Below are 55,815 nucleotides of genomic sequence, written 5' to 3'. Positions count from 1 at the left end.
GCCACGGCGACGAGCTTCGTCGCTCCCTTGTTCGTCACGGCCTTGTCGATCCCGATCCTGGGAGAGACCATCGGCTGGCGGCGCTGGACCGCGACGCTGGTCGGGCTGCTCGGCGTGCTGATCGTGGTGCGGCCGGGCGGGGCTGGCTTCCAGCTCGCCTCGCTGCTGCCGGTCGTCTCGGCCTCGACCTGGGCCTTCGCGCTGATCGTGACCCGCATGATGAGCCGGACCGAGAGCCCGCTGACGACCTTGGCCTATTCTGCGATGATCGGCTTTGCGATCGTCAGCGCGGTCATGCCCTTCGCCTGGCAGCCTCTCACCGCGGAGATGGTGTGGCTCGGCGTCTTCATCGGCGCCTCCTCGACGATCGGCCATTGGCTGGTGGTGCAGGCGTTCCGCTATGCCGACGCTTCGCTGCTGGCGCCGTTCTCCTACATGCAATTGCTCTGGGCCGCGATCTTCGGCTTTTTCCTATTCGCGGTTCTGCCCGACGCCTGGACGCTGGTCGGCGCGATGATCATCGCGGGGTCGGGCCTCTACACCGCGCATCGCGAGCGCATCAAGGCGCGGCTGCTGCAGGGCTGAGGCTGTCGCGTGGACGATTCGAGCCCTGGAGTTGGGCGCGCGACGAGACGTAAGTGGCGATGGCGCGCTCCAGGCGCCGCACGCCCTCGGTGATGACCTCCGGGGAGCTGCGGGTGAAATTGACCCGCATCGCGAAGCGGTCCTGGCCAGTGAAGTCGAAGACGCTGCTGGGCACGAAGGCGACTTTCTCCTCGACCGCGAAGCGGTAGAGTTCGTCGGTGTCGATCGCCTGGTTCCTGGCCCGCATCCAGACGAACATGCCGCCGACCGGCACCTCCCATTCGAACCATTCGCCCAGGCGCAGGGCCGCCTCATCGCACAAGGCGTCGCGCCGCTCCCGGTAGAGCGGAACGATCGTCTTGGCGTGCTCGCTGTCGAAATCCTGCTCGAGCAGTTCGAGCGTGATCGCCTGGGTCAGCATGCTGCTGCTCAGATCGGTCGCCTGCTTCGCCAGCGTCAGCGCCTGGATCATGCCGGGCTCGGCGACGATCCAGCCGACACGCAGGCCCGGAACCAGGCTCTTCGAGACGGTGCCGAGATAGATCACCGGGCCGTCATAGGCGCGCGAATGCCGCGCGACATAATGGCCAAGGATGCTGTGGCCGGGCGGCCCGTCCAATTGGATCGTCCTGTAGGGATCGTCCTCGACGAGCCATGTGCCGGCAGTCAGCACCTTGTCGAGCAAGGCGGCGCGCCGCTCCTGCGAAACCAGCACTCCGGTCGGGTTGGAATAGTTCGGCACGGAGTAGACGAATTTGGCCCGCGCGAGGGCATCCTCGAAGCCGGGCTCCCGCAGATCCCAGTCGAGCTTGCTGTAGAGCGGCGCGCGCGGTCGCCAGGCGTCGAGCGCGCCGAGATAGGTCGGCGATTGCGCAACGATCAGATCGCCGGGATCGACCAGCACCTTGCCGATCAGGTCGAGGCCCTGCATCGAGCCGCTGGTCAGCAACACGTTCTCAGGCGTGAAGTGCCCGCCTGTCTCGGCGGAGATGCGCGCCGCGATCAGCCGGCGCAGGGCGGGAAAGCCCTCGATCGCACCATATTCCAGGACCGCCGGCCCGTGCCGTTCGAGCGCGCGCTGCGTCGCGGATTGGATCGCCGCGAGGGGATAGAGCTCCGCCGCGGGCAGGCCGCCGGCGAGGCTCACCACATCGGGGCGACCGCCAAAGGCGAGAAATTGCTGGGAGATGCTGTTGCTCGTCTTGAGCCATTGCGCGCAGCCCGGACGATTTCCGGCCGCCGGGCTTTTCGAGATCGTCATGTCCTGGTCCTCCCGCTCAAAGGACAATAGCGCTCGTGATCGGAGCGAGTCCGTGCAATGTTTCGCGCGAGTGCCGGGCGATGGAGCGTTAATCGCTCTCATTCCGGCCAATGGGAGTGAAAAAGCTTCATGGTCGAGTTGGATCAGATCGACCGCCGAATCCTGGCCGCCCTGCAAGCCAATGGGCGGATCTCGAATCTGGAGCTTGCCGAGCAGGTCGGCCTGTCGCCCACGCCGTGCAGCCGGCGCATCAAGCGCCTCGAGGAAACCGGCGTGATCGAGGGCTATGCGGCGCGGATCAGCCCCGCGGCGCTCGGCTTCGGCATCTGCGTGATGGTGAGCGTGCGGCTCGCCAAGCAGAGCCCGGATGCGGCGAGCCAGTTCCTGACCGCGATCCAGGGGCGGCCCGAGATCACGGAATGCCTGCTGGTGACCGGCAATGTCGATTATCTGCTTCGGGTCTGGGTCAAGGATATCGAGGCCTTGCGGAGTTTCATCACCGAGGCGCTGCAGTCCATCCCCTGCGTCGCCGAGACCTCAACGATGGTCATCCTGGAGGCGACGACGTCGAATCGGCTTCTGTCGGTGCCCGCCAAGGCCAGGCCCAAGACATAGCTTCGCCCGCCATGGCCGTCGTCAGGGCGCTGCCCGCCCGGCGATCGTCGGGAGGTCGGTTGCCGGCGCTGGTGCGGAAAACCAGCGGCGGCCGAGCCAGAGCGCGACATGGACGAGCAGGACGAGGACTGGCACCTCGACCAGCGGGCCGATCACGGCGGCAAAAGCAACCGGCGAGGCGAGGCCGAAGCTGGAGATCGCAACCGCGATGGCAAGCTCGAAATTATTGCCCGAGGCGGTGAAGGCGACGGCCGTGGTGCGGGGATAGTCGGCCTCGATCCATCTGCCCATGGCGAAGCTGATCAGGAACTGCACCACGAAATAGAGCGCCAGCGGGATCGCGATCCGCACCGCATCGAAAGGCAGGCGCACTAGATCGCCGCCCTTCAGGCTGAACATCGCGACGATGGTGAAGAGCAGCGCGGCCAGCGTGATGGGCCCGATGCGCGGCAGGAAGCTTTCCTCGTACCATTCCCGGCCTCGGCGCGCGGTCAGGATGCGGCGCGTCAGATAGCCGGCCAGGAAGGGGATGCCGAGATAGATCGCAACCGCCTGCGCGATCGTCCAGAAGCTCACCGCGACGACGCTGCCCTCCAGCCCGAACAGCGGCGGCAGGACGCTGAGGAAGAACCAGGCATAGATACTGAAGAACAGGATCTGGAAGAGCGAGTTGAAGGCGACGAGACCGGCGACATATTGGTTGTCGCCCTTGGCGAGGTGGTTCCAGACCAGCACCATGGCGATGCAGCGCGCGAGCCCGATCAGGATCAGCCCGGTCATGTAATGCGGCTGGTCGCGCAGGAAGATCACCGCCAGCGCGAACATCAGGACGGGGCCGATCAGCCAGTTCTGGACCAGCGACAGCGCCAAGACGCGCTTGTCGGCGAAGACGGCGGGCAATTCCTCATAGCGGACGCGCGCCAGCGGCGGGTACATCATCAGGATCAGGCCGATCGCGATCGGGACGTTGGTGGTGCCGATCGAGAGGCTCTCAAGTGCGGCGGGCAGGCCGGCGAAGGTCGTGCCAAGCGCGATGCCGAGCGCCATCGCCGCAAAAATCCAGAGGGTGAGGTAGCGATCGAGGAAGGAGAGCCTTTCGGGAGCGGGCGCGGTCGTCATGCCGAAATCCTCGCTCCGGTCTCGTCGATGACGCGCTCGCCATCCTCCTTGGTGAAAGCACCCTTCTGGGGCGCGGGCAGCAGATCCAGCACGGCCTCGGAGGGCCGGCAGAGCCTGACGCCGAGGGGGGAGACCACCAGCGGCCGGTTGATCAGGATGGGATGGGCCATCATCGCGTCGATCAGCGCATCGTCGGGCAGGGACATGTCGCCGAGGCCGAGTTCGGCATAGGGCGTGCCCTTCTCGCGCAGCAGGTCGCGCGGCGCCATGCCGGCACGCGCGATCAGCTGGACCAGCAGCGCCCGCGCCGGCGGCGTCTTCAGATATTCGACGACATGCGGCTCGATTCCGGCATTGCGGATCATCGCCAGCGTGTTGCGCGAGGTGCCGCAGGCCGGGTTGTGATAGATGACGATGTCGGTGCTCATGCGGGTCCCACTCAGCAGCACGGGGTCAGTTCGGCGATCAACGGCGCGCAAAGCTCGGGCTTTCCGGCGCAGCAATCCTTGACCAGGAAAAGGGTCAGCGCGCGCAGCCCATCGAGATCGGCGCGGTAGACGATCGAGCGGCTGCGCCGTTCCGATCTGACCAGGCCTGCGCGCGCAAGGATCGCCAGATGCGCCGACATGGTGTTCTGCGGCACGTCGAGGAGGCGGGCGATCTCGCCGGCGGCCAGGCCTGCGGGCTCATGGCGAACCAGCAGGCGGAAGCTGTCGAGGCGAGTCGCCTGCGCCAAGGCGCCGAGCGCGGTGATGGCTGTTTTGGTTTCCATATATCCAGATTAATGGATATTTATGATCATGCAAGCGCGACATTCTCTGCGGCACCGGCATTCTCAGAAAGACTGCCGTTTCGATTTGTCGATGCGGCTTCACGGCGGCTGGAGCTTGCCTGACGCCCTGCCGGTCATGCTAGCCTTCCGGGCTTGCGGGAGGGCGGAATGGACAGCGCATCACAATCGGCGAGAGAGGCTTTCGAGGCTGCCCTTGGCACGCTGAAAACGGCGCTCGCCCATGTCGCCAATGGCGATGTCGGACCGATCAAGGCGTTCTATTCGCATCGCGACGATGCGACCAGTTTCTATGGCTGGGGCGGATATGAAAAGGGCTGGGACGAGGTCTCGCGGCGCTGGGACTGGGCGGCGGAACGCTTCAAGGGCGGAACGGTCAGCCACAGGAACATCACCACCGTGGTGGGCGCCGATCTCGCCTTTACGACCGATATCGAGACCTTCAGCGTGACGATGCTCGGCATGGAGCAGCCGACGCAATGGTCGAACCGGGTCACCCATGTGTTCCGGTTCGAGGATGGCGGCTGGCGCCTGCTGCACCGGCACGCCAACCGGCTCGAGGATCAATACGAGCCGTCGAAGCGGCTGGGCGGCGGATAGCGGCCGTCGATCGGTCAGGTGAAATAGGGTGCGAGATTCGCCCGGATGCGGGCGAGAACCGTCGCGCCGGAGAGATCGGGTACGAAGCTCTTGCCCGTGATCATCTCATAGGCCTGAATATAGACGCGCGAGGTCTGTTCGACGAGCGCGGCGGGAATCGCCGGGATCGGGTCCTTGTAGGGGTCGCAGCGCGCCGCGACCCAGGCGCGGACGAAGTCCTTGTCGAAGCTGACCGGGCGGGTTCCCTCAGTCAGGCTCTTCTCATAGCTGTCGGCGACCCAGTAGCGGCTGCTGTCGGGAGTGTGGATCTCGTCGGCGAGGATGATGGCGCCGGTCTTGTCGGTGCCGAACTCGTATTTCGTGTCGACGAGGATCAGGCCGCGCTCGGCGGCGCGGGCCTGGCCGCGCGCGAACAGCGCCAGCGCATAGCGCGAGACCGTGTCCCATTGTTCCTGGCTCAACAGCCCCTGCGACAGAATCTCGGCGCCCGACAAGGGCTCGTCATGGCCACCGTCGAAGGCCTTGCTGGTCGGGGTGATGATCGCTTCGGGCAGCTTTTCGTTGTCGCGCAGACCGTCGGGCAGGCGTAAGCCGTACATCTCGCGCTCGCCGTTCCTGTACTTGGTCAGGATCGAGGTGCTGGTTGTGCCGGCGAGATAGCCGCGCACGACGATCTCGACCGGGAGGATATCGAGCCTGGTGCCGATCACGACGTTGGGGTCGGGATAGGCGAGCACATGGTTGGGGCAGATATCGGCGGTTTCCTCGAACCAGTAGCGCGCCGTCTGGGTCAGCACCTGACCCTTGAACGGGATAGCGGTCAGGATCCGGTCGAAGGCGCTCAGGCGGTCGGTCGCGATGATGATGCGGCGGCCATCGGGCAGATCGTAATTCTCGCGGACCTTGCCGTTGTAGCGGTTCGGCAGTTCCGGAATGAACGCATCTGACAGAACGCGGGAATCGCTCATCGGGGGTCTTTCGCTGGAGCGCAGGCTGGTGAACGCAAGGCTTGCAACCGCTTAAAATCGCGCAGGCCTGCGGGGTCAAGCGGGATCGTCGGATATTGCGAGCCTGACGGGCAATGGATTGAACGGCATCCAAGCGCCGAGCGATCATTCAGCCGCGCCGCCATCCTGGCCGAAGCCCCCGCGTCCGATCTTTGATCGGCCCAAGGATAAACTCCGCGGAGCGGCCCCGGATCCCAAGCGCGTCATGGTCGGGCTTGACCCGGCCATCTCTGAAGCCAGAGCGCTCTGGTCATGAGATTCTCAGGGCAAGCCCGAGAATGACGCCCTCCGATGGATCCCGGGACGACCTGCGGTCGCCCAGGATGACCGCGCGTTTTGATTTGAGTGGCCAGGCCCGGCAAATCCGCGGTTCAGGAACCCGCTTTCGCCGGCTTCCGCGCATAGCGGGCGAGAAACATCGTGACGGCCGAGGCGACGACACGCTTGATCTCGGCCTCGGGGGCGGGGCTGCGCTTGGCGTTGAACAGGCGCGGGCGCACCAGGGTCGACTGGCAGAGATCGAGGAACTGCATGGCTGCGAGCTCGGTGTCGTCGATGTCGAGCACGCCCTTCTCGACCTGGCGGGCAAGGTAACCCGCGAGGCATTGGGTGCCGTATCCAGGGCCGCGCTCGTAGAACTCCTTGCCGAGATCGGGCATGCGCTCGGCCACGCCGAGCACGATGCGGTGGGCGCTGACGGCGAAATCGCTGGTCAGCATGCGCGCCAGCCCCTCGCCGAAGCCCGCGAGCCCCTCGGCGAAATCGAGATCGCTGTTCAAGATCTCGTAAAGGCCGCGCTTCTGCGCCTCGCGCTCCCGCTCGATCAAAGCGACGAAGAGATGTTCCTTATCCTCGAAATAGACATAGAGCGTGCTCTTGGAGACGTTCGCGGCGGCGGCGATGTCGCTCACGCTCGCCGCATCGAAGCCGCGCGCCGTGAAGACTTCATGCGCGCCATCGAGAATCTGGCGGCGCTTGTCGGGGTCCGCCCCTGCGATGCGCCGATTTCGCGATGTCGGCTTAACCGCCCGCTCAAGTGTTTCACTCATACTGTCCATCCGGCGCCTCTCGGCCGCCCCTGAAAAAGAATCGAACCGACTGGTTCGATTTCTCTTGATATGCGCCATCGATGGCGTTATTTCAACCGAAATCGAACCTGTTGGTTCGAATTGATTTTCGCCAGGATGCTGCCATGTCCGCCGAGACCATCACCGACCAGCGTCGCGACCGGCTGAAGCTGGTCGACCCCGCCATGGATACCACGCAGCCCGCCCATGCCCGCCAGCCCGGCGAGGCTGCGCCCCCGGCCGCGGCCGAGACGGCTGTGGCGCCGAAGGCGAAGCGCGGCGGCTTGCGCCGGGCCGGCCTGATGCTGCTGGCGACGGCGGCCGTGGGCGTCGGCGCCTGGTACGGCGTCGATTGGTTGAAGAATGGCCGCTTCATCGTCTCGACCGACGACGCCTATGTCGGCGCCGAGATGGCGACGATCTCGGCCAAGCTCGCGGCCAATATCGCGACGGTTTCCGTGGTGCAGAACCAGGAGGTCAAGGCCGGCCAGCCGCTGGTGGCGCTCGACGACGGCGACTGGCGCCTCGCGCTCGACAGCGCCAGGGCCAAGAGCGCGACGGCCACCGCGACGCTGCTGCGCATCGACAGCCAGATCGAGGCCGGCCGTGCCGCACTGGTGCAGGCGCGGGCCCAGCAGACTTCGGCCGAGGCGGCCGTCACCCGCACGGCTGCCGATTTCGATCGTGCCAACAGCCTTGCCGCCAAATCCTACGGGTCGCAGGCCACGCTCGACGCCGCCAGGGCGGCGCGCGACCAGGCTGTCGCCTCTCTGGCGAGCGCCAAGGCCGGCGTCGTGCAGGCCGACGCCAATGTCGAGGTGCTGAAGGCGCAGCGCGTCGAGGCGGCTCGCCAGGCCGACGAGCTCAAGGTGGCCGAGCAGAAAGCCGCACGTGACCTCACATTCACCAAGATCACCGCGCCGATCGACGGGCTCGTCGCCAACACCAACGTCCAGCTCGGCGACCTCGTCAGCGCCGGCAAGCGCCTGATGTCGATCGTCCCGCTCGACCAGGTCTATGTCGATGCGAATTTCAAGGAGACGCAGGTCGGCCCCCTGAAGATCGGCGACAAGGCCTCGATCACGGTCGATGCGCTGCCCGGCCAGGTCTTCGAGGGCAAGGTCAGCGGCATCGCCGGCGGCACGGGCTCGGTCTTCACGCTGCTGCCGCCCGACAATGCGACGGGCAATTTCACCAAGATCGTCCAGCGCGTGCCGGTGCGCATCGCGCTCGCGCCGGAATCGGCCGGCAAGCATGTGCTGCGCCCGGGCATGTCGGTCGTGGTGAGCATCGATCCGCGGCCTGCTTCGCAGCGCTGAGGCATCGCTTCGAGATAGCCCGAGCCCTCATCCTGAGGAGCCATTTCACTGGAAATGGTGTCTCAAGGGATGGTTCAGCGCCCCCTGGACCATCGCGCGAGACGCGCCTCTGGCGCTCCTCAGGATGAGGGCTCGGGTTCCCAAGTCCTCTCGCCGAGCACATTGAAAGGCGGCCCGCCATGGCCACCGCGACGCTGACCAGTCCAGCCGGCGCCCCTGCGAGGGAGGACGCCATTCCGAGGCGGCGGATCTTCGCCTTCATCGCGATGGTCTTCGGCATGTTCATGGCAATCCTGGACATCCAGATCGTCTCGGCCTCGCTCGCCGAGATCCAGGCCGGTTTGTCCGCCTCCTCGGACGAGATCGCCTGGGTCCAGACCGCCTATCTGATCGCCGAAGTGATCATGATCCCGCTCTCGGGCTATCTGAGCCGCGCCTTCTCGACGCGGGTGTTCTTCTCGATCGCGGCCGCCGGCTTTACCATTTCGAGCGTGCTCTGCGCGACGTCGTCCTCGATCAACGAGATGATCCTGTGGCGCGCCATCCAGGGCTTCATCGGCGGCGGCATGATCCCCGGCGTGTTCGCCGCAGCCTTCACCATCTTCCCGGCCTCCAAGCGGCCGATCGTCTCGCCGATCATCGGGCTCGTGGCGACGCTCGCCCCGACGATCGGGCCGACCGTCGGCGGCTATCTCAGCCATGCCTTCTCCTGGCACTGGCTGTTCCTGGTCAATGTCGTGCCGGGCATCTGCGTCTCGATCGCCGCCTGGACGCTGATCGATTTCGACAAGCCGCAGGCCGGGCTGCTGAAGCGCTTCGACTGGCTCGGCCTGATCGGCATGGCCTCCTTCCTCGGCAGCCTCGAATATGTGCTGGAGGAAGGCACGCGGCTCGACTGGTTCGAGAGCCATGAGATCGTGTTCTTCTCCTGCGTGATGGTCGCCGGCGCGATCCTGTTCTTCTGGCGGGCACTGACGCGGGACGACCCGCTGGTCGATCTCTACGCCTTCACCAACCGCAACTTCGCCTTCGGCTCGCTGTTCTCCTTCTGCATGGGGATCGGGCTGTACGGGCTGACCTATCTCTACCCGGTCTATCTCGGGCGCATCCGCGGCTATGACGCGCTGATGATCGGCGAGACGATGTTCGTCACCGGCCTGTGCATGTTCCTGACCGCGCCGATTGCCGGGCGGCTCTCGACCAAGCTCGACCCGCGCGTGATGATGATGATCGGCTTCGGCGGCTTTGCCCTGGGAACCTATATCGCGTCCGGGATCACGGCGGATTGGGATTTCTACGAGTTGCTGGTCCCGCAGATCCTGCGCGGCTGCTCGCTGATGCTGTGCATGGTGCCGATCAACAATCTCGCGCTCGGCACCTTGTCGCCACATCAGCTCAAGAACGCCTCGGGCCTGTACAACCTGACCCGCAATCTCGGCGGCGCCGTCGGGCTGGCCCTGATCAACACGGTGTTGAACACGCGCACCGACCTGCACATCACGCGGCTGCATGAAATGGTCGCGGCGGGTCGCCAGATCGCCGAGGAGAACATCGCGGCGCTGACGCAGCGTTTCTCCGATTTCGGCGACGCCGCCCAGTCGATGGCCTTGGCCCTGATCAACCAGCGCGCCCATAAGCAGGCGCTGATCATGGCCTTCGGCGACGTCTTCCTCGGGCTGACCCTGATCTTTGGCGTGCTCGTGCTGATGGCGCTGTTCATGAGCAAGCCGCCCAAGGCCGCGCCGGCCGGCGGCGGGCATTGAGACCACGCAGTGATTCCGGGGTCGGCCCTTCGGACCGCCCCGGAATGACGGCGGAGATCGCGCGGACCGTCGCTGCCTGATGCGTCATGTCGCATCTGCTCAGATTGACATTTCCCTGTCGATCCGACAAATATAACAACAATATCAGTAGTTTAGACGTTTTCTAAACTGCGAAGCCGGTCAGCCGGCCTTGTCGGAAGGCGTTATTCATGAGTGTTTTGCCTGCGAAGGACCTGGGTCAGCCCCGCATTGCCGCGGACCATATTCCGTGGCCGCAGAAAAGCCCGGCCTCCTGCCCGATCAGCGCGGTGAAGGCGCGCCTGCGCACGGCGGGCCTGCGCCCGACGCGCCAGCGCATGGCCCTGGGCTGGCTGCTTTTCGCCAAGGGCGACCGCCATGTCAGCGCCGAGATGCTCTATGAGGAGGCGATCCGCGCCCGCGAGCCGCTTTCGCTTGCCACCGTCTACAACACGCTGCGCCAATTCTCGGAAGCCGGGCTGCTGCGCCAGGTCTCGGTCTCGGGGCCGAAGACCTTCTTCGACACCAATGTCTCCGAGCACCACCATTTCTACAACGAGGACGACGAGACGGTCGTCGACATCCCGGGTTCGACGATCCAGGTCGCCGGCCTGCCGCAGGCGCCGGAAGGCATGGAGATCGCCTCGGTCGAGGTCATCGTGCGGCTGCGCCGCGCCGATGGCGCGGAGATCGAGACGCGCATGACTGGGGGCCGTCACGCGTGATCGTCTGCTCCTGCAACGTCCTGTCGTGCCGGCAGATCAAGGGCACGATCGCTCCTGATGGCAGTGGCCCGGCGACGGCGAACCAGGCTTATGACTGCCTTGGTTGCAGCGCCAGCTGCGGCGGCTGCGCCCGGCAGGTCCGCGCGATCCTGGCCGAGGCGCGCGCCGCCTGCATGAGCCAGTGCGGCTCCTGCGCCAGCCGCGACATCGAATGCGCCGTGCATGTCTCCATCGGCCAGATGATGGATGGGCTGGAGATCGCCAGCGACCGTGCCGCGGCCTGAATCGCCAAAGCAGAAAAGCGCTTTCGCGTAACTTACGGCCTTTCCTTCCATAAGAGCTCCAGCTACATTAGGCTCTCTCTAATGTAACGCCAAGGAACTCCGCCATGAAGGGTGACAAGAAGGTCATCGAATATCTCAATAAGGGGCTTCGCTCGGAGCTCACGGCTATCAACCAGTATTGGCTGCATTACCGGATTCTCGATAATTGGGGTCTGAAGGAGATGGCTAAGACTTGGAAGAAGGAGTCGATCGAGGAGATGGTCCATGCCGACCGCTTCGTCGACCGGATTCTCTTCCTCGAAGGCTTCCCGAACATGCAGACGCTTGATGCGCTGCGGATCGGCGAGACCGTCCCCGAAGTGATCGAGTGCGATCTCAAGGCCGAGATCGAGGCGCGCGCGCTCTATCAGGAAGCGGCGAAGTATTGCCGCGAGGTCGGCGATTACCCCTCCGAGGAGCTGTTCAAGGCGTTGATGAAGGATGAGGAAGGCCATATCGACTTCCTGGAGACGCAGCTCGAACTGATCGGGCGCATCGGGCTGGAGCTCTACACCCAGAAGCATGTCGGCGGGCTCGACGAGGGCCACTGAGCCTTCATTCTTTCCAGTTACGCGATCCCGCGCCGGATCCGCCATGCGGGTCCGGCGCTCCTGCGTTTGGAGTGGGCGCTCTTGATCCGGCCCTCCAGGGGAGGGAGCGGTCCCGCGGGCTGGCGTTCATCTTGTCCGGGCCGGCATCCCGGACACGTCGCGTTGATGGGCGAGGGCGCGAGATCGTCCCGGTGCATTGCTGAGCTCGCCTGCGGGCTCGCCAGCGCCCGGGCGCCGTGGCAGAAGGCGGCCATTGCGGGGCAAGCGGAGGTCTGGTCATGGCGGCGCGAATTCTGGCGGCGCAGGTTTTGGCGGCGAAGGTCATCGCGGTAAGCGCTGCTTCGGGGCATGCCTTCAGCAAGCCGAACCTGCCTTCGATCCGTCTGCTTGCCGGCCTCGGCGTCGAGGGCGACGCCCATTGCGGCGAGACGGTGAAGCACCGCTCGCGCGTCGCGGTCGATCCGACGCAGCCCAATCTGCGCCAGGTCCATCTGCTCCAGGCCGAACTGCTCGACGAATTGAACGCGGCGGGCTTCGACGTCGCGCCCGGGCAGATGGGCGAGAACCTGCTGACGCGCGGGCTTGATCTGCTCGGCCTGCCCTACGGGACGCGACTGCGGCTGGGGCCTGACGCGCTGGTCGAGATCACCGGCTTGCGTAATCCCTGCGCGCAGATCGAGGCATTCCGACCAAAGCTTCTCGCCGCCGTGCTCGGCCGCGACAAAAACGGCAAGCTCATCCGCAAGGCCGGCATCATGGGGATCGTGCTGGCAGGCGGCGAGATCCGCCCAGGCGACGCGGTGAGCGTCACATTGCCGGCGCAGCCGCATCGGGCGCTGGAGCGGGTCTGAGCGCCGCAGCAACTCTAGGGACTGCCACACAGCTCTGAAACACGCCGTCATCCCGGGCGGCCGGAGGTTGTCCCGGGATGACGACGTGGTTCCGAGCAAGCTCGAGCCTGTGACCAAAAAAAGCCCGCCGGTGCGACCCAGCGGGCTTGGAGCTCTATCGTGACGTCGCCTCAGATGAAGCTGACATTGGCCGCTTCGGGGCCCTTCTTGCCGGCGCGGATCGAGAAGCGCACGCGCTGCCCGTCCATCGGCGGCTGCAGGCCGCTGCGGCCGAGCGATGAGACGTGCAGGAACACGTCCGGCCCGCCCTTGTCGGGGGCGATGAAGCCAAACCCGCGATCCGAGTTGAAGAACTTCACGGCGCCGTCGAACGGGCCTTCCATCGGGCCGCTGTCGCGGCTGGCAAAGCCGCCGCGATCGCCGCCGCGGTCATTGTAGCCGCCGCCATAGCCGCCACGATCGCCACCGCGATCATTGTAGCCACCGCCATATCCTCCGCCGCCGAAATCGTCACGCGGCGGGCGCGGCGAGAAGGGACGGGGCGCGCGGTCGGAGCGGGGCGCTGCCGGTTGCGCGGTCGAGGCGTCGATCTCGTGAACGGCGACGACCTGGAGGCCGCGCCGGCCCTCGCCGAGATCGGCGATGATCGTTGCGCCGGGCTGAAGATCCTGCTGGTCGAGCGGGCCGAGGGCCGAAACATGCAGGAAGACGTCGCCGGAGCCGTCGGCCGGCGAGGCAAAGCCGAACCCCTTTTCGGGGTCGAACCATTTGACCTTGGCTTCGATATTCTCGTGGGTGACGAAAGGCTGGGCAGCGGGAGGCTTGCGACGGTCGAACATGGAGCTTCAAGAATGCGGTGATCGGAAGGCAGCAATCTAGCGCAAGCCAGCCCGGCCGTCATCGGGGGCGCGAGAGGAATTTATCGCGCCCAAAGTTGCATCCCTCACACCCGCACGGGGCTCTCAACCTTTCACCCGCGCGAGGCTCTCAGCCCGGCTCGTCGCAGCGGATCATCTGAACCTTCTTCGGCATCTCCCCGACAGCCGGGACGAATTGCCCGGTCGCCGGATCGAGCAGCATCAGCACGCCGGTCGCGACCGCGAAATAGGCGCCGTGCAGATGCAACTTGCCCTTCTCCTCGAGAATTTTCACGCAAGGGAAGGTGCGCAGATTGTTGATCGACTGCTGGATCGAGGCGAGGGCGAGCCTCTCGACATAGTCTTCCAAGGTCTCGTTGCGGCCGCGTCCGCCGGTGCGTTGCGCGGCGGGGCCGATCAGCGTGATCCATTTGCCGATGAAATCGCCGGAGGACAACGGCCCCTGCTGGTCGTCGGCGAAGGCGCGGATGCCGCCGCAGCGGCCATGGCCGAGAATAACGATATGCTCGACCCGGAGCGCCTGCACGCCATATTCGAGCGCAGCCGAGGTGCCGTGGAGCTGGTCGTCCGGCTGAAAGGGCGGCACGAGGTTGGCGATGTTGCGGGCGACGAACATCTCGCCTGGGCGTGCATCGAAAATCACTTCGGGCGAGACGCGCGAATCGCAGCAGCCGATCAGCATGATCTTCGGCGTCTGCCCGCTATCGGCGAGTTCCTCGTAGCGGCTTCTCTCACGATCGAAGCGGTCGTCGAGAAAATTGCGATAGCCTTCGGTCAGGCGTTCTGGGAATGGGGCCGCTGGCTTGTCCATGCCCTTCTCGAACAGGATGCGGAGGCATTCGTCAAGCGCATGTTGCGTCGCAGCGTCGGGCGGAAACCGGTCATCCGGTTGCGAGACATGTCTCCAGCCGCGCCAGAAGCGTCGTCACATCGCCCTCCAGGAGGACTGTCTTCAAGCGGGCCGAGGCGCCCGCGACCAGCGTCACCCGCGAGCGCGGCAGGCCCATGAGCTTGGCCAGGAAGGCGATCAGCGCCGCATTGGCCTGCCCCTCGGTGGGGGCGGCGCGGACCCTGATCTTCACGACCTCGCGCCCATCGGCCAGGGTCTCGATGCCGTCGAGCCCATCGCGCCCGCCGCGCGGCGTCAGCCTGACGGAGAGGACGAGGCCGCCTTGCGATGCGCGCCAGGCCGGCACGCAAACCCCGGCTCTAGAAGACGGCCGGGTAGATGTAGCGGACGATAATGCTCTGGATGAAGAAGATCAGCAGCAGCAGGATGATCGGCGAGATGTCGATGCCGCCGAGATTGGGCAGGCGTTCGCGGATCGGCCGCAGCGCCGGCTCGGTGATCTTGTAGAGCGAATCCCAGACTGTCGCGACGAACTGGTTGCGCGTGTTGACGACATTGAAGGCGATCAGCCAGCTCAGCACGGCCGATGCGATCAGGAGCCATGTGTAGATGTTCAAGGCGAGCATCACCACATCGAGAACGGCACGCATCGGCATTCCTCTTGAGAATCAGTGTTGACCGGCAGCGCGATGCTTCCGCCGACCCCGCGACGACGTCATGGGCGAAGTCGTGATGCGGGTGATTGACATCCACGCGACGCACGGCCTAGAAGGCCAGCGCCTTGGGGCTGTAGCTCAGATGGGAGAGCGCTGCAATCGCACTGCAGAGGTCAGGGGTTCGATTCCCCTCAGCTCCACCAGGCCCGACGTAAGTCGTTGATCTCCCCGAAAACTGTTTGATTGCAGCGCGTTGGCGTGCTGTGTGGTCCACATTTCTGGTCCATAACGCATAGCGAACGCTGATGGCGCGCCGCCCTGGACGCCTCCTCCAGCGCGGAAATGCCTGGTGCCTCCGGGTCCGTGTGCCGGACGCGCTGAGGCCCGGCATCCGCAAGGGGAGATCAGGATCGCTAAAAACCTCCGACGGGGCGGAGGCCAAGCGCCGGGTTCGCATCGAACGCATCAAAGTCGAAGCCGAGTTCGACGACCCTGGAGCGACAGAGCGCCGCAGCTGCCTTCACCGCCGCGCAGGCGATTACCTGCGCCATGATCTGCGGCGTCGACCTTCCTCGTCGGACTCGGTCAAGCTGCGCCGATCCCTTCCGCCACCTTCGATCAAGAAGAGGCCTCCTTGCGGATGAACGAACGTCCTGGAACGAAGTTGTCCCAAATCCCGCGAGGAGTCTGGGCACTCGGCTTGGTGAGCATGTTCATGGACATCTCATCCGAAATGATCCACGCGCTCCTGCCGGTCTATCTGGTGACAGTACTCGGCGCTTCGACCCTGACGGTCGGTCTCATCGAGGGCATTGCCGAGGCGACCGCCAACATCACTAAGATATTTTCAGGGGCGCTTTCGGACTGGCTCGGCAAGCGCAAGCTTCTGGCTGCAATCGGTTATGGCCTAGCGGCTTTCACCAAACCAGCGTTCCCCTTGGCCGGCTCGGTCGGCTGGCTCGTTGCGGCTCGCTTTGTCGATCGGATCGGTAAAGGTATCCGAGGCGCGCCCCGCGATGCACTCGTGGCCGATCTCGCCCCACCGGACCTCCGGGGAGCGAGCATTGGCTTGCGCCAGTCGCTGGATACGACCGGGGCGTTCATCGGCCCGCTGCTGGCCATAGGTCTGATGGCTCTCACCTCGGACAACTTTCGCTTTGTGTTCTGGATCGCAGTGATCCCCGGCTTCATTGCCTTTGCGCTGATCGTCTTCGGGGTCGAGGAGCCGAGCAGTCAGGCTCGATCGGCGAAGCCGCCTCTCAAACTCAGCGACGCCAAGCGGCTGACCGGCGCGTTCTGGGCGGTGGTCGCTGTTGCGACGGTCCTGACTCTGGCCCGCTTTTCCGAGGCCTTCCTGGTGCTGCGGGCCCAGAATGTCGGTATGCCAGTGGCATTGGTGCCTGCCGTTCTGGTGGTGATGAACGTGGTCTACGCGCTTGCGGCCTATCCTGCCGGAGTGCTGTCCGACAAAGTGGGACGTGGCGGCGTCCTGCTGGTTGGGGCCGCGCTCCTCATCGTTGCCGATCTTGTTCTCGCTCTTGGCTCAGGCATCCCGATGATGATGCTGGGTGTCGCCGTCTGGGGCCTGCACATGGGATTTACGCAAGGTCTGCTCGCCACACTGGTCGCAGATACCGCCCCGGCCGACCTAAGGGGTACGGCTTACGGTGTGTTCAATCTGGCAGGTGGCATCTCGATGCTCATGGCCAGTGTCATCGCAGGCGGGCTCTGGGACAGCTATGGCCCGGCTGCGACGTTTCTTGCCGGCGCGGGCTTCACCACCGTGGCTCTCGTCGGGCTCTTCCTCATACGGCACCGCCTGAAAGAAGCCCCGTGAGGTTCGGCTACGCCAATGTGTTCCAGGGGGCGGCCGTCACCATGACGACCATCCGCTGCGTCGAACGCGGCGGTGCATTTGACGCTCAGGCCCGCATCAGAGACATAGGCTGCCCGCGCGAGACGAGCGGGCGCAAGCGACGGAGAATGTCGTTACCAAGGGCAAGCGCCTCCTCCAGCTCGGAGAGCATGCGTCGCATTTCGCCTGTGCGCCCGCTGCCATTGCCGTGGTGGGCTTCGGCCAAGAACGCAGTGAGGTCGTTCTGGAAGGACGCCATCTGCGTATAGAAATAGGCGATCTGGCGCGGCGCCGGCAAAGGCAGTTTGTCGAGCCCGGCCGCATCCGAGGTGTAAATCGTGAATGGTGGCAATTGGAGGCTCGGGAGGGCGTGTGCCCCGTTAGCATCGGCCGCCGCCAGTTCGAGTGTCGAAACGATATCGTGTGTTTCGATCACGCGCAGAATGGCTGCGATTTCGCCGATGAATGCCGAGGCCAGGCATCGGACCTCTCGCCGATGCGTCAGACCGTAGAGGCTCCAGGTCGACAGAGAAGCCATGTCTCGCTCCTCGGACATTCCCGCCTTCCTGCGCGATCAGCTCTCTGAACTGCGCCTCAGCAAGGGCACGCGTGGTTGTGGACAGCATAGCACGAACCACGCCACCTCTGCATGCTGCATCACGTTGACGGTGCCCGGCTGAGTGCTTAGGTTTTGTGGACATTCTGAGGGGATGGAGTTCCCCTGTAACCGCCCTTTGGGCTGATGACTCCTACCAAGCGAAAGCGCGGTAGGGGTGCGTCCGAAACCCGCCGCCGGCGGGTTTTTTGTTACCTCCCGCCGCCCTTTCATCGCCGGCCCCGGAGCCGGAAGGAGGATGTGTGATGGAGAGTAGTTGGCCCATGAGCGTGCCTCTGTTCGAGGCTCGCGCGTCCCGCGATGCCTGTAATCGTGAACGCATCCTCAAAGGCGCCGAGCAATGATCTATCTCTGGATCATGGCTGGCAGTGCACTCGGCGGCGCCGCCCGCTACTGGTGCTCGGGTTTTATCGCCAATCATTTCGGCGAGACGTTTCCATGGGGCACGATCCTGGTGAACGTCCTCGGCTGCTTAATCATCGGCTTCTTCGCGACCTTCACCGGCACCGATAGCCGCTTCCTAGTCAGCAGCGATGTTCGCCAGTTCGTGATGGTCGGGCTGTGCGGCGGCTATACGACCTTTTCGTCGTTCAGCCTGCAAACCCTCAACCTCGTGCGTGACGGAGAGATGTTACGAGCAGGCGCCAATATCGGCTTGTCGCTCCTGCTCTGCCTTCTCGCTGTCTGGATCGGCCACCTGATTGCGGCCACCGTTAGCGGATTGAAAGGAGCCTGATGATGGAACTGCCGCACGATGCAATGCTGCTCAGGGTCTTCATTGGCGAAAGCGACCGCTGGCAGGGCCAGCCACTCTATGAGGCGATCGTGCTGAAAGCCCGCGAGATGCACCTGGCCGGTGCAACGATCCTGCGCGGACCGATGGGGTTCGGCCATTCGAGCCGCCTCCACACCGCAAAGATCCTGCGCCTCTCCGAGGACTTGCCGATCGTAGTCGAAATCGTCGAGAGCCAGGACAAGATCGATGAATTCCTACCCGTCCTGGATGCGATGATGGGAAGCGGGCTCGTCACGCTCGAAAAGGTTCAGGTGTTGCAATATGGCTCGAACAACAAGGCCCGGTGACCGAGGGACGACAGAGCGCGCCGCCTCGCTACGAAGCATCGGGCGGGCGGGGAACATCACTAAGGAAAAGGAAGCTGCAGCCGTGGCGGAGGGTATCACCGCTCTTGCTGTGGAGAGTGTGCACGTGAAAAGACGCTATAAATAGCTGGTACACAACTATGGTGCCATTCCGCTGCTCGACGTGCCATAAATAATTGATATTGCTTATATATTTCCGTCAGTTCTCGTCCCCTCAGCTCCGCCAGGCTTTTCTCGTAGATCGTTGAAAGGCCTGGTGGATGTCCAGGCAGCGGCGCAAGGCGGCAGGCCGTGCCGCGTCGGCCAGCCTCTCGCCCAATGCTTTGGCTCATCCCCGTTTCATTGTCAGCGCACGCGAATGGCGTTGTATTTCCGGCTCGCCGCTGGTGTCGCGGCGGGTAACGGCATTTTGTGCAAGCAGGTTGCTCCCTCCTTGGGCGATCTGCATTTGCGGCTAGAGTTTTCGGGCAGCTAAAGCTGCCAGCTTCTCTATAAGGCCTTGCTTCTGCCTTGATGTAGAGCAATATTAGCGCATGTTTTCTCAAGTCTAGGGTCGAAGAATGTCCGACGATAGCGAAGCGCTTATTGGCCTCTCGGCGATGGTCGTCGCGGCCTATGTCGCGCATAACAATGTTCCGCGCGCCGATCTGCCCGGCTTGATCGCCAGCACCCATGCCGCGCTCGCCGGTCTTGGCGAGGAGCCGGCTGCAGCTCCCGCAGGGCCGCTCGTGCCGGCGGTGCCGATCAAGAAGTCGGTGACGCCCGACGCCATCATCTGCCTGGAGGATGGCAAGGCGTTCAAGTCGATGAAGCGGCATCTCGGCGTCTCCTACGGCATGACGCCGGCCGAGTACCGCACGAAATGGGGCCTGCCGGCGGATTATCCGATGGTCGCGCCGAACTATGCCGAGGCGCGCTCCGCTCTGGCCAAGACGATGGGCCTCGGCCGCAAGGCCGCCGCTGCGCGTTCCGCCCAGCCGGCCCGTCGCAGCAAGAAGGTCCCGGCCTGATCGGTCGCTTTTGCGGAAGCCCGCGAAAGCCTGTTGTCGCATATGGACGCCGCGCTCTTCGCGCGGCGTTTTGTTTTGAAGGGCTGCGGCTCCGGCCTGCCCCGGCCCACGCGGCGCGCTTGCCTGTCCATGCGCCGGCGCAGTAGCTCTTGACTGCGCTTGTTTCCGCGCCGCCAACCCGTTCGGGCTCGTCCGCCGCCATGATCATCCGTCAGTTGATCTATCTCGATGCGCTGGCCCGCGAGAAGCATTTCCGCCGGGCGGCCGAGGCCTGCCATGTCTCGCAGCCGACCTTGTCGGCGGCCATCGTCCAGCTCGAGGAGGAGCTCGGCGTGCTGATCGTCGAGCGCGGGCGGCGCTTCCAGGGGCTGACCAAGGAGGGCGAGGTCGTGCTCGCCCATGCCAGGCGCATCCTCGCCGAAGCCGATCTGATGAAGGAATCGATCGCGGAACTGAAGGAGGGCGTCAGCGGCCGTATCAGGCTGGGTGCGATCCCGACCGCCCTGCCGATGATCGCCCATATCACCGCGCCATTCTCCTCGCGCTATCCGGCGGTCTCCCTGACGGTGTTGTCGCTGACGTCGAACGAGATCCAGGATCGCATCGACAATTTCGAGCTCGATGTCGGCCTGACCTATCTCGACAACGAGCCACTCGACCGGGTGATCTCGAAGCCGATCTACCAGGAATCCTATGTCCTGCTGACGCGAGAGGATGGCCCGCTCGGCGGCTATGAGACGATCTCCTGGGCCGAGGCCGGCGAACTCAAGCTCTGCCTGCTGACCTCCGACATGCAGAACAGGCGCATCATCGACGGCATCTTCCGCTCGGTCGGGCTTGCGCCGAGGCCGGCGATCGAGACCAATTCGATCTTCAATCTGTGCTCGCATGCCGGCATTCAGGGTGTTTCCAGCATCGTCTCGCTGCAGTTGCTGGAATTCTTCGGCGTGCCCCTGGGCACCAAGGCCCTGCCGCTGGTCGAGCCCGAGACGCAGCGCACGATCGGCCTGATCGTGGCCGACAGACAGCCCTTCGCGCCGCTGACCAGGAACCTTCTGATGATGTCGCGCGCCGTCGCCGAAGCGGCGCTGCCACGACGGCCGATCGTCCGATAGTCGAGGTCTATCGATTTTTCGGACCAAGATCATGCTGCAGCGCGAAACGCCGCGATAAGCGAAGATTATTGCGGTCTCTCAGGCGTTATGGGCGCAAGCCTGCGTCGATCGGCACATCATGATAGTCACAGACTATCATTCAGTTGGAACAAACGATTTGAAATCATTCCAGTATGGAGCACCATTCATCAAAAGCGATCGTCGGGTGAACCGCGTCGAATGGAGGAATGATGGCCGCATACCCCGCCTGGGACCAGGATAGCGCGCGCTCGATCATTGCGGGCCTTGCGCATCTCGAAGGCGCGACGCTGCCGATCCTGCACGCGCTGCAGGATGAGTTCGGCCATGTCGACCCGCAGGCGGTGCCCTTGATCGCCGAGGCTCTGAACCTGTCGCGCGCCGAAATCCATGGGACGATCTCGTTCTATCACGACTTCCGGACCACTCCGCCGCCCCGGCGCGTGATCAAGCTCTGCCGCGCCGAGGCCTGCCAGGCTCTGGGCTGCGAAGCGCTGGTCGCGGAGCTGGCGCGCGAGCACGGCATCGCGGTCGATGATCATCAGGCCAAGGCGGATGTCGCGGTCGAGACGGTCTATTGCCTTGGCAATTGCGCGCTGGGACCCGCCGCGCTGGTCGATGGCGAACTGATCGGCCGTGTCGATGCGGACCGACTTGCCGCGCTCTGCGGCTCCCAGGCGGGAGTGCGCGCATGAGCCAGTCTCCTGTCAAAATCCTCGCCCCGGTCAAGATCTTCGTGCCGATCGATGCCGCCGCCCTGTCGGTCGGGGCCGAGGGCGTCGCGCAGGCGATCCTTCGCGAGGCGCAGGCGCGCGGCGTCGCGATCGAGCTCGTCCGCAACGGCTCGCGCGGCATGCTCTGGCTGGAGCCCCTGGTCGAGGTCGCGACCGGGGAGGGACGTATCGCCTATGGCCCGGTGGCGGCCAGGGATGTCGCGGGGCTGTTCGAGGCGGGGTTCCTCTCCGGCGGCGCCCATGCGCTGCGATTGGGCGTCACCGAAGAACTCGACTGGATGAAGCGCCAGCAGCGCCTGACTTTTGCGCGTATCGGCGTCATCGACCCGCTCTCGCTTGCCGATTATCGCACCCATGGCGGCCTTGCCGGGCTCAAAGCTGCGCTGGCGATGACCGGAGGGGCGATCGTCGAGACGGTGAAGGCCTCAGGCCTGCGCGGGCGCGGCGGCGCGGGCTTCCCGACCGGCATCAAATGGAGGACGGTGCACGACGCACAAGCGGAGCAGAAATACATCGTCTGCAATGCCGATGAGGGCGACAGCGGCACCTTCGCCGACCGGATGCTGATGGAGGGCGACCCCTTCCTGCTGATCGAGGGCATGGCGATCGCCGCCGTCGCGGTCGGTGCGACCAAGGGCTTCATCTATCTGCGCTCGGAATATCCGCATGCGCATCGCAGCCTGCGGCGCGCCATCCTGAAGGCGGAGAATGCCGGCATCCTGGGCGATTCCGTGCTGGGTTCGGGCCATGCCTTCCATGTCGAAGTGCGATTGGGGGCCGGCGCCTATATCTGCGGCGAGGAGACCTCGCTGCTCGAAAGCCTGGAGGGCAAGCGCGCGCTGGTGCGGGCCAAGCCGCCGCTGCCGGCCCTGCAAGGGCTCTTCGGCAAGCCGACCGTCGTCAACAATGTGCTCTCCTTCGCGGCCGTGCCCTGGATTCTCCAGCATGGCGCAAAGGCTTATGCCGATTACGGCATGGGCCGCTCGCGCGGCACGCTGCCGGTGCAGCTCGGCGGCAATGTCCGGCGCGGCGGGTTGATCGAGCTCGCCTTCGGCATCTCGCTGCGCGAGATCATCGAGGATATGGGCGGCGGCACATTGTCGGGCCGGCCGATCCGCGCCGTGCAGGTCGGCGGGCCGCTCGGCGCCTACCTCACGGCTGCCCAGCTCGACGTCGCCATGGATTACGAGGCGCTGGCTGCGATCAAGGCGATGCTCGGCCATGGCGGCATCGTCGTCTTCGACGACACGGTCGACATGGCCAGGCAAGCCCGCTTCGCCTTCGCATTCTGCGCCAAGGAATCCTGCGGCAAGTGCACGCCCTGTCGCATCGGCGCGGTGCGCGGCGTCGAGGTGATGGACCGCATCATCGCCGGCACCGAACGCCCGAAGAACATCGCGGTCCTGCGCGATCTCAACCGCCTGATGACCGAGGCCTCGCTCTGCGCCATGGGCGGCTTGACCCCGATGCCGGTGATGAGCGCGCTGAACCATTTTTCCGAGGATTTCGACCGGCCGGTCGCTGCCCTGGCCGCCGAATGAGGAGCCTGTCATGAGCCTGATCAAGGAGATCGATTTCGGCACGCCGATCCGCGTTTCCGAAAAGCAGGTCACGCTGACGATCGACGGGCAGAGCGTTACGGTCCCGGCCGGCACCTCGGTGATGGCGGCTGCGATGAGCGTCGGCACCAAGATCCCGAAGCTCTGCGCCACCGACATGCTCGAACCCTTCGGCTCCTGCCGGCTCTGCCTGGTCGAGATCGAGGGCCGGCGCGGCACGCCCTCCTCCTGCACCACCCCGGCCGAGGAGGGCATGGTCGTCCGCACGCAGACCGAGCAGCTCTCGACGCTGCGCAAGGGCGTGATGGAGCTCTACATCTCCGACCATCCGCTGGATTGCCTGACCTGCTCGGCCAATGGCGATTGCGAATTGCAGGACATGGCGGGCGCGGTCGGCCTGCGCGAGGTGCGCTATGGCTATGAGGGCGAGAACCACGTCTTCGCCAAAACCGCGGACGGCCTCGCCAATGAGAACTGGTTGGCCAAGGATACCTCCAACCCCTATTTCACCTATGACCCGACGAAATGCATCGTCTGCAATCGCTGCGTACGCGCCTGCGAGGAGGTGCAAGGCACCTTCGCATTGACGATCACGGGCCGCGGCTTCGATTCGCGCGTCGCGCCGGGGCCGACCGACTTCCTGGGCTCCGAATGCGTCTCCTGCGGCGCCTGCGTGCAGGCCTGCCCGACGGCGACGCTGATGGAGAACAGCGTCATCCAGATGGGCCAGCCCGAGCATTCCAAGGTCACGACCTGCGCCTATTGCGGGGTCGGCTGCTCGTTCAAGGCCGAGATGCAGGGCGACAAGGTCGTCCGCATGGTGCCCTACAAGGACGGCAAGGCCAATGAGGGCCATTCCTGCGTCAAGGGCCGCTTCGCCTGGGGCTATGCGACCCATAAGGACCGCATCACCAAGCCGATGACCCGGGAGAAGATCACCGATCCCTGGCGCGAGGTGTCATGGGAGGAGGCGATCAACCACGCGGCGTCCGAGTTCAAGCGCATCCAGTCGCGCTATGGCCGGGAATCGCTTGGCGCCATCACCTCGTCGCGCTGCACCAATGAGGAGGTCTTCCTCATGCAGAAGCTGGTGCGCGCCGGCTTCCGCAACAACAATGTCGATACCTGCGCCCGTGTCTGCCATTCGCCGACCGGCTACGGCCTGAAGACGACGCTGGGCACCTCGGCGGGCACGCAGGATTTCAAATCGGTCGCCAAGGCCGACGTCATCCTGGTGATCGGCGCCAATCCGACGGACGGCCATCCCGTCTTCGCCTCGCGCATGAAGAAGCGCCTGCGCCAGGGCGCCAAGCTCATCGTCGCCGATCCGCGCCGGATCGACATGGTGAAGTCGCCCCATATCAAGGCGGAACACCATCTTCAGCTCCTGCCCGGCACCAATGTGGCGCTGATCAACGCCATTGCCCATGTCGTCGTCACCGAAGGGCTGGTCGCCGAGGATTATGTCCGCGAGCGCTGCGACCTCGCCGATTTCGAGATCTGGGCCCGCTTCATCGCGCAGGCGCATAATTCGCCCGAGGCGAGCGAGGAGTTCACCGGCGTGCCGGCCGCCGATGTCCGCGCCGCAGCGCGGCTCTACGCTACCGCCGATAATGGTGCGATCTTCTATGGGCTCGGCGTCACCGAGCACAGCCAGGGCTCGACCATGGTTATGGGCATGGCCAATCTCGCCATGGCGACCGGCAATATTGGGCGCGACGGCGTCGGCATCAATCCGCTGCGCGGCCAGAACAATGTCCAGGGCGCCTGCGACATGGGCTCGTTTCCGCATGAGTTCACCGGCTACCGCCATGTCTCGGACGATGCGACGCGCCAGATCTTCGAGATGATGTGGGGCGTGCCGCTCGATGTGGAGCCGGGCCTGCGCATCCCCAACATGCTGGACGAGGCGGTCGGCGGCAGCTTCAAGGCGCTCTATGTCCAGGGCGAAGACATCGCCCAGTCCGACCCCAACACGCAGCATGTCACCGCCGGCCTGTCTGCGATGGAATGCGTCGTGGTGCAGGATCTCTTCCTGAACGAGACGGCGAAATACGCCCATGTCTTCCTGCCGGGCTCCTCCTTCCTGGAGAAGGACGGCACCTTCACCAATGCCGAGCGCCGCATCAACCGCGTCCGGCAAGTGATGGCGCCGCTCTCGGGCAAGGCCGAATGGCAGGTCACGATCGATTTCGCCCGGGCGCTCGGCTACGAGATGGCCTATGCCCATCCCAGCGAGATCATGGACGAGATCGCGCGGCTGACGCCGAGCTTCGCCGGGGTGAGCTATGACAAGCTCGACAAGCTCGGCTCGGTGCAATGGCCCTGCAATGACAAGGCCCCGACCGGCACGCCCGTGATGCATGTCGACCGCTTCGTGCGCGGCAAGGGCAAGTTCATGATCACCGAATACGTGCCCACCGAGGAGCGCACCGGGGCGCGCTTCCCGCTGATCCTGACAACGGGGCGCATCCTCTCGCAATACAATGTCGGCGCGCAGACGCGGCGCACTGCCAATTCGGCCTGGCATGACGAGGACGTGCTGGAGATCCACCCCTTCGACGCCGAGAATCGCGGCATCAAATCCGGCGATCTCGTCGCGCTCGCCAGCCGCTCCGGCGACATCTCGCTGCGCGCAGAGGTCTCGGAGCGGATGCAGCCGGGCGTGGTCTACACGACCTTCCACCATGCCGAGACCGGCGCCAACGTCATCACCACGGATTTCTCGGATTGGGCGACCAACTGCCCGGAATACAAGGTGACGGCGGTCGAGGTCAGGCGGACGAATTATTATTCGCAATGGCAGGAGCGCAACCGCGAGGAAGACATCTCGCTGCGCCGGATCACGGGGCGTTTGCCCGATGCCGCGGAGTAGCCCGCCCGCCCAGCCGCCGGCGTCCTGTGCCGTGCCGGCCGAGCCGGTCCGCTTCGATGGCGGCCGGGGCCTGGCAGTCAGCGCCGAGGTCGCCGTCGAGGCGCCGGTCAGCATCGTCTATGGCAACCTGCCCTACGCTGTGATGATGGCGACGCCGTCCGATCTCGAGGATTTCGTCGCCGGCTTCAGCCTGACCGAGGGCATCGTCACCGGTATCGACGAGATCAGGGGCATCGCGGTCCAGCCACAGCCGGACGGCATCGTCGCCACGGTCGATCTCGCGCCCGGACGTTTCCGCGAGCACCTGGCGCGGCGGCGCAATCTCTCGGGCCGGACTTCATGCGGGCTCTGCGGCGTCGAGACGCTGAGCGAACTGCCGATGGCGCGGGCGGGAGCGCGGGATGGCCAACCGATCGCGCGTAGCGCCATCCATGCGGCCCTGGCGAGCCTGGAGCGGCACCAGCCCTTGAACCGGCTCACCCATGCCGTCCATGCCGCCGTCTGGTGTGATGCCACGGGTGCGGTCCTGGCGGCGCGCGAGGATGTCGGCCGGCACAACGCGCTCGACAAATTGATCGGCGCGCGTCTGCGCGCCGGCCATGACGCCAGCAGTGGTTTCGTGCTCGTCACCAGCCGCGCCTCCTTCGAGATGGTCGAGAAGGCTGCGATCTTCGGGGCCGGCACGCTGGTCTCGATCTCGGCGCCGACTTCGCTCGCGATCGAGCGGGCGAAGCGGCTCGGCTTGAATCTCGTCTGCGTCGCCCGTGACGATGGCTGCATCGTCTTCGCCGGGGCGCTGGCACCGGAACTGGAGACGCAGGCACGATGAGTGAGGCTGTGCTGCCGACGAACGAGGTACAGGCCGCCCACAAGGCCGAGCAGCGCGAGAAGCTGGCGCGCATGGCCGGGCAGATCGCCGATTTCTTCAAATCCTATCCCGACGCGCAGGCGGTGCCCGCCATCGCCGATCACATCAACCAGTTCTGGAGCCGGCGCATGCGCGAGGATTTCCTCGCCGCCTTCAACGGCGATTCCCAGGAGCTCCACCCCCTTGTGCGGCGCGCCCTGGCGCTGATCAGGCCGGCGCGGGGTGGATAGCGGAGCAGAGCGCGCCTGAAAAAGGCGTGCACAAGGCGATTTCAACGAGCCGGGAGCAACCCGGCCCGATTAGAGCATTGCGCGAAAAAGTGGGCACCGGTTTCTCGCGCGAGCAATGCTCTAAATCTTTGGAATCGATCACGTTTTTTGCATTCGGACGAAGCCGTCCGAATGCGACGTGGTCGAGAGAATCTTGGGGAAAGGGAACTGACATGAGCATCGCACAGGATATCGGGCAGGTTTCGCCTGCCCCGGGTCTGCTGGACCGGGAGAGGATCATCGCGAAGGCCGGCTTCAACCGCTGGCTGGTGCCGCCGGCGGCGCTTTGCATCCATCTCTGCATCGGCATGGCCTATGGCTTCAGCGTGTTCTGGCTGCCGCTCAGCCAGGCCATCGGCGTCACCAAGCCGGTCACTTGTGCGGCCGATGTCGGGCTGATCGGCTCGCTCTTCACCACCGCCTGCGACTGGAAGGTCGCCGATCTCGGCTGGATGTACACGCTGTTCTTCGTGCTGCTCGGTTCCTCGGCTGCGCTCTGGGGCGGCTGGCTCGAGCGCGTCGGCCCGCGCCGGGCGGGCTTCGTCTCGGCTCTGTGCTGGTGCGGTGGCCTCCTGATCTCGGCGCTCGGCGTCTACACCCACCAGCTCTGGCTGATGTGGCTGGGCTCGGGCGTCATCGGCGGCATCGGGTTGGGCCTGGGCTACATCTCGCCGGTCTCGACCCTGGTGAAATGGTTTCCCGACCGTCGCGGCATGGCGACCGGCATGGCGATCATGGGCTTCGGCGGCGGCGCGATGATCGGCTCGCCCCTCGCCGACATCCTGATGAACGCGTTCAAGACCCCGAGCTCGGTCGGCGTCTGGCAGACCTTCGTGGTGATGGCGGCGATCTATTTCGTCTTCATGATGGCGGGCGCCTTCGGTTACCGCATCCCGCCTTCGGGCTGGCGCCCGGACGGCTGGACCCCGCCGGCGACCCAGAACGCGATGATCACCTCGGGTCATGTCCATCTCAACGACGCGCATAAGACGCCGCAGTTCTGGCTGATCTGGGCCGTGCTCTGCCTCAACGTCTCGGCCGGCATCGGCGTGCTCGGCATGGCTTCGCCGATGCTGCAGGAGATCTTCGCCGGCTCGCTGATCGGCAAGCCCGAGATCGGGTTCGCCGCGCTCGACGCCGAGCAGAAGAAGCAGATCGCCACGATCGCCGCGGCCTTCGTCGGCCTGCTCTCGCTGTTCAATATCGCCGGGCGCTTCTTCTGGGCCTCACTCTCGGACAAGCTCGGCCGCAAACTGACCTATGCGACCTTCTTCGGCCTCGGCATCGTGCTCTACGGGCTCTCGCCCTGGGCCGCCCATGCCGGGTCGCTGGCTCTGTTCATCGCCTTCTTCTGCATCATCCTGTCGATGTATGGCGGGGGCTTCGCCACCGTGCCGGCCTATCTCGCCGACATGTTCGGCACCCAGTTCGTCGGCGCGATCCATGGCCGTCTGCTGACGGCGTGGTCGACGGCGGGCATCATCGGGCCGGTCGTGGTCAATTATATCCGCGAGGCGCAGATCAGCGCCGGCGTGCCGCGCGCTCAGGTCTATGACCGGACGATGTATATCCTCGCCGGCATGCTGGTGGCGGGCTTCCTCGCCAATCTGCTTGTCCGGCCGGTGGTGCAGAAATGGTTCATGAGGGATGCGGACGTCGCAGCCCTCCAGGCCAGGACCGCCAGCGCCGCGGCGAGCGGCCCGCATGGCTCCTTCGGCATCGGCAAGGGCGGCTTCGACGGCACGGCGCTGCTCGCCTGGGCTGTGGTCGGCATTCCGCTGGCCTGGGGCGTCTGGATCACCCTCTCCAAATCGCTGGCGCTGTTCCGCTGAGGCAGTCGGAGCAATGAGGATAGCAAGGCCCGCATCATCCAATGCGGGCCTTTTTCTTGGATGGTTTTCCCGGGCGCTTTCCCGGGGCTTGGACGGAGTTGCGGTTTCGCGGGTTGACAGAAGAGGTATGTTATAATGTAACAGAAATACTCCGCAATCACCCGAGCCCGTCATGCTTCCAGCCCCGCTTCTGACCGACCGCCGCCTGCCGGTGACCGTGCTCTCCGGCTTCCTCGGGGCCGGCAAGACCACCTTGCTCAACCACATCCTGAGCAATCGCGAGGGCAAGCGCGTCGCGGTCATCGTCAACGACATGAGCGAGGTCAATATCGACGCCGATCTCGTGCGCGAGGGCGGGGCGGACCTGTCCAAAACAGACGAAAAGCTGGTCGAGATGAGCAATGGCTGCATCTGCTGCACCTTGCGCGACGATCTCCTGAGCGAGGTGCGCCGGCTTGCGGCCGAGAACCGCTTCGACTACCTGCTGATCGAAGGCACCGGCATCGCGGAGCCATTGCCGATCGCCGCGACCTTCGCCTTCCGTGACGAGGAGGACCGCTCGCTCGACGATGTCGCGCGGCTCGACACGATGGTGACCGTGGTCGACGCGATCAACCTGCTCGCCGATTACGATAGCCGCGACTTCCTCGGCGATCGCGGCGAGACCGCCGGGGAGGGCGATGCGCGCACGCTGGTCGATCTCCTGGTCGAACAGATCGAATTCGCCGATGTCGTGGTGATCAACAAGGCCGGCGAGGTCTCGGCCGGGGAGCGCGACAAGGTGCGCCGCGTCGTGCGCGGGCTCAATGCCGATGCCCGGATCGTCGAGGCGGATTTCGGCCGGGTGGCGCTCGACCAGGTGCTGAACACGCGGCTCTTCAACGAGGAGAAGGCGGAAACGCATCCGCTCTGGCACAAGGAGCTGTTCGGCTTCCGCGACCATGTGCCGGAAACCGAGGAATACGGCATCCGCTCCTTCGTCTACCGGGCGCGGCGGCCGTTCCATCCGCGCCAGCTGCACGCGCTGATGAACCGCCGTTTTCCCGGCGTGATCCGCGCCAAGGGGCATTTCTGGCTGGCGACGCGGCCGCATTGGGTCGGCGAATACTCGCTCGCCGGACGGATCACGCGGACCGAAGGGCTGGGCAGCTGGTGGGCGGCGGTGCCGAAGGAACGCTGGCCGCGTTCGGAGGAGTTCGCCTCATTGATGCGCCGACACTGGTCGGAAATCTGGGGCGACCGCCGGCAGGAGCTGGTCTTCATCGGCGGACCGGAGATGGACGAGGCCGCGATCCGTGCCGCGCTCGACGCCTGCCTGACCGGAAGTTCCACGACAGGCCTCTCGAAAGCCCTGCTCGCGCTCGATGACCCGTTCCCCGCCTGGGACCGGCAGGCGGCCTGAGCTTTTCGGATTGGAGATTGCTCTAGTGGCGAGCTCCGGATCGCGTCTTGTGCGACGCAAGGCGGTGTGCTTCCTTGGCCGGGTCGGTTCTCGAGAGAGATCAAAAGGGAATCCGGTGAGCGCGCGCAAGTACGCGATTCCGGAGCTGCCCCCGCAACTGTCAGCGGCGAGCGACGTTCGATCATGCCACTGGGCTTGCCCCGGGAAGGCCGAACGAAGCTTGGACCCGCGAGCCAGGAGACCTGCCGACGTCGTGAAGCCATGCAACCGGGCGGGGTGCCCCGGAAGGAGCTCTGATGACGGTCGCTCACTTGCGCGTTCTGGTCGCGCAACCGGGTTCGAACGGCGCCGAAGCACCGGCCGCCTCCCATCCAAGGGAAGCCGGTGACGGATGTCGAATGCTGCCCCCCTAGGCATCGAGGCGGTCGCTTCCGGAGGCGTGAATTTCGGCCTGAAGGACGAAATCCGCGCCTATTGGACGAGACTTGCCGCGATCGTCGCTCTCTCCCGAGATCACAGGATCCGCTCCGACGCGGAGCTGGAAGCCTGGGCGCGAATGATCGCGCCGGGCCGCGGCGAGACCGCGCGCGCTGCGTGCGGCTCAAGGCCGATCCTTCATCCCCTGCGCCCGCGAGCCGGGCTGATCCTTTGATCCATCGGAGATTGCCGCCATGAATCTGACGACGATATCGCGCCGCGCCCTGATCGGGCTGGCCTCGGCCCTGCCGGCCATAGCCCTGCTCGGCTCGGCCGTGCCATCACTGGCCCAGCAGGGCGAGCCTGTGCTGCGCGTGGTCGCGCCCTGGGAGTACACCTCGAACGACCCGGCCGACACCGGCTATATCCTGACCCGCCTCGGGGTCGCGGAGACGCTGGTGCAGGTCGAGCCGGAAGGCCAGCTCGTTGGCGGCATCGCCGAAAGCTGGTCGATTTCCGAGGACAAGCTGAGCTGGCGCTTCAAGCTGCGCGCGGGGCTGAGCTTCCATGACGGCAGCCCCGTGACGGCGGAAGCCGTGGCGGCCAGCCTGAAGCAGTCCTTCATCGGCGAGAGCCTTTCGGCCGTGCCGCTCGACAGCGTGTCCGTCGATGGCGCCGATGTCGTGATCCGCACCAGGACGCCCTTCAGCGTACTGCCGGCTTTCCTGTGCGACTACGCCTCGATCGTGCTCGCGCCCTCCGCTTACGGCACTGAGGGCAAGGTCACGAAGATCGTGGCGACCGGGCCCTACAAGCTCAGCTCGGTCGACGGCAGGACGACGCTGGAGCTCGACCGCTTCGAAGGCTATGCGCGGACCAGGCCCGCCATCGCCAGGCTGCGCTATATGGCGGTGGTCAATGGCGATACCCGCGCCAATATCGCGATCGCCGGCGACGCCGACCTCGTCTATACGCTCAGCCCCACCGCGACGGCCCGGATCAACGCTGCCGGCCAGATGAAGGTCGAGAGCCTGACCATTCCGCGGGTCCGCGCGCTGTTCTTCGACAGCGGGTTGCCGCAATTCTCCGATCTTCGCGTCCGCCGCGCCATCGCCATGACCGTCGATCGCGACGGCATCGCCAGGGCGATCCTGCGCCATCCGGATTCGAGCGCCTCACAGCTCCTGCCGCCGATCATGACGGGCTGGCATCGCCAGGGTCTGCCGGCCATCGCCCATGATCCCGCGGCGGCGCGCAAGCTGCTCGACGAGGCCGGGTGGATCGCGGCCGGCGACGGCATCCGCGTCAAGGACGGCGTCCGCCTCTCAGCCAAGCTCCTGACGCTGGTCAACCGACCGGAGCTGCCGGTCATGGCGTCAGCCATCCAGGCGCAATTGCGTGGGATCGGCATGGAGGTCGTGATCGAGGTCGGTCCCGGCAACAGCGTCCCCGCCGCGATCAAGGACGGCACCATGCAGTTCACGCTGGTCTCGCGCACCTACGTCAATGTGCCCGAACCGATCGCGACGATCATCCCCGACTTCACGCGCGAGCGCTCGGTCTGGGGGACGGTGCGCTGGGACGGTCGGGATCGGGTCAAGGCCCTGACGGACGCCTATCTCGCGAGCTTCGACGAGGCGAGCAAGGACGCGTTGCGGGGGCAGATCATCGCCTTGCTGCACGACCAGATGCCCGTCGTCCCCGTCTCCTGGAGCGAACACAGCGTCGCGGTGTCCGGGCGGATCAGGAACGTCGCGATCGACCCCTATGAGATGCGCTACCTCGTCGAACGGATGGCCTGGAAGTGAGGCCGGCGCTCATGCTGCTCGGGACGCGCGCCGCGCAGGCCGCGCTGACGGCCTGGCTCTTGGCGACGCTGTGCTTCGCCTTCATCCATGCCTTGCCCGGCGACATGGCGCTGCGCATCGCGGCGGCCCGTGTCGGCGACGAGCGGGTGACGATCGAGACGACCGAACGCATTCGCCGCGAGGAAGGGCTCGACCGGCCCTTGGCCGTGCAATACGCCGCCTGGCTCGGCCGCATCGCGACCGGCGATCTCGGCCAATCGCTGGTCTCGCGCCAGCCGGTGCGGCAGGAGATCGCCTATCACGGCCGCTTCACGCTCGGCCTGGGCGCGCTCGGCTGGCTGGTCTCCTATCTCATCGCCCTGCCGCTCGGCATTGCCTGCGGTTTTGCGCCGGGAGGCTGGCTCGATCGCGTGACGACAGGCATCGCCGTGGCGCTCGCCTCGCTGCCGAGCTTCCTCGTCGGCATCGGCCTGATCTCGGTCTTTGCGCTCAGCCTGCGCTGGCTGCCGCCCGCGGGCTACCGGACAGGCGCCCATATGGTCCTGCCGGCCTTGACGCTGGCGCTGGGCCTGGCGGCCTTCTCGGTCAGGATCATCCGCAATGCGGTGGTCGAGGTGCGTGGCGCCTTCTACATGACCTTCGCGCGGATCAGGGGGCGCTCGGCCGCATCGGCCTTCCGCCATCACGGCCTGCGGAATGCGGCGATCCCGGTCGCGACGTTCGCCGCCCTGCAATTCGCCTACATGGTCGACGGCTTCGTCGTGGTCGAGATGCTGTTCAACTATCCGGGGCTGGGTGAATTGCTGGTCAAGGCGCTGCTCGCCCGCGACCTGCCGGTGGTGATGGGCGCGGGGCTGGTGATCGGGCTGGTCTATGCCGGCGTCAACCTCCTGGCCGATCTTGCCTGCCTCGCTCTGGATCCGCGCCAGGCCGCGAGGTTTCCGGCATGAGCGGGCAGGCGGTTTCCGACCTCATCAAACCTCGTCCCGACGAGCCGTTCCGAATGCTCCTCGGGATGAGGGCTGAGGGCGGATATCGGCCAAAGGCCGGTCTCGCCTTGCCGCTGGTCCTGCTGGCCGTCGTGGCTGGGCTCGCGCTGTTTGGGCCCTTGCTGTCGCCGCATGATCCCACAGTGCAGGACCTGCTGCATGTGCTCGAAGGACCCTCGCTCGCGCATCCGCTCGGAACGGACCATGTCGGGCGCGACGTGTTCGCGCGGCTGGCGCATGGGGCGGGTCGCTCGCTGGGGATCGCGCTCGCCTGCGTCGGCGCCGCCACGGGGCTTGGCCTCGGGCTCGGCCTGATCGCCGCCTATGCCGGGCGCTGGAGCGAGATGGCGATCATGCGTCTCGCCGATCTGATGCTGGCTTTTCCCGGCATCCTGCTGGCGCTGGTGATCTCCGGCTTTCTCGGCGGCGGCGTGCTGCCCATGCTGATCGGCATCAAATTGACGCTGTGGCCGCAATTCGCCCGGATGGCGCGCGCCATCGCGCTGGGCGAGCTCAAGGAGCCGCATGTCGAGGCGGCACGGCTGGCGGGCTTCCCAGTGCGCACCCTGCTCGTCCGACACGTCCTGCCCGCCGTGCTGCGCCAGACCACGACGCTGGCGACGCTGGGGCTGGGGGCCGCGATCATGTCGATCTCGGCGCTCGGCTTCCTGGGCCTGGGCTTGCAGCCGCCGACGCCGGAATGGGGCGCGATGATCGGCGAACTCCTGCCTTACCTCGCCGAGGCGCCGGTGCAGATGGCGGCGCCTTGCCTGGCGATCTTCATCTCCGTGCTCGGCGCGACCCTGCTCGGGCAGGCCTTGTCGGAACCCGATTCGGGCCAGGAGACTGAACGATGAGCCCGCCCGCCCTCGTCATCCGCGGTCTCGCCATTCGCGACGGCCATGGCGCGCTGGTCGTTGCCGGCGTCGATCTCGCGGTCGAGGCCGGCGGGACGCTGGTCCTGATCGGTGAGACCGGCAGCGGCAAGAGCCTGATCGCCCAGGCGGTGATGGGCCTCTTGCCGCAAGGCTTCGCTGCGAGTGGGACGATCGCGATCAACGGCCATGCGCCGGTCGATGCCGGGCAGGCCGGGCTCCTGCGGCTGTTCTGGTCGCGCGAGACCATGCTGCTGCCGCAGGAGCCGCGCGCCGCGCTCGACCCGACGATGCGCATCGGCCGCCAGCTCTTCGAGCGGGCTGGGCCGACCGATGCCGCCGCAGTGCTGCAGGCCGTCGGGCTCGCGCCGGAGATCGCACAGGCCTATCCGCTGACGCTGTCGGGCGGCATGGCGCAGCGCGTGCTCGTCGCCTCCGTCCTGGTGGGGCGCGCGCCGCTGCTGATCGCCGACGAGCCGACCAAGGGGCTCGATCCCGAAAGGCTCGACCAGACGCGCGATCTCCTGCTGTCGCTCGGGCAGGCCGGGCGCGCGCTCCTGGTGATCACGCATGACATCGCGCTGGCGCGCGCGCTCGGCGGGCGGCTCGCAGTCCTGTGCGAAGGCCGTATCGTCGAGCAGGGCGAGAGCGCGGCCGTCTTCGCGACGCCGCGCCAGGCCTATACCCGCGCCTGGATCGAGGCCGATCCCTCGCGCTGGCGGCCGAGCCTGCGCTGCTGCGCGGTCGATGCTCCGGTGCTTGCCGGTCATGGCCTGCGTTTCGGTTTCCGGGGCCGGGCGGCGCTGTTCGAGGGGCTCGACATCCATGTCCCGCGCGGTGGCGTGCTCGCGCTCACCGGCCCCAGCGGCTGCGGCAAGACCACGCTCGGCAATATCCTGCTCGGCTTGCAGGCGCCCGATGCCGGCGAGGTGAGCTGGGCCGGCTGCGACCCCTATCGCGATCGCACGGCGCTGAAGCGCCTGCGTCGCCGCTACCAGAAGCTGCATCAGGACCCCGCCAGCGTCTTCCTGCCCGGCCGCAGCCTCGGCCTGCAGCTCGCCGACCTCAAGGAGGTCTCGCCCGAGCTCGATCTCGTCCGCGATCTGCCGCCCCTGCTCGAGCGGCTGCGGCTTGATCCGCGATTGCTGCGGCGCCGGCCGGGAGAAGTCTCGGGCGGCGAGGCGCAAAGACTGGCGCTGGCGCGCATCCTGCTGATGAAGCCGGAGCTGATCGTGGCGGACGAGCCGACCTCGCGGCTCGATCCGCTGGTCCAGCGCGAGACGATCGCGCTCTTGCGGGAGGTCGTTGCGGGCGAGGAGGTCGGACTCGTGCTGATCGGGCATGACCGGGCCCTGCTGGCGGCGACGGCCGACGAGGTGATCACGATCGGGCGTTGAATTCGGCGGCGCGCCTCTTGTATTGTGCGCTGCAACATACGATCTGATGCACAAGTTAGGGAAGACACGCCTCCTGGTCGGTAGCGCAGCGATTTCGCGCTGTTACAGGAGATGACATTGGCAAGTTCCAAAAAGGCCGGCGCTGTGACCGGCCATGGTGAAATCCGTCGGCTTTGGCCCACGGAACGCGACCTCTTCACCGCCCATCTGCTCCGGCTCGACGCGGTGACGCGGCGCGAGCGCTTCGGCACGGCCGTGAACGATGATTTCCTCGTCAACTACGCCGCGACGACCTTCGGCGTCGGCGGGCTGGTCTATGCCTATATCGAGGACGGCGAGGTTCGCGGTGCAGGCGAGTTGCGCGGGCTGGAGGACATCGTCACCCAGACCGGCGAGGCCGCCTTCAGCGTCGAGAAGGCCTGGCGCCGGCGCGGGCTCGGCGAGCAATTGTTCAGCCGCCTGATCACGGCCGGGCGCAATCGCGGCATCCGCACGCTCTACATGACCTGCCTGCCGGAGAATGCGGCGATGCGCCGTCTCGCGCGCAAGTTCGAGGCCGATCTCGTCGGCGGCTACAACGATGTCGAGGGCTCGATCGCGACCGGCGGGCCGACGCCCTTCACCATCCTCGACGAGGCCTTCGACAACGCCAAGGGCTTCGCCACGCTGGCGCTGTCGCTGCAGCGCAGATTCTGGCCGCAGGCCCTGTTCGGACGCTCCTCGCGCGCCTGACCGGCGCGCGCCGCCAGCGCATTTTCGCTTTGGCTTGAATCGTCATTGCGAGGGGCGTCAGCGACGAAGCAATCCAGGAGGTCTCGCTCGACGGCCCCTTGGATTGCTTCGCTTGCGCTCGCAATGACGGCTCAAGGCGAAGCTCGAATGCTGATCAGACCTAGAGCCATTTCCGATCCAAATGGATCGTTCAATTGCTCTAGGCTATTGTTTTAACGCGTTTTCTCCGCGCAAACGCTTCGCGTTTGTCGCGAGGGAACCGGTATCCACTTCGCTCGAAAACACTCTAGCGGTTGAGCGAGAGCGCGGCGCCCGATTTCGTCACGGCGCCGTTCATCGCGCCGCCATCGCTGGCGCGCAGGCGCGCGACCACCGAGCCGCCTTGCTGATAGAGATAGACCTCGCCGTCACGGTAGTCCCAGGCGGTGACCTTCTGCAGGTCGCGGTTGGCGCAGCCGGCCGCGTTGGCGCGGTAGAGGTCAAGCGCAGGCGCGCTGGAGAGCTGGACCTTGCAGGAGCCGCCGGTGGCTTCGCGCGCCGTCCAGTTGCCGACGATGCCATCGCGCGACGAAACCGCGCCGCGCGCCGGGCCGGCTCCGCCGCCCAGTGTGGCGACCTGGCCGCCGCCGCCACGCAAGGCCGGCACCTCGGCGGGCTGGGCGGGGGGCGGGGTCGCGCTGACGGGAGCGCCGGCATTGGGGTTGTAGTAGGGGTCCTGCGGCGGCGGTAAGGCGCCGGGCGAGGCCGGCGCGGAGGCGACGGGATAGCCGCCCGGCGGGGGCAGCGGCTCCGAGGTCACGGGCGCGGAACTGATCGGCGGCGCCGATTGCAGCGGCGGCGGGTCGTAGCTCGGCATGCCTGATCGACCAGGGCTGTCGAAGCTGAAACGCTGCGAGCCCGCGCAGGCGGTCAAGGCGAGCAGGGGCACGAGGCCGGCGGCCTTGAGGAGCATGGCCGCGCCTGCGGTGCGAGGCCTGCCTGCGATCTTGGTGGTCATGCGGCGTTCCGTTCGATCATCATTCTGCACGTCTCGTCTCCGATCATGGCCACGCCGGCTGAACATGGCATGAGCAGGACATTGCTGCGCTGCTTTTACAGCATCGGACCGAATATCGTATTCGGTCCGATGCTGTAAAACTGTGATCATGCATCGGCTTGACCCGAAGACCGGTTTCCGCTGTCCGGGCCGATGATCCGGAGCAGGCCCGACTGCTTGCGAACCCGCGACGCGCGCTCTGGTTCCAGGCCCTCTCGCAAGGCATAGTCCTGCCGCCTGCCTGGAGACCTTTGCCATGAAGCCGCTCGCACCGACCACGATCGCCAAACCCTTCGCCCGCTACAGCCATGGCGTCGAATTGCCGGCCGGCCAGCGACTCGTCTTCTGCTCGGGCCAGCTCGGCGTCGCCCAGGACGGCACGGTTCCGGAGGATGTCCGCGCCCAGGCCGATCTCTGCTTCGCCAATATCGCGGCGATCCTGGGTGAAGCCGGCATGACGCTGGCCGATATCGTGCGCATCAACGCCTATGTCACCGACCGCGCCCATATGAAGGGCTATATGGAATCGCGCGACGCTCATGTCGGTTCGCCGCCGCCGGCCTCCACGCTGATGATCGTCTCGGGTTTCACGCTGCCGGCCTTCAAGGTCGAGATCGAGGTCGTTGCGGCAGCTTCGGACGGCTGAGAGCGGCCGTGCGGGGCGCGGTCGAGAGATTCCGGGGTGCGATGCCCGCACGCGCCGGGAATCAGCTATTGCCGGAGTGAACGGAACAAGCGGGGCATCATGGATATCGAGACCAAGAGCGACAGCGCCAATAAGCGCATGAACAGCCTCGTCGCGGTGACGGTGGTCATCCTGTCGGTGTTCACCGCCGTCTCCAAGATCAAGGACGACAACATCGTCCAGGCCATCCAGACGGCCAAGGCCGATTCGGTCGATAGCTGGAACGAATACCAGGCAGCGCGGATGAAGCTGCGCATCGTCGAGGCGGCCAATCAGACGATCCGCCTCACGGCGAACCTGCCTGGTCTGGATGCTCAGGCCGTCGCGACGGAGCGCAAGCGCAACGACGAGGCGATCGCCGGCTACGACGCCTCGTCCAAGACGCTGTTCGAAAAGGCGAAGCGGCTGGAAGCCTCGATCGAAAAGCTCAACTTCCAGGACGACCAGTTCGACATCTCCGATGCACTGATCTCGATCGCCATCGCGGCCGCGGCGGTTGCGGCGCTGACCGAGAGCTGGATGCTGCTGTGCCTGGCCTGGCTGTCGGGCGGCACCGGCATCGTGATGGGGCTGGCGGGCTTCCTCGGCTGGGGTCTGCATCCGGACTGGCTGGTCAAGCTGCTGACCTGATGGCGGACCTCAGCTTTCCGCCCGCCAGGGATAGCTCCAGGTCTCGGTCAGGGTCTTCTCGCCGCTCCTGAGGAAGGCGCGCATCTCCGCGAGCTGGCCGGGCTCGACGACGATGTCGATGAAGGCGCGGAAGCCTTGCGTCTTGGGGTTGGGCACGATGAAGGCGCGGTCGATGCGGCCATAGGCGATCGAGGGCACGATCTCGACCTTGTCGGGCTGGCGCAGATGGTATTCGAGGTCGCCGCCGGCGAAATCGACGATGAAGCGGCGAGCGCCCTCGGTGACCGGTTCGCCCGAGCCGAGCGCCTTGGGCTTGGCCTGATAGGTGTTGATGATGCGCCCGCCCGGATGCAGATCGGCCGAGTCGAGCATCGCGGTGAGCTTGTAGCCGAAGGAGAATTCGCGGCCGGGTTCGAGCGGCGACTTCGGGGCCCAGAGCGCGACGATATTGTCGTTGGTCTCGTCAGTCGTCGGCAGCTCGATCAGTTCGACGACGCCCTCGCCCCAATCGCCCAGCGGCTCGATCCAGTAGGACGGCCGCAGCTCATAGCTCAGGTCGAGATCCTGATAGTGCTCGAAGACGCGGTCGCGCTGCATCAGGCCGAAGCCGCGCACATTGCGCTCGACGAAGGAGGAGACCGCCTGCTGGCGGGGGTTGCGCAGCGGGCGCCAGATCCATTCACCGGTGCCGGAATGGATCATCAGCCCGTCGGAATCATGCAATTCAGTGCGGAAATCGTCATGGAAGCGGCGGTCGTTCTCGCCGGTGAAGAACATCGAGGTCAAAGGCGCGAGGCCGAGCTTCTCGATGGGCTTGCGCGGGAACAGGGTGACGGCGATGTCGACCACGCTGTCGACGTCAGGATAGATATGGAAGCGATAGGCGCCGGTGACGGAGGCCGAATCGAGCAGGGCGTAGACCGTGACACGGTCGGCATTGGCGGCGGGCGCCTCGACCCAGAACTCCCGGAACATCGGGAACTCCTCGCCGCCGGGCACGCCCGCCCCGATGGTCAGCCCGCGCGCGGACAGGCCATAGCGCTGCTCGCGGCCGAGCACCCGGAAATAGCTCGCGCCGATGAAGGAGATCAATTCGTCCAGGACGCGCGGATCGTTCAGCGGGTAGTGCAGCCGGAAGCCGGCGAAGCCGAGATTGACCGGCAGCGGCTTCTCGAACTTGACCTTGCCGTAGTCGAACAGGCTGGCGGAGTAGGGCACCGGCGTCGGCACGCCGTCGCGCACGACGTTGACCACAACCGGCCGGGTGAACAGGAAGCCGGGATGGAACATCTGCATCCGGAACGGCGAGCCGTTCTGCGCCAGCAGCGCCCGCTCGGGCCGGAAGCGGATATCGCGCCATGAATCGAAGTCGAGCCTCGAGAGCGGTTCCGGCAGCGTCGGGCCGGGCTCGTAGGGAACGCCGGCGATCTCGCGGGCGCGGCGCACCACCTCCTCGAAACCGAAGCGCGGCTGCGGCGGCGAAGGGGCGGGCTGCTGCGGCTCAGGCTGCTGGGCCAGCAGGGCGGAAGGCGCTGCTGAAAGGCTCAAAACGGCGGCGAGGCCTGCCAGGACCTGGCGGCGGTCGGTCTGGATCATGTGACGCGGAAACCCTATCGCGATTGCCGGTGAAGGCGTGTCGAGACAGTGACTTAGGCGATGAATTGGGGCCGGTCTAGGGCACGGGCGCCGCAGCTTGCGGCGGCGCGCGCCGTTGACAATCGCGCAGACCGACTTTCCCGATCTCGATGCCGGTCTCGCGCTCCGGTCAGAAGCTGAACCCGTTCGGAAACCGCATCCGTTTCTGCGAAAGGCGGGCTTGAGTCCTGCACTGCAAGAACGAACACGGCCCGCTGGCCGCGTTCGTCAAAAAATCCACGGCGGGGGGCAAAAAAAACTTGTAGTCGCGGTCGGCAATCCGTATATCGCGTTCACCCAATTCGCACGTGCCTGTGGCCGCGTGTCAGTCGGTGGGCATCCGGACAAGAGGCCGGACAGCCGCCAGGTGTTGGAGACGGATGGAGGGGGATGGATATCCCCTCAAATCACGCTCCCGGTTCCTCCCAAGGGAACTGTCACCGAACAGCGACTGGCAGCCGGAGGCGAAACCGGCGAACCCCGAATCTCCACGGGGGACGCAGCTTAAAGCAACGACGGAACGGGCTTTTTTTGGTCTCGCTGGTCCTCCAAAGACCAGCACCGAAGAGGCTTGTCCTTCATTGCCGGGCGTGCGGGGTCTCCCCAAGCGACGGTTATCAGAGTCCGAACTTAGTTGTTCGGCTGTTCTTGGCGTCTCCATCGCGCCTTGAATCGCCGACGGCTCAGCCGGCTTCATGTCGCATCGGCGCCGCTTGCGCCGGAGGAGCAGCGTCTCATGACCGAGCGCATCCGTGAATTCCTTCGCACCCGCCGTGAGGATGGGCCTTGCGTCGTCATCGACCTCGATGTCGTGCGCGAGAACTATCATGCCTTCTCGCGGGCTCTCCCCGACACGCGCGTGTTCTACGCCGTGAAGGCGAATCCCGCGCCGGAAGTGCTCGGGCTCCTGGCCAAGCTCGGCTCCTGCTTCGATTGCGCCTCGGTTGTCGAGATCGAGCTCGCGCTTGCGGCCGGCGCGACCGCCGACCGCATCTCCTTCGGCAACACGATCAAGAAGGAGCGCGACGTCGTGCGCGCCATGGAGCTCGGCGTGCGCCTCTTCGCCGTCGACTGCACGGCCGAAGTCGACAAGGTCTCCCGTTCGGCCGAGAAGGTCGGCGTGGCGGATGCGCGCATCTTCTGCCGCATCCTCTGCGACGGCGCCGGCGCCGACTGGCCGCTCTCGCGCAAGTTCGGCTGCGTGCCCGAAATGGCCGCGGACGTGCTAGAGCACGGCCATCGCCTGGGCCTGACCGCGTATGGCATCTCGTTCCATGTCGGCTCGCAGCAGGCGAATGTGAACGCCTGGGATTCCGCCCTGGCCTCGGCCTCGGCGGTCTTCAAGGAATGCGCCACCCGCGGTCTCTCGCTGTCGATGGTCAATCTCGGCGGCGGCTTCCCGGCGCGCTACCTGAAGCCGATTCCGGGCGTGCCCTCCTATGGCGACGCGATCTTCCGGGCGCTGTCGAAGCATTTCGGCAACCAGCTGCCCGAGACGATCATCGAGCCGGGCCGCGGCATGGTCGGCGAGGCCGGGCTGATCGAGGCGGAGGTCGTGCTGATCTCGAAGAAGGCCGAGAGCGACGATGTGCGCTGGGTCTATCTCGACATCGGCAAGTTCAACGGTCTCGCCGAGACCATGGACGAGGCGATCCGCTACCCGATCCGCACCGCCCGCGACGGCGATGCGACGGTGCCATGCGTGCTCGCCGGCCCGACCTGCGATTCGGTCGACGTCATGTACGAGAAGACCCCGTACATGCTGCCGTTCAGCCTGGAGATCGGCGATCGCGTGCTGATCGAGGGCACGGGCGCCTATACGACGACCTATTCGGCCGTCGCCTTCAACGGCTTCCCGCCGCTGAGGCAATACGTCATCTGACGAAACGGAGCGCGTCTAACCCGCGCCCCTCACCAATCGGGTCCGGCGAAGCGCCCTGCCATGAGCGGCAGGCCGCCCAGCGATGTCGGGTGGAGCGTCCGCGCCTCCAGAAGGGAGCGCCGCGGCCGTGGCTCCCGCCGGACCCTCTTCCACACATCCCTTTAGTCTTGTGGCCGCGCTCGCGCGGCGCCGGGAAGGTCTGCGCAGCCTTGGCTGTCTTGGGCGGTCCGGCCGGAGGTGCGTCATGATCACGATCCGCGAGGAAATCCCGTCCGATGTCGCGGCCCGCGAGGCCCTGCTCGATCTCTGCCTCGGCGAGCGCCGGGCGGCGAAGTCGAGCGAGCGCCTGCGCGAGGGCCGGCTGCCGGCCCAGGGTCTCGCCCTGACCGCCGAGCGCGACGGCGTCGTCGTCGCAACCGTGCGGCTCTGGCATGTCGAGGCCAGCGGCGTCCCGGCGCTGCTGCTCGGCCCGCTGGCCGTCGCGCCTGAGCTCCAGGGCGAGGGCGTCGGCAAGGCGATGATGCGGGAAGTGATCTGGCGCGCGGCCTGCCGTGGACATGGCGCGATCCTGCTCGTCGGCGATGCGCCCTATTACGAGCGCTTCGGCTTCTCCGGCGCATTGACGCGCGATCTCGCCATGCCGGGCCCGGTTGAGCGCGAGCGCTTCCTCGCGCTCGAATTGCGCGACGGCGCGCTCGCGGGCGCCAGCGGCATGCTGGCGGCGACAGGGCGTCTGGACGCCACACCGGTCTTCGCGGAGCCGATCCGGCGCGCTGCCTGAAAATAAGCCACCCGGACCCGGCCATTGGCCGGGTCTGTCATGGTTTCGTCACTGATCTGTAGCGGCTTCGTCGCCCATCGCCGCCATGACCCCCGCCAAAGGTGGGATGATGGCTGACGCGGTACTGGTGACGGGAATGGCAGCGCAGTGGCGGGTCGCGAAATGGCGGCCGCGGCGCACGACCCTGCTCGCCTTCGCGATGCTGTCGCCCTCGCTCCTGTTCCTGGCGCTGTTCACCTATTGGCCGGTGGTCGAGGTCGCCTGGCAGGCGCTGCACAACCAGCGCAAGATCGGTGGGCCGCAGGTCTATGTCGGGCTCGACAACTTCCTCAAGCTCTTCGCCGACCCGGCCTTCCGCAAGGCGCTCGTCAACAACCTGGTCTATGCCTTCGGCACGGTGGTCCCCAGCCTCGTCCTGGCGCTCGGCTTCGCCATGGCGCTGGCCAAGTCGAACCGGGTCAATACGCTGCTGCGGGCGCTGTTCTTCCTGCCGGTGCTGATTCCGCTGGTCGCTGCGGCCTCGATCTTCCTGTTCCTGTTCCTGCCCAATGTCGGCCTGCTCGACTACCACCTCGCCAAGCTCGCCCTGAGCGGGCCGAACTGGCTCGGCGATCCCGATGTCGCGCTCTACTCGATCATGGGCCTGACGATCTGGAAGAATGCCGGCTACTACATGCTGTTCTTCCTGGCGGGCCTCCAGGCCGTGCCGGCGGACGCTTATGAGGCGGCGATCCTCGACGGCGCCGGCCCCTGGCAGCGCCTGCGCCACATCACGCTGCCCTATCTCAAGCCGACGATCGGCTTCGTGCTGGTCATCGGCCTGCTCAATGTGGTGACGCAGGTCGACCATGTTTTCGTGCTGACCAAGGGCGGGCCCTCGGATTCGACCAATCTCCTGCTGTTCTATGTCTATCAGCAGGCGGTCGAGAGCTATGATGCGGGCCGCGCCGCGGCGGGCACGCTGGTGATGCTGGCGCTGCTGCTTGCCATCACCGCCTCCTCGCTGCGCACGCTCGAGCGCTCCTTCGGGGAGCGCGAGGCATGAGCGTCGCCAATCGCGAAATCTCGCCCAAGCTCGGCTATGGCGCCACGCTCACTATTGCGGCGCTGTGGATGGTGCCATTCATCTGGATGCTGGTCGCGGCCTTCAACCCCGAGAGCATGGGCGCCGGCATGGCCTCGCTGGTGCCGCGCTACATCCCGACGCTCGGCAATTTCGCCGAGGCCTGGGGCTCGGCCGATTTCCCGCGCTACACGCTGAACACGACGATCATCAGCTTCGGCATCCTCGCCGTCCAGCTCGTCACGGTGACGTTAGCCGGCTATGTCTTCGCGCGGATCGAGTTTCCCGGCCGCACGCTCTGCTTCTATCTCTTCCTGCTCCAGCTCATGCTCGCGCCGGTCGTGCTGATGGTGCCCAATCTGGTGATGGTCGCCCAGCTCGGGCTCTACGACACGCTGCTCGGCGTGATGGCGCCCTATTTCGCCTCGGCCTTCGGCACCTTCCTGATGCGCCAGGCCTTCAAGGTGATCCCGCGCGAGCTCGAGGATGCGGCGCTGATCGACGGCGCCAATATCTGGCAGCGCATTCGCTTCATCTATCTGCCCCTGGCGAAGCCCTCGCTGATCGCCTTCTCGATCGTCTCCGTCACCGCGCATTGGAACGAGTTCCTCTGGCCGCTGATGGTGATCAATTCGCCCGATCTGCGCCCGCTCACCGTCGGGCTCGCGACCTTCACGCGCGGCGCCGAGGGCGCGCAGGCCTGGGGCGTCATCGCGGCGGGCACGCTCATGGTCAGCGCGCCGCTGCTGATCGCCTTTGCGCTGTTCCAGCGCGCCTTCGTCAACTCCTTCGTCTCATCCGGCATCAAGTAAAAGGCAGCCAACATGACGACCACCCGTCGCTCCGTCCTCGCAGGCGCGGCCCTTGCCGCGAGCTTTGCGCTCTCCCCGGCCTTCGCGCAGGCTCCCACCGAAATCGAACTGTTCTTCCCGGTTCCGGTCGACGGGCAGCTCGCCCGCGACATGGCCACCATGATCAAGGAGTTCAACGAGACCCATCCCGCGATCAAGGCGACGCCGGTCTATACCGGCAGCTATGACGAGACGCTGATCAAGACCCGCGCCGCGATGAAGGCCGGCAAGCCGCCGGCGGCAGCGATCATGTCGGCGAACTTCCTGCTCGACCTCAAGATCGAGGGCGAGATTCAGCCGCTCGACGGGCTGATCAAGGCCGACGGCAAGAGCAACGACCAGTTCATGGGCCAGTTCTTCCCGGCGCTCTATGGCAATGCCGTGCTCGACCGCTCGGTCTATGGCGTGCCCTTCCACAATTCGACGCCGCTGCTCTACATCAATGCCGACCATTTCAAGGAAGCCGGCCTCGACCCCGACAAGCTGCCGGCCACCTGGGAAGAGTTCGCCGCCGCCGCCAAGAAGCTGACCAAGCGCGAGGGCGACCGCGTCACCCGCTGGGGCATCACGATGCCTTCCAATTACGATTACGGCGGCTGGATCCTGCAGGCGCTGACCCAGTCCAATGGCGGGCAGTGGTTCAATGTCGATTACGGCGGCGAGGTCTATTACGACACCCCGTCCATGCTCGGCGCGCTGACCTTCTGGTCCGACCTCGTCGCCAAGGCCAAGGTTCATCCCGCCGGCGTGCAGGCGGGCGGCGCGGTCTCCAGCGCCTTCCTCTCGGGCCAGTCCTCGATGGTGCTGCTCTCGACCGGTTCGCTGACGCATATCCGCAGCAATGCGAAATTCCCCTACAAGGTCGCCTTCGTGCCCAAGAACGTGAAGAACGAGGTGCCGATCGGCGGCGCCTCGCTCGTCATCCCGACCGGCGTCGAGGGCGCGCGCCGGCAGGCCGCCTGGACGCTGATCAACTGGCTGACTGCGCCCGAGAAGTCCGGCTGGTGGAGCCGCGCCACCGGCTATTTCGCGCCGAACATGGCCGCCTATGACCTGCCCGAGATGAAGGAGTTCCTGGCCAAGAATCCGGACGCCGGCATCGCGGTGAAGCAGCTCGCCTTCGCCAAGCCGTGGTTCGCGACCTACAAGACCGTCCCCGTCCGCAAGGCGATCGAGGACGAGTTGCAGGCCGTGCTCTCCGGCAAGAAGGCGCCGAAGGAGGCGCTCGTTGCCGCGCAGAAGACCGCCGACGAGGTCATGCGGCCCTATGTCGAGCAGACCGCGCTGAAGCTGCCGACGAATTGAGGTCGGCCGCCTGCGACGAAGGTCATGCCCGGGCTTCGACCCGGGCATCTCCGCGTCGCCTTTCCTTCCTGAGATGGCCGGGTCGAACCCGGCCATGACGCCCTTCAAGACCGGATCAGCCATGCTCATCGCCCATATCACCGACCTGCATGTCCGCCCGCGCGGCAAGCCGGCCTATCGCGTCTCCGAGACCAATGCGCTGACCGAGCGCGCGCTCGATGCGGTCGCAAGCCTGCGGCCGCGTCCCGATGTCCTCGTCATCACCGGGGACCTGACCGATTGCGGGCTGGCCGAGGAATATGAGCTGCTGCAGAGCTTGCTGAGCCGGCTCGACATCCCGGTTCTGCTATTGCCGGGCAATCACGACCGCCGCGAGACATTGGTCGCCGGGCTGAAGCTCGATCCGCGGACCCTGCGCGATGGCGGCTTCATCCAGTTCGTCGCCGATCTCGGGCCGATGCGCCTGATCGGCTTGGACACGCTGGTGCCGGGGCAGAGCTTCGGCGGGCTCTGCCCGGCGCGGCTTGCCGTGCTCGAGCGGGCGCTGGCCGAGGCGAATGGCAAGCCGGTGGCGATCTTCATGCACCACCCGCCCTTCGATTGCGGCATTGCGCATATGGATGCGATTCGCCTGCTCGAGGGCGCGGCGGATTTCGCCGCCATCGTCGCGCGCCATCCCAATATCGAGCGCGTCGTCTGCGGCCATCACCATCGGCCGGTCGTGACGCGCTTCGCCGGCACCATCGCGCAGATCGCGCCCAGCGTGACGCATCAGGTGACGCTCGATCTGAGCGATGACGGTGCCGCGACCTTCCATATGGAGCCGGCGGCCTATCTGCTGCATAGCTGGCGCGAGGGCGCGGGTTTCGTCAGTCACACGGCCTATGTCGAGCGTTTCGCCGGGCCCTATCCCTTCGTGCTCGATGCCGATTATCCCGGAGCTCACTAGAGCAGGATGCGAAAAAGTGGGAACCGGTTTTGCGCATCGATCCTGCTCTCACTCCCGGGATGAGAGACGGATTCAGATTTCAGATGGAATCACTCTGTGATTCCATCTGAAATCATCCGGCTCTCGCAAAGCCGGCCGGCCATGATTTGACTCAGGGCGCGCTTCCCCCCTACGAGCCGGCGATGGCCATGCAAGGCCATTCCCACCAACGACGCGCAACCGCGAAGGAGACAACCAGAGAATGAGCAACTGGCCCGTACACGGAAAGATCACCGGCCCGATCGTGATGATCGGCTTCGGCTCCATCGGCCGCGGCACGCTGCCGCTGATCGAACGGCATTTCGAGTACGACCGGTCGCGCTTCGTGGTGATCGCGCCCGATGATGCCGATCGTGACCTGCTCGACGAGCGTGGCATCCGCTTCATCAAGGAGGCGGTGACGCGGGAGAACTACAAGACGCTGCTGGAGCCGCTGCTCACGATCGGCGGCGGCCAGGGCTTCTGCGTCAACCTGTCGGTCGATACCGGCTCGCTCGACATCATGCAGTTCTGCTCCGATCTCGGCGCGCTCTATATCGACACCGTCAACGAGCCCTGGCTCGGCTTCTATTTCGACCACAGCAAGGGCGCGGCCGAGCGCTCCAACTATGCGCTGCGCGAGGCGACGATCGGCGCCAAGCATGCCCGCCCGGCCGGCACGACCACGGCCGTCTCCTGCTGCGGGGCCAATCCCGGCATGGTCTCCTGGTTCGTCAAGCAGGGCCTGCTCAACATCGCCGCCGATCTCGGCCTGCAGACGCCCGAGCCCAAGACGCGCGAGGAGTGGGGCAAGCTCGCCCAGCAGGTCGGCGTCAAGGGCATCCACATCGCCGAGCGCGACACGCAGCGCGCCAAGCACCCCAAGCCCCGCGGCGTCTTCGTCAACACCTGGTCGGTTGAGGGCTTCGTCTCCGAGGGCATGCAGCCGGCCGAGCTCGGCTGGGGCACGCATGAGACCTGGATGCCGGAGAACGGCCGCGAGCACGAGGCCGGCTGCAAGGCCGCGATCTACCTGCTCCAGCCCGGCGCCAACACCCGCGTCCGGAGCTGGTGCCCGACGCCGGGGCCGCAATACGGCTTCCTGGTGACGCATAACGAGTCGATCTCGATCGCAGATTATTTCACCGTGCGCGACGAGACCGGCAAGCCGGTCTACCGGCCGACCTGCCATTACGCCTACCACCCGGCCAATGACGCCGTGCTCTCGCTGCACGAGATGTTCGGCAATGCCGGCCAGGTGCAGGAGGAGCACCACATCCTCGAGGAGGACGAGATCGTCGACGGCATCGACGAGCTCGGCGTGCTGCTCTACGGCCATGGCAAGAATGCCTATTGGTACGGCTCGCAGCTCTCCGTCGAGGAGACCCGCCGGATCGCGCCCTATCAGAACGCCACCGGCATGCAGGTGACCTCGGCCGTGCTCGCCGGCATGGTCTGGGCGCTGGAGAACCCCAAGGCCGGCATCGTCGAGGCCGACGAGATGGATTTCCGCCGCTGCCTCGAAGTGCAGCTGCCCTATCTCGGGCCGGTCACCGGCGCCTATACCGACTGGACGCCGCTCGACGGCCGCCCGGGCTTCTTCCCCGAGGATATCGACGAGAGCGATCCCTGGCAGTTCCGCAACATCCTGGTGCGGTGAGGGCTGTCATTCCGTGCGCGCTGCGGCATGCAATGCTGCGGCGCAGACACGGGACCGCGTGCGAGCAAGGCGCCCCTTCGGCGAGGCGCGGGAAAGCTCCCTTTCCTGATGGCGGTCCCGCATCTGCGCGGCGGCACTTCGTGCCGCAGCGCGTGCGGGATGACACTCTTCACCTCGCCCGCTCGATCTTCACCCCCGCCAGCAGCGCCCCGCCGGCCAGGAAGAAGGCGATCAGCACGGCCGGGCCCGCGCGCTGGCTGTCGAAGATCGTCGTCGCCAGCGCCACCAGCGTCGGCCCCAGGAAGGACGTGACCTTCCCCGAGCGCGCGAACAGGCCGAAGAACTCGCCGACGCGGCCCTCGGGCGCGATCCGCGCCATCAGGCCGCGGGCGTAGTCCTGCCCGAATTTCAACGCCCGGCGCCGCACCGTCTCGTAGGAAACGGCAATGCCGCGCTCCAGCAGCATCTCCTCCATCAGGCGCAGGGGGAAGCACAGCCACACCGTGTGAGCAATGATCGCTGGCGGAAATTGATGGCGCTTGTCGCTGATGCAGGGCGTGCCCAAGCCCAAGGCCCCTTCGCCGGAGCTGTGCAGATTCCGGTTCGAGTCCGGCAAGACTACAGCTATTGGAATTACTGCGTCATGACGCTACGTTAGTCGCCTCTGCCAGACCACAATTATCGGCAAGGGGGCTCTCGCTACGAATGGGACGTCTTCGGCGGTCTTGGCTAGGCCTTCAGCGAGACATGGTCGGCCTTCGCTGGATATCGCGCGATGAACGTCGACTATCGCAACGGTGCCTTCGTCTTCAACGCGTTGCAGCAAGGACCGGTGCTGGGCTTCACCTCGCGCTTCTGACAGTTCGTTCGCTTCGAAGGGAGATCTCGATGATTTCGCACTTGCTTCGTTCAAGCTGCCTTGCGCTTGCTCTGTTCGCGCCCGCCGCCGCCATGGCCCAGGGGGCGACGAAGCCCAATATCCTCTACATCGTTGCCGACGATCTCGGCTGGGCCGATGTCGGCTTCCACGGCGCCGAGATCAAGACGCCGACGATCGACCAGCTCGCCAATGAGGGGGCGACGCTCGACCAGTTCTACGTCCAGCCGATGTGCACGCCCACGCGCGCGGCCCTGATGACCGGCCGCTACCCGCTGCGCTACGGGCTGCAGAGCTTCGTCATCCTGCCCGAGCAGAGCTTCGGCATCCCGCTCGACGAGAAGCTGCTGTCGCAGGTTCTCAAGGAGGCCGGATACAGCACGGCCATCATCGGTAAATGGCATCTCGGCCATGCCGACCAAAAGCTCTGGCCGAAGCAGCGCGGTTTCGATTACCAGTACGGCGCGCTGATCGGTGAGGTCGACCACTTCACCCATAAGGTGCATGGCGTCACCGATTGGTACCGCAACAACAAGAAGCTCGAAGAGCCAGGTTACGTGACCTCGCTTCTTGGCAAGGATGCCGTGCGCTATATCGAGGCGCATGACCCGGCCAAGCCGATGTTCATGTATCTCGCCTTCACCGCGCCGCACACGCCGTTCCAGGCACCGAAGGAATATCTCGACCGCTTCAAGTCGATCGCCGATCCGAACCGGCGCACCTATGCCGCCATGGTCAATGCGATGGATGACCAGATCGCCGCAGTCCTGGCCGCCCTTCAGAAAAAGGGCATGCGCGACAACACGCTGGTGATCTTCCACAGCGACAATGGCGGCGTGAAATCCGCCGCCTTCGCCGGGCAGATCGAAACCAAGGGCGCGCTGCCGGCCAATAACGGCCCCTTCCGCGAGGGCAAAGGCTCGCTCTATGAGGGCGGCACTCGCGCCGTCGCTCTGGCCAACTGGCCGGGACGCATCAAGCCGCAGAAGGTCAACGAGCCGCTGCACGTCGTCGACATGTTGCCGACGCTCGCCGCCCGTGCGGGCGCCAGCACGGCCGGCACCAAACCGCTCGACGGCACCGATATCTGGAAGACGATCAGCGAGGGCGCGCCCTCGCCGCGCAAGGAGATCGTCTATAATGTCGAGATGTTCCGCGGCGCCGTTCGACAGGGCGACTGGAAGCTTGTCTGGCGCACGACGCTGCCAGCCAAGCTCGAACTCTTCAACGTGCCGCAGGATCCTGGCGAGGCGAAGAACCTTGTCGCAGAGAACCCCCAGATCGTCGCGGATCTGCAGAAGCGCATCAACGATCTTGCGGGCGAGATGAAGCCGTCGATGTTCTTCGAGGCGACCTTCAAGTCCTATCTCGGCCGTCACGCACCGGCGCCGGTCTTCCCCAACGACGACGCCTTCTTCGCTCAGGGCGATTGATCGGGGGGGCGATTCCCGGCAGCTCCGGAGCATCCTGGTGCGGTGAGGGCTGTCATTCCGGGGCAGGCGCGCAGCGCCTGAACCCGGAACCCACGACCGGGCTCGCGATCGAGGGCGAGGCCGGTCGACATCGTACCCCGTCATGGGCTCCGGGTTCGGCCCTTCGGGCCGCCCCGGAATGACATGCGGCTACATCCCGCGTTTCACGTTGACGCCGGCCAGCAGCACCCCGCCGGCCAGGAAGAAGGCGATCAGCACCGCCAGCCCCGCGCGCTGGCTGTCGAAGATCGTCGTCGCCAGCGCCACCAGGGTCGGGCCCAGGAAGGATGTGACCTTGCCCGAGAGCGCGAACAGCCCGAAGAACTCGCCGATGCGGCCCTCGGGCGCGATCCGCGCCATCAGGCTGCGCGAGGAGGCCTGCAAGGGCCCGGCGACGAGGCCGATCAGCAGGCCGAGGCCGAGATAGACCCGCTCCGGCAATGAGGCGAAGAGGCCGTCGCCCGCCGTGGCGGGGGCGGCGGGGATGACGAAGAGGATATGGTCGGGCCCGAGCGAGAGGATGCCGAAACAGGCGAGCAGCAGGCAGGCGATCGCGCCCAGCACCACGGATTTGCCGCCGATCGCATCGTCGAGCTTGCCGCCGAGCCAGGCGCCGAGCGTGCCGGTGACGGTGAGCAGGATGCCGAAGATGCCGAGCTCTATGGTCTGCCAGCCGAAGACGCCGGCGGCATAGATGCCGCCGAAGGCGAAGAGCGCCACCAGCGCATCCTGGTAGATCATGTTGGCGAGCAGGAAGCGGCCGAGCGAGGGCAGGCGCGGCAATTCGGCAAGCGTCGCCTTCAGCCGGCCGACGCCACCCTTGGCCGCTTCGCCGAGCCGCATGCCGGTCCGGGCCGAATCCGGCGTCAGCCAGAACATCGGCGCGACGAAGACGATGAACCAGAGCGCGGTGAGCGGGCCGGAGAAGCGGTCGCCCTCGCGGGCGGCGGCGTCGAGACCCAGGATCGGCGTCAGCCCTGCGAGCGTCTTGCCGGTCTGCGGGTCGGCGGCGAGCAGGGCGAGCGTGATCGCCAGCGAGAGCAGGCCGCCGAGATAGCCGATCGCCCAGCCGGTGCCCGAGAGCCAGCCCAATCGCTCCGGCGGGACGAGCCGCGTCATCATCGCATTGTTGAAGGTGGTGGCGAATTCGGCGCCGATGGTGGCGATGACGAAACCGGCGAGCGCGATCGGCACCGCCGAGCTAGAGCCCGGCACCGCGAACCAGAGCATGCCGGAGCCCAGCACCAGCAGCGCCCCGAAGGTCGCGATCCAGGGTTTGCGCGGGCCGGTGCGGTCGGCGATGCCGCCGAGCAAAGGCGAGAGCAGGGCGATGCAGAAGCCGGCGAAGCCGGTCGCATAGCCCCAGAGCGCCTGGCCCGCGATCGGGTCCGAGGCCAGCGCCGCGGCGAAGAAGGGCGCGAAGACGAAGGTGGTGATCAGGGTGAAGAAGGGTTGGGCCGCCCAATCGAAGAACAGCCAGGCCGTGACGGCGCGGCGGGGCGGATAGCTGATGGTTTGCGCATCCGCGCTCGCGACGGCCAGATTCACTGCAGCGTGGTCTCCGGGGCGCCGCCGCCGCGCGCGATCTCGATCTCGGTGATCGCGACCAGAACCTCGGCGCGGTTCTTCAGGCTGGGCGCCTCCAGCAGCGCCTGTTTTTCGCGCGGGCCGAAGGGGCACATCATCGAGAGCGCGTTGACCAGGGCTTCGTTGGGCGCCTCGTTGACGCCCTTCCAGTCGATCTTGAGCTCATTGGCCTTGGCGAAGGCGCGCAGCGCCTTGAGCAGGCTGTTGCGATCGACCTCGTCCTCGCCGGCCCTTGCGGTGAAGTCGATCAGGAAATCGTCATAGGAAACCCGAGCCTGGCGATAGGGCGTGCTGACCGAAAGCTCCTCGACGAGCCGGAAGCGGCTGATGCCGGTCAGCGTCAGCACATAGCGGTCGTCGCCGGTCTCGGCGAACTGGGTGATCCGCCCGAGGCAGCCGACCTTGAGCAGCTCGGGCTCGCCGCTCTGGCGGCCGTCCTCGGGCTCGGGCTGGATCATGCCGATGAGGCGATGCGTGCGGATCGCGTCGTCGACCATGGCGAGATAGCGCGGCTCGAAGATGTTGAGCGGCATCTGCCCGCGCGGCAGGAGCAGGGCGCCGGCCAGCGGGAAGACAGGGATCACCAGCGGGCAATCCTCGGCTCCGTTGTAGACGGCATTCATGCCCATCTGCGGTGGCTCCTTGGGGTTTTAAGCGAACAGCAGGGTCGAGAGCTTGCGGCGGCCGGCCTGGCTGTTCTCGTCCATCGGGCCCCAGGCCTCGAAGAACTGCAGCAGCTGCTTGCGCGCGCCGTCATCGTTCCAGGCTCTATCGGCCTTGATGATGGCGATGAGATGATCGACCGCCTCCTCGCGCCGGTCGCGGGCGTTCAGCGCCACGGCGAGGTCGAAGCGGGCCTGGTGGTCCTTGGGATTGGCCGCGACCTTGGCTTCCAGCTCGGCGGTGTCGCCGAGCGAGGCGGCCTGTTCGGCGAGCTCGATCGCGGCCCGCACCGCGGCGATCGCAGGGTCGGCCGCCTTGGCCTCCGGCGTCATCGCCAGGATGCCCTTGGCGCCGTCGAGATCGCCCGTCTCGAGATGCAGGCGGGAAAGCCCGGCGATGGCGGCGAGATTTTCGGGTTCGAGTTCGAGGACCCCGGCATAGAGCTCGCTCGCGCCGGCGGGGTCGCCGGCCTCGGCGGCGGCCTGGGCGGCCGCGATCAGCTCCTCGGCTTCGCCCGGCCCCACCGGCCCGACCAGCTTCTCGATGAAGGCCTTGACCTGGCTTTCCGGCTGCGCGCCCATGAAGCCGTCGATCGGCTGGCCCTGCTTGAAGGCGATCACCGCGGGAATCGACTGGATGCCGAGCTGGCCGGGGATCTGCGGATGCTCGTCGATGTTCATCTTGACGAGCTTGACCTTGCCCTTGGCCTCCTTGACCGCCTTCTCGATGATCGGGGTCAATTGCTTGCAGGGGCCGCACCAGGGCGCCCAGAAATCGACGAGCACGGGCTGCGTCATCGATTCGGTCACGACATCCTGGCGGAACGCTTGCGTCGTGGTGTCCTTGATCAGACCGGCTTTTTCGGTCGCATCGCCATTGACCAGCATGGGTCGTCCTTCGTCGCTATCAGATCGTCGGAATTAGAACATTGCGCGCAAAACCGGGTGCCGGTTTTGCGTAAGCGCAAGGCTCTCGAATTTTCAGCCTCTAGGTGGACCGGGCCATCGCCGCAATCCCGCCCATAGATGGGGAGGATGAGCCGTTCTGTCCATCGGGAGGGCAGGAGCAGGATGCGAAAAAGTGGGCACCGGTTTTCGGATTGATCCTGCTTTCACGCGTTCGATTCCATCTGAGATCAGCGGGCTCGAGCGCCGGATGGTTTTTGCGCCCGTTTGGAACCTCCAGCCCTCATCCTGAGGAGCCGCGTAAGCGGCGTCTCGAAGGATGCTCCAGATGGTTCCGGAGCCTCCTGGAGCATCCTTCGAGACGCCATTCCCAGAGGAATGGCTCCTCAGGATGAGGGCTGAGGGATTTTCCAAACGGTGTCTGAGTGGGAACCACGCCGTCATTCCGGGGCAATCCGAAGGATCGAGCCCGGAACCCAGAGCCGATGCGGGTTCTCCATAATGCGCCCGCATGGCGAACCTCAAACGTCGCGCGCATCGGTTCTGGGTTCCGGGCTCAGGCCAGTGGCCTGCCCCGGAATGACGGCCTGGTTCGAGCCGACATCATCGGGCACCGGCAAATCGACGATCATCGGCTCATGGCCGGTGCCGCGCAGGAAGGCGAGCATGTCGTCGCGGCCGATGCGCAGCGTCGCGGTGTTGATCAGCGGGTGGAAATTCATCTCCTCGCCGGTCATCAGATTGGCGTCGAGCACCATGGTGACCTCGTTGGCGCGGTCGTTGATCACGGCGAAGGCGGTGACCGAGCCCGGGGTGACGCCGAGCTTCTCCAGCAGCAATTGCGCCGAGCCGAAGGAGAGCCGCCCGCTCGCGCCGATCACCTCATGCAGGCGCTTCAGGTCGATGCGGGCGTTCTCGCGCGCCGAGACCAGGAAGAGCCGGCCCTTCTTGTCCTTCAGGAACAGGTTCTTGGAGTGCAGGCCGGGAACCTTGCCGCGCAGCAAGGCCGATTCCTCGACCGTGAACACGGCCTGATGCTCGAGCCGGTGGAAGGACAGGCCCTGGGCGGAGAGATGGGCGCAGAGTTCGTCTGGCGTCAGGGGAGCGGGCATTGCGGCTCATATCGGGCTTAAGCGGTTCGAAGCGATGCCTAACCATGGCCTGAGCCCAGCGGCAAGCTCATGCCGGAGCGGTCAGGCCTGCGAAAAACCGCGCTTGCGAAATTTGTTGAATTTAGGCGCTTGCGCTGCGCTCCGGATTGGGGCAATAAGCCGGCCTCGCGCCGGAAACGACGCGACCATGTCCGGACGCGGGAGTAGCTCAGGGGTAGAGCACAACCTTGCCAAGGTTGGGGTCGAGGGTTCGA

Annotated in this window: 55 protein-coding genes, 1 tRNA gene and 2 riboswitches (1 of these 58 only partly in view); of the genes, 38 read left to right on the top strand and 18 right to left on the bottom strand. The window is 65.9% G+C overall.

Annotated elements, in window-relative coordinates:
• On the top strand, positions 1–585 hold the 3' portion of the coding sequence (locus tag CYD53_RS13450; protein WP_425428292.1) for a DMT family transporter. 318 nt of this gene lie to the left of the window's left edge; the window shows 585 of its 903 coding nt (coding positions 319–903); the start codon falls outside the window, past its left edge; it ends in the stop codon at positions 583–585.
• Here the strand turns inward: CYD53_RS13450 and CYD53_RS13445 are convergent.
• Positions 560–1,846, bottom strand: coding sequence for an aminotransferase-like domain-containing protein (locus CYD53_RS13445; RefSeq protein ID WP_181011852.1), 1,287 nt, complete (start codon positions 1,844–1,846; stop codon positions 560–562). The genes CYD53_RS13450 and CYD53_RS13445 overlap by 26 nt on opposite strands.
• A gap of 129 nt (positions 1,847–1,975) precedes the next feature.
• Between CYD53_RS13445 and CYD53_RS13440 the strand changes: the two genes are divergently transcribed.
• A complete protein-coding gene (locus tag CYD53_RS13440) occupies positions 1,976–2,461 on the top strand; it encodes an Lrp/AsnC family transcriptional regulator (protein WP_103718581.1) in 486 nt (161 codons plus the stop codon).
• A gap of 21 nt (positions 2,462–2,482) precedes the next feature.
• Here CYD53_RS13440 and arsB read toward each other — a convergent pair whose 3' ends face one another.
• From arsB to CYD53_RS13425, 3 genes are read right to left on the bottom strand one after another with little or no spacing between them, the layout of a single operon-like run.
• Entirely contained in the window at positions 2,483–3,580 is a 1,098-nt protein-coding gene (gene arsB / locus CYD53_RS13435; protein ID WP_103718580.1) for an ACR3 family arsenite efflux transporter, read from the bottom strand.
• Entirely contained in the window at positions 3,577–4,008 is a 432-nt protein-coding gene (gene arsC, locus CYD53_RS13430; RefSeq protein ID WP_103718579.1) for an arsenate reductase (glutaredoxin), read from the bottom strand. Before arsC ends, arsB begins: the two co-directional genes overlap by 4 nt.
• 11 nt (positions 4,009–4,019) lie before the next feature.
• The gene (locus tag CYD53_RS13425; protein ID WP_103718578.1) at positions 4,020–4,352 is read right to left on the bottom strand and encodes an ArsR/SmtB family transcription factor; all 333 of its coding nucleotides are present in this window, start codon (positions 4,350–4,352) and stop codon (positions 4,020–4,022) included.
• A 168-nt stretch (positions 4,353–4,520) separates the two neighbouring features.
• Between CYD53_RS13425 and CYD53_RS13420 the strand changes: the two genes are divergently transcribed.
• The gene (locus CYD53_RS13420) at positions 4,521–4,970 is read left to right on the top strand and encodes a YybH family protein (protein WP_103718577.1); all 450 of its coding nucleotides are present in this window, start codon (positions 4,521–4,523) and stop codon (positions 4,968–4,970) included.
• A gap of 14 nt (positions 4,971–4,984) precedes the next feature.
• Here CYD53_RS13420 and CYD53_RS13415 read toward each other — a convergent pair whose 3' ends face one another.
• Complete coding sequence (locus CYD53_RS13415; protein ID WP_103718576.1) at positions 4,985–5,938, bottom strand: phosphoribosylaminoimidazolesuccinocarboxamide synthase; 954 nt, start codon at positions 5,936–5,938, stop codon at positions 4,985–4,987.
• A gap of 410 nt (positions 5,939–6,348) precedes the next feature.
• Positions 6,349–7,026, bottom strand: a complete 678-nt coding sequence (locus tag CYD53_RS13410) for a TetR/AcrR family transcriptional regulator (RefSeq protein WP_181011851.1) — start codon at positions 7,024–7,026, stop codon at positions 6,349–6,351.
• A gap of 143 nt (positions 7,027–7,169) precedes the next feature.
• Between CYD53_RS13410 and CYD53_RS13405 the strand changes: the two genes are divergently transcribed.
• From CYD53_RS13405 to CYD53_RS13380, 6 genes are all read left to right on the top strand, one after another.
• Positions 7,170–8,363, top strand: a complete 1,194-nt coding sequence (locus CYD53_RS13405) for an HlyD family secretion protein (RefSeq protein WP_245928218.1) — start codon at positions 7,170–7,172, stop codon at positions 8,361–8,363.
• 179 nt (positions 8,364–8,542) lie between these two features.
• Complete coding sequence (locus CYD53_RS13400) at positions 8,543–10,126, top strand: DHA2 family efflux MFS transporter permease subunit (RefSeq protein ID WP_103718574.1); 1,584 nt, start codon at positions 8,543–8,545, stop codon at positions 10,124–10,126.
• Between the two features lie 209 nt (positions 10,127–10,335).
• A complete protein-coding gene (gene irrA, locus CYD53_RS13395; protein ID WP_103718573.1) occupies positions 10,336–10,869 on the top strand; it encodes an iron response transcriptional regulator IrrA in 534 nt (177 codons plus the stop codon).
• Positions 10,866–11,153, top strand: coding sequence for a (2Fe-2S)-binding protein (locus CYD53_RS13390; RefSeq protein ID WP_181011850.1), 288 nt, complete (start codon positions 10,866–10,868; stop codon positions 11,151–11,153). The genes irrA and CYD53_RS13390 overlap by 4 nt, the downstream gene beginning before the upstream one ends.
• A gap of 104 nt (positions 11,154–11,257) precedes the next feature.
• Complete coding sequence (bfr, locus tag CYD53_RS13385) at positions 11,258–11,743, top strand: bacterioferritin (protein WP_103718572.1); 486 nt, start codon at positions 11,258–11,260, stop codon at positions 11,741–11,743.
• A gap of 278 nt (positions 11,744–12,021) precedes the next feature.
• Positions 12,022–12,594 (top strand): MOSC domain-containing protein, encoded by a 573-nt coding sequence (locus CYD53_RS13380; RefSeq protein WP_103718571.1) that lies wholly within the window; start codon positions 12,022–12,024, stop codon positions 12,592–12,594.
• A 170-nt stretch (positions 12,595–12,764) separates the two neighbouring features.
• Here the strand turns inward: CYD53_RS13380 and CYD53_RS30880 are convergent, their stop codons facing one another.
• From CYD53_RS30880 to CYD53_RS13360, 4 genes are all read right to left on the bottom strand, one after another.
• The gene (locus tag CYD53_RS30880; protein WP_103718570.1) at positions 12,765–13,433 is read right to left on the bottom strand and encodes a cold-shock protein; all 669 of its coding nucleotides are present in this window, start codon (positions 13,431–13,433) and stop codon (positions 12,765–12,767) included.
• Positions 13,434–13,581: 148 nt separating this feature from the next.
• A complete protein-coding gene (locus CYD53_RS13370; protein WP_103718569.1) occupies positions 13,582–14,283 on the bottom strand; it encodes a carbonic anhydrase in 702 nt (233 codons plus the stop codon).
• 70 nt (positions 14,284–14,353) lie between these two features.
• Positions 14,354–14,668, bottom strand: a complete 315-nt coding sequence (locus CYD53_RS13365; protein ID WP_103718568.1) for a DUF167 family protein — start codon at positions 14,666–14,668, stop codon at positions 14,354–14,356.
• 13 nt (positions 14,669–14,681) lie between these two features.
• Positions 14,682–14,972: a YggT family protein gene (locus CYD53_RS13360; protein ID WP_069688923.1), complete on the bottom strand. Its 291-nt coding sequence runs from the start codon at positions 14,970–14,972 to the stop codon at positions 14,682–14,684.
• 133 nt (positions 14,973–15,105) lie between these two features.
• Between CYD53_RS13360 and CYD53_RS13355 the strand changes: the two genes are divergently transcribed.
• From CYD53_RS13355 to CYD53_RS13350, 3 genes are all read left to right on the top strand, one after another.
• A tRNA-Ala gene (locus CYD53_RS13355) sits at positions 15,106–15,181 on the top strand.
• A 102-nt stretch (positions 15,182–15,283) separates the two neighbouring features.
• The gene (locus CYD53_RS31005) at positions 15,284–15,622 is read left to right on the top strand and encodes a DUF6538 domain-containing protein (RefSeq protein WP_425428291.1); all 339 of its coding nucleotides are present in this window, start codon (positions 15,284–15,286) and stop codon (positions 15,620–15,622) included.
• Positions 15,623–15,687: 65 nt separating this feature from the next.
• Entirely contained in the window at positions 15,688–16,815 is a 1,128-nt protein-coding gene (locus CYD53_RS13350) for an MFS transporter (protein ID WP_425428290.1), read from the top strand.
• An 85-nt stretch (positions 16,816–16,900) separates the two neighbouring features.
• Here the strand turns inward: CYD53_RS13350 and CYD53_RS13345 are convergent, their stop codons facing one another.
• The gene (locus CYD53_RS13345) at positions 16,901–17,371 is read right to left on the bottom strand and encodes a hypothetical protein (RefSeq protein ID WP_146055914.1); all 471 of its coding nucleotides are present in this window, start codon (positions 17,369–17,371) and stop codon (positions 16,901–16,903) included.
• Positions 17,372–17,530: 159 nt separating this feature from the next.
• Positions 17,531–17,592: riboswitch (Fluoride riboswitch) on the top strand.
• Between the two features lie 197 nt (positions 17,593–17,789).
• Here CYD53_RS13345 and crcB point away from each other — a divergent pair.
• The 16 genes from crcB (at position 17,790) to CYD53_RS13260 (ending at position 36,450) form a co-directional block, all read left to right on the top strand.
• Complete coding sequence (gene crcB / locus CYD53_RS13340) at positions 17,790–18,185, top strand: fluoride efflux transporter CrcB (RefSeq protein WP_103718565.1); 396 nt, start codon at positions 17,790–17,792, stop codon at positions 18,183–18,185.
• A 2-nt stretch (positions 18,186–18,187) separates the two neighbouring features.
• The gene (locus CYD53_RS13335; RefSeq protein ID WP_103718625.1) at positions 18,188–18,532 is read left to right on the top strand and encodes a DUF190 domain-containing protein; all 345 of its coding nucleotides are present in this window, start codon (positions 18,188–18,190) and stop codon (positions 18,530–18,532) included.
• Between the two features lie 578 nt (positions 18,533–19,110).
• A complete protein-coding gene (locus CYD53_RS13330; protein WP_092172186.1) occupies positions 19,111–19,560 on the top strand; it encodes a Ros/MucR family transcriptional regulator in 450 nt (149 codons plus the stop codon).
• A 200-nt stretch (positions 19,561–19,760) separates the two neighbouring features.
• Positions 19,761–20,675 carry a LysR family transcriptional regulator gene (locus tag CYD53_RS13325; RefSeq protein WP_342751699.1) on the top strand — a complete coding sequence of 305 codons (915 nt, stop codon included), beginning with the start codon at positions 19,761–19,763 and terminating at the stop codon, positions 20,673–20,675.
• 230 nt (positions 20,676–20,905) lie between these two features.
• Positions 20,906–21,388, top strand: coding sequence for an NAD(P)H-dependent oxidoreductase subunit E (locus CYD53_RS13320; protein ID WP_245928217.1), 483 nt, complete (start codon positions 20,906–20,908; stop codon positions 21,386–21,388).
• Positions 21,385–22,968: a formate dehydrogenase beta subunit gene (locus CYD53_RS13315; RefSeq protein ID WP_103718563.1), complete on the top strand. Its 1,584-nt coding sequence runs from the start codon at positions 21,385–21,387 to the stop codon at positions 22,966–22,968. Before CYD53_RS13320 ends, CYD53_RS13315 begins: the two co-directional genes overlap by 4 nt.
• 10 nt (positions 22,969–22,978) lie before the next feature.
• Positions 22,979–25,861, top strand: a complete 2,883-nt coding sequence (gene fdhF / locus CYD53_RS13310; protein ID WP_103718562.1) for a formate dehydrogenase subunit alpha — start codon at positions 22,979–22,981, stop codon at positions 25,859–25,861.
• The gene (gene fdhD, locus CYD53_RS13305) at positions 25,848–26,690 is read left to right on the top strand and encodes a formate dehydrogenase accessory sulfurtransferase FdhD (protein WP_103718561.1); all 843 of its coding nucleotides are present in this window, start codon (positions 25,848–25,850) and stop codon (positions 26,688–26,690) included. The genes fdhF and fdhD overlap by 14 nt, the downstream gene beginning before the upstream one ends.
• On the top strand, positions 26,687–26,959 hold the full coding sequence (locus CYD53_RS13300) for a formate dehydrogenase subunit delta (RefSeq protein ID WP_103718560.1): 273 nt from the start codon (positions 26,687–26,689) through the stop codon (positions 26,957–26,959). The genes fdhD and CYD53_RS13300 overlap by 4 nt, the downstream gene beginning before the upstream one ends.
• Before the next feature lie 212 nt (positions 26,960–27,171).
• Complete coding sequence (locus CYD53_RS13295; RefSeq protein WP_103718559.1) at positions 27,172–28,830, top strand: OFA family MFS transporter; 1,659 nt, start codon at positions 27,172–27,174, stop codon at positions 28,828–28,830.
• A gap of 172 nt (positions 28,831–29,002) precedes the next feature.
• Positions 29,003–30,232, top strand: coding sequence for a GTP-binding protein (locus tag CYD53_RS13290; protein WP_103718558.1), 1,230 nt, complete (start codon positions 29,003–29,005; stop codon positions 30,230–30,232).
• A gap of 67 nt (positions 30,233–30,299) precedes the next feature.
• Positions 30,300–30,496: riboswitch (cobalamin riboswitch) on the top strand.
• Positions 30,497–30,903: 407 nt separating this feature from the next.
• Positions 30,904–32,457, top strand: coding sequence for an ABC transporter substrate-binding protein (locus tag CYD53_RS13280; RefSeq protein ID WP_103718556.1), 1,554 nt, complete (start codon positions 30,904–30,906; stop codon positions 32,455–32,457).
• Between the two features lie 11 nt (positions 32,458–32,468).
• The gene (locus CYD53_RS13275) at positions 32,469–33,407 is read left to right on the top strand and encodes an ABC transporter permease (protein ID WP_103718623.1); all 939 of its coding nucleotides are present in this window, start codon (positions 32,469–32,471) and stop codon (positions 33,405–33,407) included.
• A gap of 53 nt (positions 33,408–33,460) precedes the next feature.
• Positions 33,461–34,303, top strand: coding sequence for an ABC transporter permease (locus CYD53_RS13270; protein ID WP_181011849.1), 843 nt, complete (start codon positions 33,461–33,463; stop codon positions 34,301–34,303).
• Positions 34,300–35,718: an ABC transporter ATP-binding protein gene (locus tag CYD53_RS13265; protein ID WP_103718554.1), complete on the top strand. Its 1,419-nt coding sequence runs from the start codon at positions 34,300–34,302 to the stop codon at positions 35,716–35,718. Before CYD53_RS13270 ends, CYD53_RS13265 begins: the two co-directional genes overlap by 4 nt.
• Before the next feature lie 117 nt (positions 35,719–35,835).
• Positions 35,836–36,450: a GNAT family N-acetyltransferase gene (locus CYD53_RS13260; protein WP_181011848.1), complete on the top strand. Its 615-nt coding sequence runs from the start codon at positions 35,836–35,838 to the stop codon at positions 36,448–36,450.
• A gap of 286 nt (positions 36,451–36,736) precedes the next feature.
• Here the strand turns inward: CYD53_RS13260 and CYD53_RS13255 are convergent, their stop codons facing one another.
• Positions 36,737–37,447, bottom strand: a complete 711-nt coding sequence (locus tag CYD53_RS13255) for an AprI/Inh family metalloprotease inhibitor (RefSeq protein ID WP_425428289.1) — start codon at positions 37,445–37,447, stop codon at positions 36,737–36,739.
• Between the two features lie 295 nt (positions 37,448–37,742).
• On the opposite strand from CYD53_RS13255, the gene CYD53_RS13250 reads away from it, so the two are divergent.
• Positions 37,743–38,132 carry a RidA family protein gene (locus tag CYD53_RS13250; protein ID WP_103718552.1) on the top strand — a complete coding sequence of 130 codons (390 nt, stop codon included), beginning with the start codon at positions 37,743–37,745 and terminating at the stop codon, positions 38,130–38,132.
• A 99-nt stretch (positions 38,133–38,231) separates the two neighbouring features.
• Entirely contained in the window at positions 38,232–38,801 is a 570-nt protein-coding gene (locus CYD53_RS13245; protein WP_103718551.1) for a DUF4337 domain-containing protein, read from the top strand.
• A gap of 9 nt (positions 38,802–38,810) precedes the next feature.
• On the opposite strand, the gene CYD53_RS13240 is transcribed toward CYD53_RS13245, so the two are convergent.
• Positions 38,811–40,397: an OpgD/OpgG family glucan biosynthesis protein gene (locus tag CYD53_RS13240; RefSeq protein WP_103718550.1), complete on the bottom strand. Its 1,587-nt coding sequence runs from the start codon at positions 40,395–40,397 to the stop codon at positions 38,811–38,813.
• A 775-nt stretch (positions 40,398–41,172) separates the two neighbouring features.
• On the opposite strand from CYD53_RS13240, the gene CYD53_RS13235 reads away from it, so the two are divergent.
• The 7 genes from CYD53_RS13235 to CYD53_RS13205 all read left to right on the top strand — a co-directional run bounded on the left by CYD53_RS13235 (position 41,173) and on the right by CYD53_RS13205 (position 48,945).
• Entirely contained in the window at positions 41,173–42,318 is a 1,146-nt protein-coding gene (locus CYD53_RS13235) for a type III PLP-dependent enzyme (protein ID WP_069688905.1), read from the top strand.
• A 244-nt stretch (positions 42,319–42,562) separates the two neighbouring features.
• On the top strand, positions 42,563–43,099 hold the full coding sequence (locus tag CYD53_RS13230) for a GNAT family N-acetyltransferase (RefSeq protein ID WP_103718549.1): 537 nt from the start codon (positions 42,563–42,565) through the stop codon (positions 43,097–43,099).
• Positions 43,100–43,235: 136 nt separating this feature from the next.
• Entirely contained in the window at positions 43,236–44,144 is a 909-nt protein-coding gene (locus tag CYD53_RS13225) for a carbohydrate ABC transporter permease (RefSeq protein WP_245928224.1), read from the top strand.
• Positions 44,141–44,974, top strand: a complete 834-nt coding sequence (locus tag CYD53_RS13220; protein ID WP_103718548.1) for a carbohydrate ABC transporter permease — start codon at positions 44,141–44,143, stop codon at positions 44,972–44,974. The genes CYD53_RS13225 and CYD53_RS13220 overlap by 4 nt, the downstream gene beginning before the upstream one ends.
• Positions 44,975–44,986: 12 nt before the next feature.
• Positions 44,987–46,318: an ABC transporter substrate-binding protein gene (locus CYD53_RS13215; RefSeq protein WP_103718547.1), complete on the top strand. Its 1,332-nt coding sequence runs from the start codon at positions 44,987–44,989 to the stop codon at positions 46,316–46,318.
• A gap of 121 nt (positions 46,319–46,439) precedes the next feature.
• Positions 46,440–47,267 (top strand): phosphodiesterase, encoded by an 828-nt coding sequence (locus CYD53_RS13210; RefSeq protein ID WP_103718620.1) that lies wholly within the window; start codon positions 46,440–46,442, stop codon positions 47,265–47,267.
• A gap of 241 nt (positions 47,268–47,508) precedes the next feature.
• Complete coding sequence (locus tag CYD53_RS13205) at positions 47,509–48,945, top strand: homospermidine synthase (RefSeq protein WP_103718546.1); 1,437 nt, start codon at positions 47,509–47,511, stop codon at positions 48,943–48,945.
• Between the two features lie 169 nt (positions 48,946–49,114).
• On the opposite strand, the gene CYD53_RS30875 is transcribed toward CYD53_RS13205, so the two are convergent.
• Entirely contained in the window at positions 49,115–49,510 is a 396-nt protein-coding gene (locus CYD53_RS30875; protein ID WP_281261261.1) for an MFS transporter, read from the bottom strand.
• Positions 49,511–49,833: 323 nt separating this feature from the next.
• Here CYD53_RS30875 and CYD53_RS13195 point away from each other — a divergent pair, with 323 nt between their 5' ends.
• Positions 49,834–51,255, top strand: coding sequence for an arylsulfatase B (locus CYD53_RS13195; RefSeq protein WP_103718545.1), 1,422 nt, complete (start codon positions 49,834–49,836; stop codon positions 51,253–51,255).
• Positions 51,256–51,444: 189 nt separating this feature from the next.
• Here CYD53_RS13195 and CYD53_RS13190 read toward each other — a convergent pair whose 3' ends face one another.
• The 4 genes from CYD53_RS13190 to CYD53_RS13175 all read right to left on the bottom strand — a co-directional run bounded on the left by CYD53_RS13190 (position 51,445) and on the right by CYD53_RS13175 (position 55,561).
• A complete protein-coding gene (locus CYD53_RS13190) occupies positions 51,445–52,842 on the bottom strand; it encodes an MFS transporter (protein ID WP_103718544.1) in 1,398 nt (465 codons plus the stop codon).
• Positions 52,839–53,510: an LON peptidase substrate-binding domain-containing protein gene (locus CYD53_RS13185; RefSeq protein WP_103718543.1), complete on the bottom strand. Its 672-nt coding sequence runs from the start codon at positions 53,508–53,510 to the stop codon at positions 52,839–52,841. The genes CYD53_RS13190 and CYD53_RS13185 overlap by 4 nt, the downstream gene beginning before the upstream one ends.
• Positions 53,511–53,531: 21 nt before the next feature.
• Positions 53,532–54,431 (bottom strand): thioredoxin, encoded by a 900-nt coding sequence (trxA, locus tag CYD53_RS13180; protein WP_103718542.1) that lies wholly within the window; start codon positions 54,429–54,431, stop codon positions 53,532–53,534.
• Positions 54,432–54,970: 539 nt separating this feature from the next.
• Positions 54,971–55,561, bottom strand: coding sequence for a prolyl-tRNA synthetase associated domain-containing protein (locus CYD53_RS13175; RefSeq protein WP_103718541.1), 591 nt, complete (start codon positions 55,559–55,561; stop codon positions 54,971–54,973).
• Between the last annotated feature and the right edge of the window lie 254 nt (positions 55,562–55,815).

This window comes from Allobosea psychrotolerans, assembly GCF_002917105.1.
Lineage (GTDB): Bacteria > Pseudomonadota > Alphaproteobacteria > Rhizobiales > Beijerinckiaceae > Allobosea > Allobosea psychrotolerans.
Note: the sequence above shows the minus strand (reverse complement) of the source record. Positions and strands in the feature narration are given on the sequence as shown.

Bases quoted from the DNA above. Each gene is read 5' to 3' on its own strand.
- CYD53_RS13445 (WP_181011852.1), bottom strand. From the start codon at position 1,846: ATGACGATCTCGAAAAGCCCGGCGGCCGGAAATCGTCCGGGCTGCGCG.
- CYD53_RS13440 (WP_103718581.1), top strand. From the start codon at position 1,976: ATGGTCGAGTTGGATCAGATCGACCGCCGAATCCTGGCCGCCCTGCAA.
- arsB (WP_103718580.1), bottom strand. From the start codon at position 3,580: ATGACGACCGCGCCCGCTCCCGAAAGGCTCTCCTTCCTCGATCGCTAC.
- arsC (WP_103718579.1), bottom strand. From the start codon at position 4,008: ATGAGCACCGACATCGTCATCTATCACAACCCGGCCTGCGGCACCTCG.
- CYD53_RS13425 (WP_103718578.1), bottom strand. From the start codon at position 4,352: ATGGAAACCAAAACAGCCATCACCGCGCTCGGCGCCTTGGCGCAGGCG.
- CYD53_RS13420 (WP_103718577.1), top strand. From the start codon at position 4,521: ATGGACAGCGCATCACAATCGGCGAGAGAGGCTTTCGAGGCTGCCCTT.
- CYD53_RS13415 (WP_103718576.1), bottom strand. From the start codon at position 5,938: ATGAGCGATTCCCGCGTTCTGTCAGATGCGTTCATTCCGGAACTGCCG.
- CYD53_RS13410 (WP_181011851.1), bottom strand. From the start codon at position 7,026: ATGAGTGAAACACTTGAGCGGGCGGTTAAGCCGACATCGCGAAATCGG.
- CYD53_RS13405 (WP_245928218.1), top strand. From the start codon at position 7,170: ATGTCCGCCGAGACCATCACCGACCAGCGTCGCGACCGGCTGAAGCTG.
- CYD53_RS13400 (WP_103718574.1), top strand. From the start codon at position 8,543: ATGGCCACCGCGACGCTGACCAGTCCAGCCGGCGCCCCTGCGAGGGAG.
- irrA (WP_103718573.1), top strand. From the start codon at position 10,336: ATGAGTGTTTTGCCTGCGAAGGACCTGGGTCAGCCCCGCATTGCCGCG.
- bfr (WP_103718572.1), top strand. From the start codon at position 11,258: ATGAAGGGTGACAAGAAGGTCATCGAATATCTCAATAAGGGGCTTCGC.
- CYD53_RS13380 (WP_103718571.1), top strand. From the start codon at position 12,022: ATGGCGGCGCGAATTCTGGCGGCGCAGGTTTTGGCGGCGAAGGTCATC.
- CYD53_RS30880 (WP_103718570.1), bottom strand. From the start codon at position 13,433: ATGTTCGACCGTCGCAAGCCTCCCGCTGCCCAGCCTTTCGTCACCCAC.
- CYD53_RS13370 (WP_103718569.1), bottom strand. From the start codon at position 14,283: ATGGACAAGCCAGCGGCCCCATTCCCAGAACGCCTGACCGAAGGCTAT.
- CYD53_RS13360 (WP_069688923.1), bottom strand. From the start codon at position 14,972: ATGCGTGCCGTTCTCGATGTGGTGATGCTCGCCTTGAACATCTACACA.
- CYD53_RS31005 (WP_425428291.1), top strand. From the start codon at position 15,284: ATGGCGCGCCGCCCTGGACGCCTCCTCCAGCGCGGAAATGCCTGGTGC.
- CYD53_RS13350 (WP_425428290.1), top strand. From the start codon at position 15,688: ATGTTCATGGACATCTCATCCGAAATGATCCACGCGCTCCTGCCGGTC.
- CYD53_RS13345 (WP_146055914.1), bottom strand. From the start codon at position 17,371: ATGGCTTCTCTGTCGACCTGGAGCCTCTACGGTCTGACGCATCGGCGA.
- crcB (WP_103718565.1), top strand. From the start codon at position 17,790: ATGATCTATCTCTGGATCATGGCTGGCAGTGCACTCGGCGGCGCCGCC.
- CYD53_RS13335 (WP_103718625.1), top strand. From the start codon at position 18,188: ATGGAACTGCCGCACGATGCAATGCTGCTCAGGGTCTTCATTGGCGAA.
- CYD53_RS13330 (WP_092172186.1), top strand. From the start codon at position 19,111: ATGTCCGACGATAGCGAAGCGCTTATTGGCCTCTCGGCGATGGTCGTC.
- CYD53_RS13325 (WP_342751699.1), top strand. From the start codon at position 19,761: ATGATCATCCGTCAGTTGATCTATCTCGATGCGCTGGCCCGCGAGAAG.
- CYD53_RS13320 (WP_245928217.1), top strand. From the start codon at position 20,906: ATGGCCGCATACCCCGCCTGGGACCAGGATAGCGCGCGCTCGATCATT.
- CYD53_RS13315 (WP_103718563.1), top strand. From the start codon at position 21,385: ATGAGCCAGTCTCCTGTCAAAATCCTCGCCCCGGTCAAGATCTTCGTG.
- fdhF (WP_103718562.1), top strand. From the start codon at position 22,979: ATGAGCCTGATCAAGGAGATCGATTTCGGCACGCCGATCCGCGTTTCC.
- fdhD (WP_103718561.1), top strand. From the start codon at position 25,848: ATGCCGCGGAGTAGCCCGCCCGCCCAGCCGCCGGCGTCCTGTGCCGTG.
- CYD53_RS13300 (WP_103718560.1), top strand. From the start codon at position 26,687: ATGAGTGAGGCTGTGCTGCCGACGAACGAGGTACAGGCCGCCCACAAG.
- CYD53_RS13295 (WP_103718559.1), top strand. From the start codon at position 27,172: ATGAGCATCGCACAGGATATCGGGCAGGTTTCGCCTGCCCCGGGTCTG.
- CYD53_RS13290 (WP_103718558.1), top strand. From the start codon at position 29,003: ATGCTTCCAGCCCCGCTTCTGACCGACCGCCGCCTGCCGGTGACCGTG.
- CYD53_RS13280 (WP_103718556.1), top strand. From the start codon at position 30,904: ATGAATCTGACGACGATATCGCGCCGCGCCCTGATCGGGCTGGCCTCG.
- CYD53_RS13275 (WP_103718623.1), top strand. From the start codon at position 32,469: ATGCTGCTCGGGACGCGCGCCGCGCAGGCCGCGCTGACGGCCTGGCTC.
- CYD53_RS13270 (WP_181011849.1), top strand. From the start codon at position 33,461: ATGCTCCTCGGGATGAGGGCTGAGGGCGGATATCGGCCAAAGGCCGGT.
- CYD53_RS13265 (WP_103718554.1), top strand. From the start codon at position 34,300: ATGAGCCCGCCCGCCCTCGTCATCCGCGGTCTCGCCATTCGCGACGGC.
- CYD53_RS13255 (WP_425428289.1), bottom strand. From the start codon at position 37,447: ATGACCACCAAGATCGCAGGCAGGCCTCGCACCGCAGGCGCGGCCATG.
- CYD53_RS13250 (WP_103718552.1), top strand. From the start codon at position 37,743: ATGAAGCCGCTCGCACCGACCACGATCGCCAAACCCTTCGCCCGCTAC.
- CYD53_RS13245 (WP_103718551.1), top strand. From the start codon at position 38,232: ATGGATATCGAGACCAAGAGCGACAGCGCCAATAAGCGCATGAACAGC.
- CYD53_RS13240 (WP_103718550.1), bottom strand. From the start codon at position 40,397: ATGATCCAGACCGACCGCCGCCAGGTCCTGGCAGGCCTCGCCGCCGTT.
- CYD53_RS13235 (WP_069688905.1), top strand. From the start codon at position 41,173: ATGACCGAGCGCATCCGTGAATTCCTTCGCACCCGCCGTGAGGATGGG.
- CYD53_RS13230 (WP_103718549.1), top strand. From the start codon at position 42,563: ATGATCACGATCCGCGAGGAAATCCCGTCCGATGTCGCGGCCCGCGAG.
- CYD53_RS13225 (WP_245928224.1), top strand. From the start codon at position 43,236: ATGGCAGCGCAGTGGCGGGTCGCGAAATGGCGGCCGCGGCGCACGACC.
- CYD53_RS13220 (WP_103718548.1), top strand. From the start codon at position 44,141: ATGAGCGTCGCCAATCGCGAAATCTCGCCCAAGCTCGGCTATGGCGCC.
- CYD53_RS13215 (WP_103718547.1), top strand. From the start codon at position 44,987: ATGACGACCACCCGTCGCTCCGTCCTCGCAGGCGCGGCCCTTGCCGCG.
- CYD53_RS13210 (WP_103718620.1), top strand. From the start codon at position 46,440: ATGCTCATCGCCCATATCACCGACCTGCATGTCCGCCCGCGCGGCAAG.
- CYD53_RS13205 (WP_103718546.1), top strand. From the start codon at position 47,509: ATGAGCAACTGGCCCGTACACGGAAAGATCACCGGCCCGATCGTGATG.
- CYD53_RS13195 (WP_103718545.1), top strand. From the start codon at position 49,834: ATGATTTCGCACTTGCTTCGTTCAAGCTGCCTTGCGCTTGCTCTGTTC.
- CYD53_RS13185 (WP_103718543.1), bottom strand. From the start codon at position 53,510: ATGGGCATGAATGCCGTCTACAACGGAGCCGAGGATTGCCCGCTGGTG.
- trxA (WP_103718542.1), bottom strand. From the start codon at position 54,431: ATGCTGGTCAATGGCGATGCGACCGAAAAAGCCGGTCTGATCAAGGAC.
- CYD53_RS13175 (WP_103718541.1), bottom strand. From the start codon at position 55,561: ATGCCCGCTCCCCTGACGCCAGACGAACTCTGCGCCCATCTCTCCGCC.